At 57.4% G+C, this 57,035-nt stretch carries 54 protein-coding genes and 1 tRNA gene (2 of these 55 cut by a window edge); 33 read left to right on the top strand and 22 right to left on the bottom strand.

Annotated features, from left to right (window positions below):
• On the top strand, window positions 1-485 hold the 3' portion of the coding sequence (panC, locus tag EKL30_RS14500; RefSeq protein WP_126707937.1) for a pantoate--beta-alanine ligase. The gene continues 373 nt to the left of window position 1, outside the view; only the last 485 of its 858 coding nucleotides appear in the window; the start codon falls outside the window, past its left edge; it ends in the stop codon at window positions 483-485.
• A 68-nt stretch (window positions 486-553) separates the two neighbouring features.
• Complete coding sequence (locus tag EKL30_RS14495; RefSeq protein ID WP_126707936.1) at window positions 554-784, top strand: response regulator transcription factor; 231 nt, start codon at window positions 554-556, stop codon at window positions 782-784.
• Between the two features lie 52 nt (window positions 785-836).
• On the opposite strand, the gene EKL30_RS14490 is transcribed toward EKL30_RS14495, so the two are convergent.
• A complete protein-coding gene (locus EKL30_RS14490) occupies window positions 837-1,493 on the bottom strand; it encodes a hypothetical protein (RefSeq protein ID WP_126707935.1) in 657 nt (218 codons plus the stop codon).
• Between the two features lie 125 nt (window positions 1,494-1,618).
• Between EKL30_RS14490 and EKL30_RS19370 the strand changes: the two genes are divergently transcribed.
• The 7 genes from EKL30_RS19370 (at window position 1,619) to EKL30_RS14455 (ending at window position 13,115) form a co-directional block, all read left to right on the top strand.
• Window positions 1,619-2,404: an A24 family peptidase gene (locus EKL30_RS19370; RefSeq protein ID WP_126707934.1), complete on the top strand. Its 786-nt coding sequence runs from the start codon at window positions 1,619-1,621 to the stop codon at window positions 2,402-2,404.
• A gap of 18 nt (window positions 2,405-2,422) precedes the next feature.
• On the top strand, window positions 2,423-3,061 hold the full coding sequence (coaE, locus tag EKL30_RS14480) for a dephospho-CoA kinase (protein ID WP_126707933.1): 639 nt from the start codon (window positions 2,423-2,425) through the stop codon (window positions 3,059-3,061).
• A gap of 18 nt (window positions 3,062-3,079) precedes the next feature.
• On the top strand, window positions 3,080-3,832 hold the full coding sequence (zapD, locus tag EKL30_RS14475) for a cell division protein ZapD (RefSeq protein WP_126707932.1): 753 nt from the start codon (window positions 3,080-3,082) through the stop codon (window positions 3,830-3,832).
• 235 nt (window positions 3,833-4,067) lie between these two features.
• Window positions 4,068-5,324, top strand: a complete 1,257-nt coding sequence (locus tag EKL30_RS14470) for an MdtA/MuxA family multidrug efflux RND transporter periplasmic adaptor subunit (protein ID WP_126707931.1) — start codon at window positions 4,068-4,070, stop codon at window positions 5,322-5,324.
• Window positions 5,325-5,333: 9 nt separating this feature from the next.
• A complete protein-coding gene (locus EKL30_RS14465) occupies window positions 5,334-8,441 on the top strand; it encodes a multidrug efflux RND transporter permease subunit (protein WP_126707930.1) in 3,108 nt (1,035 codons plus the stop codon).
• Window positions 8,438-11,548 (top strand): efflux RND transporter permease subunit, encoded by a 3,111-nt coding sequence (locus tag EKL30_RS14460; RefSeq protein ID WP_126707929.1) that lies wholly within the window; start codon window positions 8,438-8,440, stop codon window positions 11,546-11,548. Before EKL30_RS14465 ends, EKL30_RS14460 begins: the two co-directional genes overlap by 4 nt.
• A 55-nt stretch (window positions 11,549-11,603) precedes the next feature.
• Window positions 11,604-13,115: an efflux transporter outer membrane subunit gene (locus EKL30_RS14455; protein ID WP_126707928.1), complete on the top strand. Its 1,512-nt coding sequence runs from the start codon at window positions 11,604-11,606 to the stop codon at window positions 13,113-13,115.
• Window positions 13,116-13,162: 47 nt separating this feature from the next.
• Here the strand turns inward: EKL30_RS14455 and EKL30_RS14450 are convergent, their stop codons facing one another.
• Together EKL30_RS14450 and EKL30_RS14445 are read right to left on the bottom strand one after the other, a co-directional pair.
• Window positions 13,163-14,134 (bottom strand): Nudix family hydrolase, encoded by a 972-nt coding sequence (locus EKL30_RS14450; protein ID WP_126707927.1) that lies wholly within the window; start codon window positions 14,132-14,134, stop codon window positions 13,163-13,165.
• Entirely contained in the window at window positions 14,127-14,993 is an 867-nt protein-coding gene (locus EKL30_RS14445; RefSeq protein WP_126707926.1) for an ATP-binding protein, read from the bottom strand. The genes EKL30_RS14450 and EKL30_RS14445 overlap by 8 nt, the downstream gene beginning before the upstream one ends.
• 148 nt (window positions 14,994-15,141) lie before the next feature.
• Between EKL30_RS14445 and EKL30_RS14440 the strand changes: the two genes are divergently transcribed.
• Window positions 15,142-16,107, top strand: coding sequence for a polyprenyl synthetase family protein (locus EKL30_RS14440; protein ID WP_126707925.1), 966 nt, complete (start codon window positions 15,142-15,144; stop codon window positions 16,105-16,107).
• Window positions 16,108-16,202: 95 nt separating this feature from the next.
• On the opposite strand, the gene EKL30_RS14435 is transcribed toward EKL30_RS14440, so the two are convergent.
• Window positions 16,203-17,174, bottom strand: a complete 972-nt coding sequence (locus tag EKL30_RS14435) for a hypothetical protein (protein WP_126707924.1) — start codon at window positions 17,172-17,174, stop codon at window positions 16,203-16,205.
• Window positions 17,175-17,618: 444 nt separating this feature from the next.
• On the opposite strand from EKL30_RS14435, the gene EKL30_RS14430 reads away from it, so the two are divergent.
• Window positions 17,619-17,695 (top strand) — tRNA-Pro (locus tag EKL30_RS14430).
• A gap of 218 nt (window positions 17,696-17,913) precedes the next feature.
• Here the strand turns inward: EKL30_RS14430 and EKL30_RS14425 are convergent.
• From EKL30_RS14425 to EKL30_RS14395, 7 genes are all read right to left on the bottom strand, one after another.
• Complete coding sequence (locus tag EKL30_RS14425) at window positions 17,914-19,161, bottom strand: branched-chain amino acid ABC transporter substrate-binding protein (RefSeq protein WP_126707923.1); 1,248 nt, start codon at window positions 19,159-19,161, stop codon at window positions 17,914-17,916.
• A 36-nt stretch (window positions 19,162-19,197) separates the two neighbouring features.
• Entirely contained in the window at window positions 19,198-19,896 is a 699-nt protein-coding gene (locus EKL30_RS14420; protein ID WP_126707922.1) for an ABC transporter ATP-binding protein, read from the bottom strand.
• Entirely contained in the window at window positions 19,883-20,665 is a 783-nt protein-coding gene (locus EKL30_RS14415; protein ID WP_126707921.1) for an ABC transporter ATP-binding protein, read from the bottom strand. The genes EKL30_RS14420 and EKL30_RS14415 overlap by 14 nt, the downstream gene beginning before the upstream one ends.
• Entirely contained in the window at window positions 20,662-21,945 is a 1,284-nt protein-coding gene (locus EKL30_RS14410) for a branched-chain amino acid ABC transporter permease (RefSeq protein WP_126707920.1), read from the bottom strand. The genes EKL30_RS14415 and EKL30_RS14410 overlap by 4 nt, the downstream gene beginning before the upstream one ends.
• A 3-nt stretch (window positions 21,946-21,948) precedes the next feature.
• Window positions 21,949-22,896 (bottom strand): branched-chain amino acid ABC transporter permease, encoded by a 948-nt coding sequence (locus tag EKL30_RS14405; protein WP_126707919.1) that lies wholly within the window; start codon window positions 22,894-22,896, stop codon window positions 21,949-21,951.
• Window positions 22,897-23,007: 111 nt separating this feature from the next.
• Window positions 23,008-23,952 carry a 3-keto-5-aminohexanoate cleavage protein gene (locus EKL30_RS14400; protein ID WP_126707918.1) on the bottom strand — a complete coding sequence of 315 codons (945 nt, stop codon included), beginning with the start codon at window positions 23,950-23,952 and terminating at the stop codon, window positions 23,008-23,010.
• Between the two features lie 3 nt (window positions 23,953-23,955).
• Window positions 23,956-25,011, bottom strand: coding sequence for a ketopantoate reductase family protein (locus EKL30_RS14395; protein ID WP_126707917.1), 1,056 nt, complete (start codon window positions 25,009-25,011; stop codon window positions 23,956-23,958).
• 246 nt (window positions 25,012-25,257) lie between these two features.
• On the opposite strand from EKL30_RS14395, the gene EKL30_RS14390 reads away from it, so the two are divergent.
• A complete protein-coding gene (locus EKL30_RS14390; RefSeq protein ID WP_126707916.1) occupies window positions 25,258-25,929 on the top strand; it encodes a GntR family transcriptional regulator in 672 nt (223 codons plus the stop codon).
• Window positions 25,930-26,024: 95 nt separating this feature from the next.
• On the opposite strand, the gene EKL30_RS14385 is transcribed toward EKL30_RS14390, so the two are convergent.
• On the bottom strand, window positions 26,025-26,918 hold the full coding sequence (locus EKL30_RS14385; RefSeq protein WP_158618426.1) for a LysR family transcriptional regulator: 894 nt from the start codon (window positions 26,916-26,918) through the stop codon (window positions 26,025-26,027).
• A 124-nt stretch (window positions 26,919-27,042) separates the two neighbouring features.
• Here EKL30_RS14385 and EKL30_RS14380 point away from each other — a divergent pair, with 124 nt between their 5' ends.
• The 11 genes from EKL30_RS14380 to EKL30_RS14330 all read left to right on the top strand — a co-directional run bounded on the left by EKL30_RS14380 (window position 27,043) and on the right by EKL30_RS14330 (window position 37,513).
• Window positions 27,043-28,014 (top strand): tripartite tricarboxylate transporter substrate binding protein, encoded by a 972-nt coding sequence (locus EKL30_RS14380; protein ID WP_126707914.1) that lies wholly within the window; start codon window positions 27,043-27,045, stop codon window positions 28,012-28,014.
• Window positions 28,011-29,207, top strand: coding sequence for an amidase (locus tag EKL30_RS14375; RefSeq protein ID WP_126707913.1), 1,197 nt, complete (start codon window positions 28,011-28,013; stop codon window positions 29,205-29,207). Before EKL30_RS14380 ends, EKL30_RS14375 begins: the two co-directional genes overlap by 4 nt.
• A 307-nt stretch (window positions 29,208-29,514) precedes the next feature.
• Window positions 29,515-30,546, top strand: coding sequence for an ABC transporter substrate-binding protein (locus EKL30_RS14370; RefSeq protein ID WP_126707912.1), 1,032 nt, complete (start codon window positions 29,515-29,517; stop codon window positions 30,544-30,546).
• 35 nt (window positions 30,547-30,581) lie between these two features.
• The gene (locus tag EKL30_RS14365; RefSeq protein WP_126707911.1) at window positions 30,582-31,649 is read left to right on the top strand and encodes an ABC transporter ATP-binding protein; all 1,068 of its coding nucleotides are present in this window, start codon (window positions 30,582-30,584) and stop codon (window positions 31,647-31,649) included.
• The gene (locus EKL30_RS14360) at window positions 31,642-32,547 is read left to right on the top strand and encodes an ABC transporter permease (protein WP_126707910.1); all 906 of its coding nucleotides are present in this window, start codon (window positions 31,642-31,644) and stop codon (window positions 32,545-32,547) included. Before EKL30_RS14365 ends, EKL30_RS14360 begins: the two co-directional genes overlap by 8 nt.
• Window positions 32,548-32,555: 8 nt before the next feature.
• Entirely contained in the window at window positions 32,556-33,350 is a 795-nt protein-coding gene (locus tag EKL30_RS14355; RefSeq protein WP_126707909.1) for an ABC transporter permease, read from the top strand.
• A 2-nt stretch (window positions 33,351-33,352) separates the two neighbouring features.
• The gene (locus EKL30_RS14350; RefSeq protein ID WP_126707908.1) at window positions 33,353-34,483 is read left to right on the top strand and encodes an FAD-binding oxidoreductase; all 1,131 of its coding nucleotides are present in this window, start codon (window positions 33,353-33,355) and stop codon (window positions 34,481-34,483) included.
• Window positions 34,473-34,805, top strand: a complete 333-nt coding sequence (locus EKL30_RS14345) for a (2Fe-2S)-binding protein (protein ID WP_126707907.1) — start codon at window positions 34,473-34,475, stop codon at window positions 34,803-34,805. Before EKL30_RS14350 ends, EKL30_RS14345 begins: the two co-directional genes overlap by 11 nt.
• Complete coding sequence (locus tag EKL30_RS14340; RefSeq protein ID WP_126707906.1) at window positions 34,792-36,183, top strand: NAD(P)/FAD-dependent oxidoreductase; 1,392 nt, start codon at window positions 34,792-34,794, stop codon at window positions 36,181-36,183. The genes EKL30_RS14345 and EKL30_RS14340 overlap by 14 nt, the downstream gene beginning before the upstream one ends.
• Before the next feature lie 27 nt (window positions 36,184-36,210).
• Window positions 36,211-36,567 carry a RidA family protein gene (locus tag EKL30_RS14335; RefSeq protein ID WP_126707905.1) on the top strand — a complete coding sequence of 119 codons (357 nt, stop codon included), beginning with the start codon at window positions 36,211-36,213 and terminating at the stop codon, window positions 36,565-36,567.
• Window positions 36,568-36,583: 16 nt separating this feature from the next.
• Window positions 36,584-37,513 carry a LysR substrate-binding domain-containing protein gene (locus EKL30_RS14330; protein WP_126707904.1) on the top strand — a complete coding sequence of 310 codons (930 nt, stop codon included), beginning with the start codon at window positions 36,584-36,586 and terminating at the stop codon, window positions 37,511-37,513.
• Here the strand turns inward: EKL30_RS14330 and EKL30_RS14325 are convergent.
• Entirely contained in the window at window positions 37,482-38,609 is a 1,128-nt protein-coding gene (locus EKL30_RS14325) for an FAD-binding oxidoreductase (protein WP_233583143.1), read from the bottom strand. The two genes, EKL30_RS14330 and EKL30_RS14325, sit on opposite strands and share 32 nt — an antisense overlap.
• 388 nt (window positions 38,610-38,997) lie before the next feature.
• On the opposite strand from EKL30_RS14325, the gene EKL30_RS14320 reads away from it, so the two are divergent.
• Complete coding sequence (locus tag EKL30_RS14320) at window positions 38,998-40,344, top strand: flagellin (protein WP_158618425.1); 1,347 nt, start codon at window positions 38,998-39,000, stop codon at window positions 40,342-40,344.
• Window positions 40,345-40,430: 86 nt separating this feature from the next.
• Here EKL30_RS14320 and EKL30_RS18855 read toward each other — a convergent pair whose 3' ends face one another.
• The gene (locus tag EKL30_RS18855; protein WP_158618424.1) at window positions 40,431-40,580 is read right to left on the bottom strand and encodes a hypothetical protein; all 150 of its coding nucleotides are present in this window, start codon (window positions 40,578-40,580) and stop codon (window positions 40,431-40,433) included.
• Window positions 40,581-40,700: 120 nt separating this feature from the next.
• On the opposite strand from EKL30_RS18855, the gene EKL30_RS14315 reads away from it, so the two are divergent.
• Window positions 40,701-41,141: a CBS domain-containing protein gene (locus EKL30_RS14315; RefSeq protein ID WP_126707901.1), complete on the top strand. Its 441-nt coding sequence runs from the start codon at window positions 40,701-40,703 to the stop codon at window positions 41,139-41,141.
• Window positions 41,142-41,321: 180 nt separating this feature from the next.
• Here EKL30_RS14315 and EKL30_RS14310 read toward each other — a convergent pair whose 3' ends face one another.
• The 3 genes from EKL30_RS14310 to EKL30_RS14300 form a co-directional block, all read right to left on the bottom strand.
• Entirely contained in the window at window positions 41,322-42,107 is a 786-nt protein-coding gene (locus EKL30_RS14310) for an SDR family oxidoreductase (protein ID WP_126707900.1), read from the bottom strand.
• A gap of 51 nt (window positions 42,108-42,158) precedes the next feature.
• The gene (locus EKL30_RS14305) at window positions 42,159-42,965 is read right to left on the bottom strand and encodes an aspartate dehydrogenase (protein ID WP_126707899.1); all 807 of its coding nucleotides are present in this window, start codon (window positions 42,963-42,965) and stop codon (window positions 42,159-42,161) included.
• Between the two features lie 142 nt (window positions 42,966-43,107).
• Window positions 43,108-44,094, bottom strand: a complete 987-nt coding sequence (locus EKL30_RS14300; RefSeq protein ID WP_126707898.1) for a LysR substrate-binding domain-containing protein — start codon at window positions 44,092-44,094, stop codon at window positions 43,108-43,110.
• 178 nt (window positions 44,095-44,272) lie between these two features.
• Here EKL30_RS14300 and EKL30_RS14295 point away from each other — a divergent pair, with 178 nt between their 5' ends.
• Together EKL30_RS14295 and EKL30_RS14290 are read left to right on the top strand one after the other, a co-directional pair.
• A complete protein-coding gene (locus EKL30_RS14295; protein WP_126707897.1) occupies window positions 44,273-44,947 on the top strand; it encodes an RraA family protein in 675 nt (224 codons plus the stop codon).
• A gap of 96 nt (window positions 44,948-45,043) precedes the next feature.
• Entirely contained in the window at window positions 45,044-46,030 is a 987-nt protein-coding gene (locus EKL30_RS14290) for a tripartite tricarboxylate transporter substrate binding protein (protein WP_158618423.1), read from the top strand.
• 179 nt (window positions 46,031-46,209) lie between these two features.
• On the opposite strand, the gene EKL30_RS14285 is transcribed toward EKL30_RS14290, so the two are convergent.
• The 3 genes from EKL30_RS14285 to EKL30_RS14275 all read right to left on the bottom strand — a co-directional run bounded on the left by EKL30_RS14285 (window position 46,210) and on the right by EKL30_RS14275 (window position 48,831).
• Complete coding sequence (locus tag EKL30_RS14285; protein WP_126707895.1) at window positions 46,210-47,223, bottom strand: tripartite tricarboxylate transporter substrate binding protein; 1,014 nt, start codon at window positions 47,221-47,223, stop codon at window positions 46,210-46,212.
• 109 nt (window positions 47,224-47,332) lie between these two features.
• Window positions 47,333-48,508 (bottom strand): UxaA family hydrolase, encoded by a 1,176-nt coding sequence (locus tag EKL30_RS14280; protein WP_126707894.1) that lies wholly within the window; start codon window positions 48,506-48,508, stop codon window positions 47,333-47,335.
• A 41-nt stretch (window positions 48,509-48,549) separates the two neighbouring features.
• A complete protein-coding gene (locus EKL30_RS14275) occupies window positions 48,550-48,831 on the bottom strand; it encodes a UxaA family hydrolase (protein ID WP_126707893.1) in 282 nt (93 codons plus the stop codon).
• Between the two features lie 218 nt (window positions 48,832-49,049).
• Here EKL30_RS14275 and EKL30_RS14270 point away from each other — a divergent pair, with 218 nt between their 5' ends.
• From EKL30_RS14270 to EKL30_RS14260, 3 genes are all read left to right on the top strand, one after another.
• The gene (locus EKL30_RS14270) at window positions 49,050-49,799 is read left to right on the top strand and encodes a GntR family transcriptional regulator (protein WP_126707892.1); all 750 of its coding nucleotides are present in this window, start codon (window positions 49,050-49,052) and stop codon (window positions 49,797-49,799) included.
• Between the two features lie 98 nt (window positions 49,800-49,897).
• Complete coding sequence (locus EKL30_RS14265; protein WP_126707891.1) at window positions 49,898-50,824, top strand: hydroxyacid dehydrogenase; 927 nt, start codon at window positions 49,898-49,900, stop codon at window positions 50,822-50,824.
• Between the two features lie 46 nt (window positions 50,825-50,870).
• Window positions 50,871-51,863 carry an Ldh family oxidoreductase gene (locus EKL30_RS14260; protein ID WP_126707890.1) on the top strand — a complete coding sequence of 331 codons (993 nt, stop codon included), beginning with the start codon at window positions 50,871-50,873 and terminating at the stop codon, window positions 51,861-51,863.
• A 19-nt stretch (window positions 51,864-51,882) separates the two neighbouring features.
• Here the strand turns inward: EKL30_RS14260 and EKL30_RS14255 are convergent, their stop codons facing one another.
• Both EKL30_RS14255 and EKL30_RS14250 read right to left on the bottom strand, forming a co-directional pair.
• Complete coding sequence (locus tag EKL30_RS14255; protein WP_126707889.1) at window positions 51,883-53,121, bottom strand: MFS transporter; 1,239 nt, start codon at window positions 53,119-53,121, stop codon at window positions 51,883-51,885.
• Between the two features lie 200 nt (window positions 53,122-53,321).
• The gene (locus EKL30_RS14250) at window positions 53,322-54,116 is read right to left on the bottom strand and encodes a crotonase/enoyl-CoA hydratase family protein (RefSeq protein ID WP_126707888.1); all 795 of its coding nucleotides are present in this window, start codon (window positions 54,114-54,116) and stop codon (window positions 53,322-53,324) included.
• Between the two features lie 351 nt (window positions 54,117-54,467).
• Between EKL30_RS14250 and EKL30_RS14245 the strand changes: the two genes are divergently transcribed.
• From EKL30_RS14245 to EKL30_RS14235, 3 genes are all read left to right on the top strand, one after another.
• Entirely contained in the window at window positions 54,468-55,619 is a 1,152-nt protein-coding gene (locus EKL30_RS14245; protein WP_126707969.1) for an acyl-CoA dehydrogenase family protein, read from the top strand.
• A gap of 8 nt (window positions 55,620-55,627) precedes the next feature.
• Window positions 55,628-56,650, top strand: a complete 1,023-nt coding sequence (locus EKL30_RS14240) for an acyl-CoA dehydrogenase (RefSeq protein ID WP_126707887.1) — start codon at window positions 55,628-55,630, stop codon at window positions 56,648-56,650.
• Between the two features lie 132 nt (window positions 56,651-56,782).
• On the top strand, window positions 56,783-57,035 hold the 5' portion of the coding sequence (locus EKL30_RS14235; RefSeq protein ID WP_126707886.1) for a LysR family transcriptional regulator. The gene runs 644 nt beyond the window's last position; 253 of the gene's 897 nt are visible here — the first part of the coding sequence; it begins with the start codon at window positions 56,783-56,785; its stop codon lies off the right edge, out of view.

The following is a 57,035-nucleotide window of genomic DNA, read 5'->3' as shown; positions in this document are numbered from 1 at the left end:
GCGTCAGCACCGTCGTATTGAAACTGTTCTCGTGTGTTCAGCCCAGCGTGGCGGTTTTTGGCAAGAAAGACTATCAACAATTGATGGTGGTGCGCAATATGTGTCGCCAGTTTCAGCTGCCCGTGAATATTCTGGCCCACGAAACGGTGCGCGATACGGACGGCTTGGCCCTTTCGTCGCGCAATATGTATCTGGAGTCAGAACAGCGGGCCGAAGCACCGCAATTGTTTGCGACCCTGAAGGCATTACAACAGCGGGTGGTAGAAGGCCAAACCGATGTAGACCTGCTAGAGCGCCAAGCGATCGAGCACCTGCGTGGCCGCGGCTGGAAGGTTGACTACGTATCGTTGCGCCGCCAACGCGACTTGCTAACGCCTACCGCTAATGAAATTGCCGCTCACGAGCCGATGGTCGTTCTGGCTGCCGCGAAGCTGGGCAATACGCGCCTGATCGATAACCTGGAAATCCAGGCAGACAATCTGTAAGAACTGACAGCAGACCTACCCAGCTCGCTATGCCAGAATGCCTCATCGATAATGATAAGGAGACTGGTATGCATGAGGTACAAAATGCAGAAAGTTCGCCGTTCTCGGTGCTAACGCCCCGCGAACGCGACGTTATGGACTACGTGGTACTCGGCAAGCCAAATAAAATCATCGCGGCAGAATTAGGCGTATCGCAACGCACCATCGAAGCCCATCGCGCGCGAATTTTTCAGAAGATGCAGGTCAGGAATGCGGTGGAACTGGCGCGCTGCATATTGTCGCAGCGCATAGCGTCGTAGTGGAGGGCCGGCTTGCCATGCCCCCTGCACTTGCTTGATGGCCTGGCTCGACTCAGTCGCACTGCGGCGCGGGTTCGCTGGCAAGTTCGTCGATAGGGTCAATGTCTTGCTGGCGGGTCAAATGGTAGTCGAGCGTCGGCTTGGTGTCGTTGATCATGTTGACACGCAAGACGTTATCGTTAATGAACGACAAGTTGGCTTTGGTCGCCTCGTTTTTCAGTTGCAGTACTACACGCAAGGGCTTGGTACCAATTACGGCCCAGCAGCCTTGCTGAATAATGTCGTTCTCGGCCCCAGGATTATCAAGCATGACGGTGCGCGCACGCCATTGCCCTGCGGGCGCCATCGTCAGTGTTATCCGCGTGGCCGAACAGGCCGGGGTGTTAACCAGGCATGGCAGCGTTCCTAAAAAGGTTTTTGCTTCGGCTAATGGCCTGGCTTTGACGGCATTGCCTTCGGTAGCGGGTTCTGCGGCCGACTTAGGTTTTTTACCCTCCTCGTCGCCAAAACCCAGTCTTATCTGCGACGGAGCCCGTGTTCCCGTGCGGCCCTGGGCATATGCCTGCGCGTCGGTCATTGTGTTGTCGTGCGGGGTGTCGTAATAGCCTGCCGTCTTCTGCTGGGCACAGCCGCTTAACACCATGGCGAACATCGCAATGCCAACGGGTTTGCAGTATGGAATACGAGTAAATAAAGGTAGGGCTGGCATAATGTTTTCCGTCGACGAAAGGGTCAGTAAGCATTCTACGCATTTATCGTGCACACGGTAAGCGGCCGTTTTAATGACGCACTCTTGAAACTCGGGTCGATTGCGCTCGCCGGAGGTCCCATATTTTGCTGAAATTACAGTGGATGCTTTGGCAGGCCGTTCAGCTATTCTTGATGGCAGGGCTGGGTGCCTTCGTGGGGGTGCGTGTAGCGTTTATCGCCAATGTGTATGTCAGGGCGCTCGCCGCTGGCGCCGCACCCGATGCTGCGTTAATGCGCAATGCTATTTTGCAGGGGCTTTATTGGCCGTGGATCAGCACGGTTCGCGGCGTCGGCATCCGCGCACCTGAAGCCGCATCGGCCCCGATGGCCAGGGATCCATTTGCCATTCCCTGTGCCATGTTGATGGCCTGCTTATATGTCCTTCTGTACAGCTTGCACCGCCATCATCTTCTGTACTTGATCGCCATGGTGCTTGCCAGTGTCATGTTGCTGGCTCTTGCCTTGATCGATATGCGCAGCCGCTTGTTGCCCGATTCGCTGACCTTGCCCTTGATGTGGCTGGGCCTGCTTTTGGCGTGGTCCGGTCACGGCGTCGTGCTTGCCGATGCGGTGGCAGGCGCCATGATGGGCTACGGCGTCTTGTGGTCGCTGTTTTGCATCTTCAAAGCGTTGACCGGGCACGAGGGTATGGGTTATGGCGACTTCAAATTGTTGGCGGCTCTTGGCGCATGGCTGGGCTGGCAGCCCTTGGCCGGGGTCGTGTTGGCCGCTTGTTCTACAGGTGTTCTATTTGTGGTGCTGCGGCAAAGAACCTGGCGTCCCAGCGGATCGTATCCGTTTGGGCCGTTTCTGGGGGCGGGCGGAATGGCTGCGCTTTTGCTTGGGTCTGAGGTACATTTGTATTTTTGACAGCAAAGGTGCGCGAGCATGTTCAAAATAGGCCTGACAGGCGGTATAGGCTCGGGTAAAAGTCGCGTTGCCGACTTCTTTGCCTCGTGGGGTGCCGCTGTCATCGATACCGACGTCATCGCTCATCAACTGACGGCTCCTGGTGGTGCAGCCATTGAACCGATACGCCAGCATTTCGGACCAGACGTCATCTCTCCCACTGGGGCGCTCGATCGGGAGGCGATGCGCGATCTGGTTTTCGCCAGCCCGGAAGCCAGACACCAGCTCGAGGCCATCATTCATCCGATGATAGGCTCGGTTACAAAGCGAAGGGCCGACACGGCGGAAGGGTGCTATCTTGTGTTCGTTGTTCCCCTATTGGTGGAATCGGGGCGCTGGCGCGATCGGGTCGATCGCATCTGTGTCGTCGATTGTGATTCTGCTACGCAGATTGCACGTGTCAGGGCGCGTAGCGGTCTGACGTCCGAAGCTATTGGGCGTATCATATCCGTTCAGGCATCGCGCGAAGCCCGTCTGGCCGTCGCTGACGATGTGGTACTTAACGACATGCATACCAGTATCGAAGAACTCGAACGCCGTGCGCGCGAATTGCACTTTAGTTGGTGCAGGCAAGCGCAGCTGCAAGGCGGCTCGCAAGCAGCCGTTTCTAATCATTAAAAAAAGGTTTTTGGTCGCGTGATTCTTTATGAATATCCTTGCAATGAGCGCGTTCGGTCTCTGCTAAGAGTCGAGCATTTGTTCGACAGGTTATTTTTTTTCGCCAAGGGCGATGACGCGCATTATCACCATATTACGATTGCGACATTGTTCGATCTGCTGGATATCTGCGACCGCACCGACTTGCGTGGCGCGGTCTTGCAGGATCTCGAGCGCCAGCGTACGGCATTAAGCGCATTGCGCCAGCATCCGGGGGTAGAGCCTCGAATGCTCGATACCATGCTTGCCGAAATCCAGACGGCTTCCAGCGAACTGGGTGCGCAAGGCCGCATTGGCCAAGAATTGCGCGATAACGAATGGCTGGCCAGCTTGCGCGGCAGGGTATCGGTGCCGGGCGGTTCATCCCAGGTGGATATGCCTTCGTATTTTTCATGGCAACTAAAACCGGCCGAAGCGCGCACCAAAGATTTACGCAGGTGGATCATGCCGTTTATGTCTCTGTATAAGGGGCTTGCGCTGATTTTGCGGCTGTTGCGGGACTCCGGCGATGTCATCGATGCCGTCGCCCGACAGGGCGCGTACCAGGAAATGCTGGGGGGTAAACTGTTCCAGCTTTTGCGAGTATGGGTCGATGCGGCGTTGAATGTATTCCCCGAAATGAGCGCCAACAAATACGTGATTTGGGTGCGGTTTGCGTCGCAAGACAGCGAATTGAAGCCGCAGCCAGTCACCACCGACATTCCTTTCAAGCTGGCGCGTTGTAACGTGTAGCGGGATTTCCCTCGGAAATCCATTGCGCGATGCAATCCTGCGTCGCTGGCCCGATCGCGCTGACCATGCATCCAGTGCCGGTAAAAACGCCAAGACGCGGCACTCTCCACCGCGCGACACGGCTAGTTAATCAGAAATTGTTGTTGCGTTCCATTTCAAATACGCAATTTTGATGTCGCCGGCGGCCGCGATCGGCGAAAATGGCGGCTGTTTCATTCAAACCGGAGAACTGTGCATGTCGGAATCAAGCTCCGCGCCTTTTGGTGGTCGACGCGGCCGCTGGCTGTGGGCCTTTGTATTACTGTTGGTCGTCGGGGCCGCCTACTGGTTTTTCACGAAAGATTCCGGCTCCCTGGTGACCAAGGGCAGGCCAGGCGCGGGTAACGGCATGCCCGCCATGATTGTGCCCGTCAAGGTGGCGACGGTCGAGCGCGGACCTATCGATTACACGCTCAAGGCCATAGGAACCGTCACGGCCTTCAATACCGTTACAGTGCGCAGCCGCGTGGATGGCGAACTGCACAAGATCAACTTTGTTGATGGTCAGAAGGTGCAAGAAGGTGATCTTCTGGCGCAAATTGATCCGCGCAGCTATCAGGTTCAACTGGACCAGGCCATGGGCCAGCAGAAGCAGAATGAAGCCCAGCTGCAGAATGCGCAGCGCGATCTGCAGCGTTATCGGCTGCTGTTCAAGCAGAATTCAATCGCGAAGCAGCAGGTCGACGCGCAGGCAGCGCTGGTGCAGCAGCTGTTGGGCTCGCGTAAAAGCGACCAGGCGGCCGTTGACAGCGCAACGCTGCAATTAAGCTTCACACGCATCACCGCCCCTATTTCGGGTCGCCTGGGTCTACGGAAAGTCGATCAGGGCAATATGGTCAATGCCTCCAACACCGACGGCCTGGTCGTCATTACCCAGACGCAGCCCATTTCGGTGCTGTTTACGCTCCCGCAGGCGCAACTTCCCGCCGTCCTGGAACAAATCCGTGCAGGCAAGACGCTCGCCGTCGATTTGTACGACCGTGACGATCTGCGAAAAATTGCCAGTGGTGAACTCATGTCGCTTGATAATCAGATCGACGTGGCCACAGGCACGGTCAAGCTTAAAGCGCGATTTGCGAACGAGGACGAATCGCTATTTCCCAATCAGTTTGTCAATGTGCGTTTGCGCGTCGCTACGGATCAATCGTTAGTGCTTCCTACCCGTGCGGTCCAGCAAGGGTCGATCGGCGCATTTGTGTATCGGGTCGATGACAACAGCAAAGTGTACGTGCAACCCATCGTCGTGGGCCGGGTGGACGAACGGCGCGTCGCCGTCACATCGGGGCTCACGGAAGGGCAACGGGTGGTCATCGAGGGCCTGGACCGCCTGCGGGATGGTGCGACCGTACAGGTTAGCTCCGGAGAGGTGGCGACGCCGGCTCCGAATCCGCCCGCCGCTGCAGGCGGGGTGGCAACGGGTGCGCCCGCGGGCGGCGCGGGCAATCCACACTAAGGACGGACTGTGAATCTTTCGCGTCTCTTCATCCTGCGGCCGGTCGCCACGACGTTGACGATGCTTGCATTGCTGATTGCCGGCTTCCTGGCGTACCGGCTGTTGCCGGTTTCGGCCCTGCCTCAAGTGGATTACCCGACCATACAGGTGACCACGCTCTACCCGGGCGCAAGTCCCGACGTGATGACGGCGCTGGTAACCTCGCCATTAGAGCGACAGTTTGGCCAAATGCCGGGTCTGACGCAAATGACCTCATCCAGTTCTGGCGGATCCTCTGTCATCACGTTGCAATTCGATCTGGATTTGGCTCTGGACGTCGCCGAGCAGGAAGTGCAGGCGTCGATCAATGCGGCGTCGAATCTGCTGCCTAACGACCTGCCCGCGCCGCCCATTTACAACAAGGTGAACCCGGCGGATACCCCAGTGATCAGTCTGGCGGTAACGTCTCCCACCTTGCCTTTGTACGAAGTGCGTGACCTGATCGATATTCGGGTAGCGCAGAAGCTGTCTCAAATATCAGGTGTGGGTCTGGTAAGCATTGCGGGGGGGCAACGCCCGGCTGTACGCATTCAAGCCAATCCCCAGGCGCTGGCTGCCCATAATCTGACGCTCGCCAGCTTGCGTACCGCCATTACGGGCGCCAACGTCAATCAGCCCAAGGGAAATCTGGACGGGCCGGAACGCTCCACGACGATTAACGCAAACGATCAATTGAGATCCGTGCGCGATTACGAAGAATTGATCGTGGCGTTCGAGAATGGTGCGCCGCTGCGCTTGCGCGACGTTGCGCAAGCGCAGCAGGACGCCGAAAATACGCGGCAGGCGGCATGGATAGGCAATACGCCGGCCATTTTGCTGAATATTCAACGCCAGCCGGGTGCGAATGTCATTGAGGTCGTCGACCGGGTCACGGCGTTGCTGCCCTCGCTGAGGGCCGCTTTGCCTGCCGGCGTCGACGTTGCGGTGGCGACCGACAGAACGCAGACCATACGCGATTCGATCGACCATGTGCAAATGGAAATGCTGCTGGCGGTCGCGCTGGTGGTGCTGGTGACTTTTGTATTCCTGCGCAGCTGGACGGCAACCTTCATTCCCAGTGTGGTGGTGCCACTCTCGCTCGTGGGGACGTTCGGCATCATGTATTTGGCGGGTTTCAGCATCAATAACCTGACCCTGATGGCACTGACGGTGGCAACGGGTTTTGTCGTCGATGACGCCATCGTGATGATAGAAAACATCGCGCGCCACATCGAGGAGGGCGAAAGCGCCATGATGGCCGCCTTGAAAGGCGCTTCGCAAATCGGCTTCACGCTGGTGTCATTGACCTTGTCTCTGATTGCCGTGTTGATCCCACTGCTTTTCATGAGCGATGTCATTGGACGGCTGTTTCGCGAGTTCGCGATCACGCTGGCTGTGGCTATTTTGCTGTCGCTGGCCATTTCGCTGACGCTTACGCCGATGATGTGCGCGCGGCTATTAAAGCCTGAATCGGAAATGAAGTACGGGCGATTCCAGCGCTGGGCCGGGGCGTCGATGGATAGACTGACGGGCGCCTATGATCGCGGGCTTATCTGGGTGCTTGCGCATCAGCGCCTGACACTCTGGGTGGCGTTGGGTACATTGGTCTTCACCGCCGTGCTGTACCTTGCGGTTCCTAAAGGGTTTTTTCCGCAGCAGGATACTGGCCTGATACAAGGTATAAGCCAGGGTCCGCAAACGGTGTCCTTCAGTTCCATGGCGCAGCGCCAGCAACAGGCGGTCGATCGCATCCTGAAAGACCCTGACGTCGCCGCTGTTTCTTCCTTCATAGGTATCGACGGCACCAACGCCACGTTAAATACGGGTCGCCTGCAAATCGCGCTCAAGCCGGTCACGGAACGTGACGCCAACGCCCAGACGATCATTGACCGATTAGGTCAGGAACTGGAGTCGTTGCCCGACATCAAGGTGTTCATGCAGCCGGTGCAGGACCTTACGGTCGATGATCGCGTCAGTCGTAGTCAGTACCAGATGACCTTGTCGGAGCCCGATCACGGAGTCCTTCTTAAATGGACCCCCAAGTTGGTCGATGCGCTTAGGCGCCTGCCTCAGTTAAGCGGTGTGGTGGACGACTTGCAGGGCAGCGGCTTGCAGACCATGCTTACCATTGACCGCGATGCAGCGGCCCGTTTAGGGATCAGTAACGCCACGATTGACGATGCCCTGTACGATGCGTTCGGACAGCGCCTGATATCGACGATTTTCACGCAATCCACGCAATATCGGGTCGTGCTGGAGGTGGCCTCGCAGTTCCGGCAGAACCCACAGTCGCTGGCCGGAATCTACGTTCCTACGTCCTCGGGCACGCCCGTGCCGATCAGCACCGTGGCCAGTATCAGTCAAAGCAACGCGCTCTTGTCGATAGAACGGCTGGGGCAATTTCCAGCCGCCACTATCTCGTTTAATCTCGCGCCCGGCGCCGGGCTGTCGGATGCGGTCGAAGCCATAAGGCAGGCGCAACTTGATCTTCAAATGCCGGCGTCGCTCGAACTGAAGTATCAGGGTGCCGCCAAGGCGTTTCAGGCTTCGCTATCAAGCACACTGTGGTTGTTATTGGCTGCAGTGGCTACGATGTATATCGTCTTGGGGATACTCTACGAAAGCTATATTCATCCCATTACTATTCTATCCACTTTGCCTTCCGCCGCGATAGGCGCCCTGTTGGCTTTGCTGCTTACCGGCGCTGAGCTTGACATGATGGGCATCATCGGCATTATTTTATTGATTGGCATCGTCAAAAAGAACGCCATCATGATGATCGATTTTGCGCTCGATGCCGAGCGGCATCGCGGCCTGAGTCCGTTGGCAGCCATTCACGAAGCTGCCCTGTTACGCTTCCGTCCCATTCTGATGACAACGCTGGCCGCCTTGTTCAGTGCAATCCCCTTGATGTTGGCTACCGGTTCCGGGTCGGAATTACGTCAGCCTTTGGGGCTGGTGATGGTGGGCGGCCTGTTGTGCAGCCAGGTTCTGACCTTGTTCACGACGCCCGTTATTTACCTGATGTTCGACCGGCTTGGCAGGCGCGTCAAGGCGTATCGCCAGCCCGGCGGAGCCACCCGCGGGATCGCCCCATGAGGTTCTTCACCCTCTTCATCATGCGCCCTGTGGCAACCACATTGCTGTGCGTTGCGCTGGTGTTGACAGGGGGACTCGCCTATTTTTTCCTGCCGGTCGCGCCTTTGCCGCAGATGGATTTTCCCATGATATCGGTCTCGGCCAAACTGGCCGGCGCCAGTCCGGAAACCATGGCGTCAAGCGTCGCGACACCGCTTGAGCAGTCGTTGGGTGCGATTGCGGGGCTGACCGAAATGAGTTCCCGTAGCACCGAGGGCTCAACCCGCATCTTCCTGATGTTCGATATGGCGCGCGATATCAATGGTGCCGCGCGCGACGTGCAGGCGGCTATCAATGCGGCCCGCGGCATTCTTCCGTCCAGCCTGCGAAGCAATCCTACGTATCGCAAGGTGAATCCGTCATCGTCACCCATCATGGCTCTCGCGCTGACGTCCAAGACCTCGACCCAAGGCCGCTTATACGATCTTGCCTCCACGGTGCTGGGACAAAAGATTGCGCAAGTGCCTGGAGTGGGGGAGGTGGAAGTCGGTGGCAGTTCGCTGCCGGCAATTCGGGTAACCCTGAATCCGCAAGCCCTGAACAGTGCCGGGGTATCGCTGGACGAAGTCCGCATGGCCTTGTCCAATGCCAATACCATGCGTCCCAACGGCGTCGTTGAAAACGATATGTACCACTGGCGGGTGACTTCCGGCGGACAACTGACCAAGGCGGCGCAGTATCGTCCTTTGATTGTCGCCTGGAGGGACGGTTCGCCGATACGCGTGCAGGATGTCGCCACGGTCGAGGATTCGGTGGAGGATTTGTTCAATACCGGCTTTCTGAACGACCAGCGCGCCGTATTGTTGGTCATCCGGCGGCAGGCCGACGCCAACATCATCGAAACGGTGGACGCCATACGGGCCCAGCTACCGGCCTTCGAGGCCATGCTACCGGCGGACGTCATGTTGACCGTCGCGCAAGACCGTACGCCGAGCATTCGAACTTCTTTACACGAAGCGGAGATTACCCTGATCATCGCGGTGATCCTGGTGGTGCTTGTGGTGCTGCTGTTCCTGCGCGATCTGCGGGCGGCGCTGATCCCTGCGGTAGCCGTCCCGGCATCGCTGATCACCACCTTCAGCCTGATGTTGTGGTTTGGCTATACCTTGAACACCATGTCGTTGATGGCGCTGATCGTGGCCACGGGTTTCGTGGTGGATGACGCGATTGTGGTGCTCGAGAACATCATGCGCCACATTGAAAAAGGGATGGCGCCCATGCGGGCGGCGATCCGAGGGGTGCGCGAGGTCGGTTTTACGGTGCTGGCCATGAGCTTGTCTTTGGTTGCCGTATTCATTCCCATGCTATTGATGGGCGGTTTGCCGGGGCGATTATTCCGTGAATTCGCCGTCACGCTTTCCGTGTCTATCCTGGTGTCGCTGGTGCTGTCGGTTACGCTGACGCCCATGATGTGCGCCCACATCTTGCGCTCCAAGGTTTACAAGCCGCGCTCATCCGGTGCCCTGACTCGCATCTTTCAGGCCATGGGCGAAACATTATGGAGCGGCTACAAACGTTCGCTGGGTTGGGCGCTGGCGCACGGGCGCCTGATGATTTTGCTGCTATTAGCCACGATCGGGCTCAACGCTTACCTATATACGGTTGTGCCCAAGGGCTTTTTCCCACAGCAGGATACCGGTCAGTTACTGGGCTTCTTCAGGGTTGATCAGGGTACCTCTTTTCAAGCGATGCTCCCCAGGCTCGATTACTTCAGGCAGATCTTGCTGCAGGATCCTGCGATTCAAAACGTGAGCGGCTATGCGGGCGGTCGCGGCGGCAGCAACTCCAGCTTCATGCAAATACAGTTGAAACCGTTGGAAGAGCGCAAAGTCAGTGCCACCGATGTCGTCAACCGTTTGCGCGGCAAGTTCACCGGCGTGCCGGGGGCGCGTCTGACCCTGGTTCCGCAGCAGGATATTTTTGTCGGCGGTCGCCAGAATAGTGCTGGATCTTACGACTACACGCTGATGGCCAGCGACCTGGCGCTGCTTCGGACCTGGATGCCGCAGGTGCAGAAAGCACTCGCAGGGCTGTCGGAGCTCGTTGACGTCGATACCAATATCGAAGATAAGGGCCGACGGGTAGAGCTTGTGATTGACCGGGATGCGGCGACACGACTGGGGGTCAGCATGTCGCTAATCGCGTCGGTATTGAATAATTCTTTCAGTCAGCGCCAGGTATCCGTCATTTACGGTGCCTTGAACCAGTACCATGTCGTCATGGGGGTCGATGAGCAATACGCGCAGGACGCGGAGTCGCTCAAGCGGGTCGAGGTGGTCACGGCCGCGGGCGACCGCGTTCCCTTATCTGCCTTTACTCGATTCGAGATCGGCAACGCGCCGCTTAGCGTCAACCACGAAGGACTCTTTGCGGCCGACTCGATTTCCTTCAGTTTGGCGCCCGATGTGTCGTTGGATCAGGCCACGCGCGCTATAGACGAAGCGGTCGCGCGCATCGGACTGCCTACCCAGCAGATACAGGCAGGCTTTCTAGGAACGGCACAGGCCATGCAGCAAGCGGTTGCCCAACAGCCGTGGCTAATCCTGGCGGCATTGGTGACCATGTACATCGTGCTGGGCATCCTGTACGAAAGCTATGTGCATCCCATCACCATTTTGTCGACACTGCCATCGGCAGGCATCGGTGCCTTGCTGGCACTGATCATGGCGGGAGAGGAATTCACGTTGATCGCCTTGATCGGCGTCTTTTTATTGATAGGCATCGTCAAGAAGAACGCCATCATGATGGTGGATTTTGCCTTGATGGCCGAGCGGCGCGATGGGCTTTCTTCGCGCGAAGCGATTTATCAGGCCTGCCTGGTGCGGTTTCGCCCCATTATGATGACGACGATTTCCGCGTTGTTCGGCGCGCTGCCGCTGGTGTTTGCCTCGGGTGCGGGTGTCGAAATGCGCCGGCCTTTAGGTTTGACCATAGCCGGTGGGCTCATTCTCAGTCAGATTCTTACGCTCTATACCACCCCGGTTGTCTATCTTTATCTGGACCGTTTTCGGCTATGGGCAGGGCGCAAACGCCGCCAAGGCCTGGTCCAGCATGGGCAGCGGGCATGAGCCACTGACGACTGACCGTAACGGGCATTGGCTGTTTAAAAGGCATTTGTAATTCATGACTATTTTCGCATCGTTGAACGCTTGGATACCGGTTTGCCTTAAATGGCCCGTGCGGTCGGGGATCTTGCTGCTGTTGAGCGCCTGCGCGGTTGGGCCCGATTATCAGCGCCCGTCGAGCGCTGTGGGCGATACCTATAAACAGGCCGCAAGGGTTGGCCAAGCAAGCGCCGCGTATTCGGAAACCATGCCGCTAAACCCAGGTTGGGTGCCCGCACAGCCGCGCGATTCCGCATTGCGTGGCGATTGGTGGCAGTTGTTCAACGACCCGATCCTAAGCAGGCTGATGGACACCTTGCAAACCTCAAATCTGAATATTGTGCAGGCCGAAGCACAGTACCGCCAAGCCCAGGCCCTGCTGCAATCGGCCAGATCCGGATTTTTTCCAGTCGTGGGTACATCGGCTGCCGCAACACGTTCGGGTATCGGCGGCAACGATAACATTGGATCGGGTTCGTTTGGGGCGGTCAGTTCCAATAACCAGTACACATTAAGCGGCAGCGTCAGCTGGGAACCCGATGTGTGGGGGCGCGTGCGACGTAGTGTGGAATCCAGCCGTGCCGGGCTGCAAGCCAGCGCGGCAGATGTCGCCACTATGCGGCTTAGCATGCAATCGACCTTGGCTCAGACTTATTTTCGACTGCGCGTCATGGATGCGGAACAGCGTTTGTTGCAGCAGACGGTCGATGCCTACGAGCGTTCACTGACCATCACGACGAATCGTTATCAGGCGGGCATCGCCGCCCAAGCCGATGTTGCGGTGTCACGCACTCAACTGGAAAACACCCGTACGCAATCGCTGGCACTGGATTGGCAACGGGCGCAGCTCGAGCATGCCATTGCCGTATTGCTGGGCCAGCCGCCGTCCGGCTTTGATTTGAACAGCGCCGATATCCTTGGAACGGTGCCCGTCGTTCCGGTGGGGTTACCGTCGCAATTGCTCGAGCGCCGTCCCGATGTCGCCGCGGCCGAGCGCAGGGCGGCCGAAGCCAATGCACAAATAGGCGTTGCCCAGGCGGCCTGGTTTCCCGACCTTACCTTAAGCGCTCAGGCAGGCTATCGCAGTGGCCAGTGGGCGCAATGGCTTAGCGCACCGTCCAGTTTCTGGACACTGGGCCCTGCCTTGGCCTTAACCATCTTCGATGGCGGAGCACGACAGGCACAGGTCGATCAGGCGCGTGCTGCGTTTGATGTCCAGGCCGCTGGCTACCGTCAGACCGTCTTGACGGCGTTGCGAGAGGTCGAAGATTTCCTGGTGCAGCTATATGTGCTTGGCCAAGAGCAGGTAACGCAAGGGCGGGCACTGGATTCGGCGCGTGAATCCTTGCAGTTGACGCAGAACCAGTACGAAGCCGGTCTAATCGATTACCTGAGCGTCGTGCAAGTGCAGACCACGGCGCTGAGTACCGAGCGTACGGCGCTCCAGCTTACGGCTGACCGACTCGTCGCCAGCGTACAACTGATTGCGGCGTTGGGCGGCGGCTGGGAAATGCCGCCGGCTCAGCCATAATCTCGCTGAAATCGCTGCGATTGCGGTGGTGTCAGGCAGCCGCAGTCTTATTCAAGCAGCTGCCTGATTCCGGCAATGCCATGTGCGCTGTGTTGCCGTGCCGTTTCCAGGGTGGCGCTCGATTGCCCGCCTATGGCAAAGACCGGTAGGCTCGCCTGGCTTGCCAGTGCGGCGAACCGGTCCCAGCCCATGCCTGATACATCAGGGTGGGAAGGAGTATCCAACACGTGGCCCAGCACGACAAAATCGGCATTCAGTCCGCGCGCCGCCGCCAGATCATCAGCAGTGTGGGCCGAAACTCCGATCAGGCCAATGTGTGGGCGATTTGCCTGCGCCGCGTGTTGGCGCGAGACCGCATCGGCTGCCCGGAAATGTACGCCGTCGGCCTTGGGCCACCAGTCAACGGGGTGTACGCTGTTTATCAGGCAGCGCGCGCCGAATTCGTGGCAACGTTTTACAACTTGCTGAAATGCCGCATAAACCTCGGCAGATGCTGCCTTTGCAGCCCATTCCGGTTCACGAAACTGCACAAGCTTGATGCCGTTTTTTAAGGCGATCGTGAGCCTGTCCAGAAAAGCGCCAACTCCGCTGCTGCTTCCTATGGACGTCAGCAAATAACGGTCGGGCAACTGCAACCAGCGCAAGGGCGGTTTGGTGGCCGGCAGCACCGGACCCACGGTGGGGGCTTGTTGCGGGTCTATCCAGGCTAGCCGTTGCCCTTCGATTCCGACAGGCACTCCGAGCCAGCCCGTGACGCGGCAGAAGGCCAGGCGAACGATGTTGACTTCGTATTCATGGGTATAGGTCACCCACGGCGTGGCATCGGTAACCTCGATGCCGAGCTCTTCTTTCAGTTCCCGCGCCAACGCCTCGAGCACACTTTCCCCTGCTTCAATCTTGCCGCCTGGCAGCTCCCACCAGCCCGCCCACGCTTTGTCGGCGGGGCGCTCAGCCAGCAGCAACGAGCCATCTGCCCGTAGAATCATGCCGGCGGCAACATTGACAAAAGGTTTAGACATGACGCGCAGCCCAGTCGCGGGCAAACTGACGTGCGACACGGCCGGAACGTGAGCCGCGCTCAAGCGCCCACTGCAAGGCTTCGGTGCGCGAGCTTTCGATATCGGCGGTAGAGCAACCGTGCTCTTTGAGCCAGTAGTAGACGATATCCAGGTAGTCGTCTTGTTTGAACGGGTAAAACGACAGCCAAAGGCCGAAGCGCTCGGAAAGCGATATTTTTTCTTCTACCGTTTCCCCGGGATGGATCTCGCCATCGCTCTGGTGCTTGGCGCCCAGGTTTTCGCTCATGTATTCGGGCATGAGGTGGCGGCGGTTCGACGTGGCGTAAATAAGCACGTTATCGCCCGATGCACTGATGGAACCGTCAAGAACCGATTTGAGTGCCTTGTAGCCCGCTTCGCCTTCTTCAAAAGATAGGTCATCGCAAAATATAATGAAGCGCTCGGGGCGTACACTGACCAAGTCAACGATGTCGCCCAGGTCGCCCATATCGGCTTTGTCGACCTCGATAAGCCGCAGGCCTTGGCCGCCGTAGGTTGCCAGCATGGCCTTGACCAGTGAACTCTTGCCTGTGCCCCGCGCGCCCGTCATCAATACGTTATTGGCGGGCTTCTTGTGCAGGAAATGTTGCGTATTCCGGTCGATAATCGCTTTTTGGCGCTCGATATGCTGCAGATCATCGAGGTTGATCGTCGAGACGTGGGCCACGGCGTCGAGCCAGCCGCGCGCGCCGCGTTTTCGCCATCGAAAGGCGTACGCCGACCAGTCTATTTCGGGTGGGGCCGGAGGAAGCCACGCTTCCAGTTGCGCCAAAACTCGTTCGGCGCGACCGATCAGCGTGGTGAGGTCGATGGCTGTCACAGATGGGTCTCCTAGGACGAAATCGCTAACAAAGCGGCATTATCGCTAATTTGCGTCGGGTGTTCACGGCATTTAGATATTTAGCGTCACGTATAATCGTATCCTTGTTCCGCCCACCTACTCATCCATTTTTAAGCCGGACCTCGCTTTGAACCTTCCACAGTTAATTGCCCCAATCGCAAACGACATGAAAGCCGTCGATGCGGTCATACGCGCCCGCCTCGATTCCGATGTCGTTTTGATCCGTACGATAGGCGACTATATTGTCGGGGCCGGCGGCAAGCGCATGCGTCCCGCAATGGTGCTTATGGTGGCTAAGGCGCTGGGCTACGAAGGCACGACCCACCATTTATTGGCCGCCGTGGTGGAATTTATTCACACGGCTACGCTGTTGCACGACGATGTCGTCGACGAATCCGACATGCGTCGTGGCCGCAGCACTGCCAACGCCGTATTTGGCAACGCTGCAAGCGTTCTAGTGGGCGATTACCTGTATTCGCGATCATTCGAGATGATGGTCGAATCCAATTCCATGCCGGCGATGTCGGTGCTGTCGGCGGCCACCACGGTCATCGCCGAAGGCGAGGTCTTGCAGCTTTTGAACGTGCATGATCCCGATGTCTCCTTGCCACGCTACTTGCAGGTCGTGCGCTACAAAACGGCCAAGTTATTCGAGGCAGCGGCTCAGGTCGGCGCAATAATCGGCGGGGCCACACCCGAGCAGGAAACGGCTGCCGCCTCTTACGGACGCCACATCGGCACCGCTTTTCAGCTGATCGACGACGTGTTGGACTACAACGGTGACGTTGAAGCGTTGGGGAAAAACGTAGGCGATGACCTGCGCGAAGGCAAACCGACCATGCCGCTCATACGTGTCATGGAAGTGGGCAGCAGCGCGCAGAAGCAGCTGATACAAGACGCCATTCGTACCGGTGAGGCCGATTTCGAGGCAGTGGCGCGCGCGATTCACGACACCGATGCGCTGGACTTTACCCGTCGAGCGGCCATCGCCGAAGCAGAACTCGCCCGCACGGCATTGGCCGCTTATCCGGCTTCCATCCACCAGGAATCGTTGCTGGAATTTTGTTCATTCGCGGTGGATCGCGATCATTAAACATCCTGTTGCCGCTCGGTAAAACATTAAAGATCGCCCGGGTAGCAAGCTTGAGGATCGGCGCGCTAGCAGCAACAGGCGGAATAGGGAAATCGTCAAGCAGGCGACAGGCTGGAACGCCACCGCGCCGGCGGCCAGAACTCTTCGGGCAAGATCGGTTGTGGCTGCGAATCAAGTGGGCCAGGCTCCTGTTCTGGAACACAATCCCTCAGTGCTGAACGGACCCGAGCCAGTGCGGCCTCGCCACGGCCGTCGCCGACCACGCGCTGCCACCACAGTCGGTGCACCGCACGCACGCGGACGGGGATGGTGGGCAGCCCCACCCGTTGAGCCATTGCCAGCCTGTGAAGGCCGCGATTGATCTTTAGTATTCGGCCATCGCGGGAGACCGCAACGCCGATCTCATCACGACAGCGTTCAGGTACGTAGCCAACAGAGGCCATGCTGTCCAGGAACGCCAGATACACTTGCAGGTACCGGTAGATTTTGTCGGGTGTGTCTAGAAGGATACCTGCCTGATGCGAGCGCCATGGGTGCCCGCTCTTGAGAGCAGCCAAGTGTTCTTGGTAGCGTTCTGTGCGGGTCAGGTCGTCGCGGTTCTCGTCGATGTCGGCGATAAGCCGGTAGCGCCTGCCGACCCGCAAGTCTTGGCGGCGTAGATCCCAATTGCCGTCCCATAGAAAGAACAACGAGGAGGGCGGTTTTTCGGTTCCACCCCCATTACGTACATCGGTACGAATCAGTTCGCGTGGGTTTATATCCAGTGTCAAGGCTTCCTTGCCCAAGGCCGTTTCAAGTGCGCGCCGAGGCAGGCCTCGGGCCACGATGTAATCGGCGCCAGGTTTGTTCCGCATCCACACGTCGAAAAGCATCCGATCAAGGGGCAGTCCGACATAACGCTGGGACCAATCGCGAAAGGCGTGTTGCATATATGCCAGCAGCACTCGCGGCTGGACGATCTTTGGCGTTAGTGGCGCGAACGCAGGGTGGCCTGCGGGGCCCAGCAACGCAAACTGAAAAAGGTGGCGCCTGGAATGGTGGCGGTCGGGGCTGGATGATGTTCTCATGAAGACCTCCCTACCTTTTGTCACTCGAACCAATCGCAAATTTGTTTGGGGGCTTTTTTGTTATTAGTATTATCAGTATCTGGCAAAACGTGATCGTTGTATTACGAAATTCGACATTGCACGTGCGGATGCTTGAAGAATCGCATTGTGCGATAAGTTAAGAAACGAAATTCAGCATTTCGTTGAGTTTGCGGCTCGAAAAGCGACAGATTCCATAACGCGCCGGGGAAGAACGGAAGTAGCTTACTCGCCGGACTATATCCTTGGGGCGGCCATCGCCGAACAGAGGTCGCCCGTACGGCGTTGGCCGCTTAACCAGATTCCAATCACTAGAAATCTTTGCTAGAATTTTGTTCTTTCGCGGTGGATCGCGATCATCAAAAATCCCGTTGTCGCTCGGTAAAAAGCATCAAGAATCGCCCGGGTGGCAAGCTTCACGAAAATCGGGGCGTAGCTCAGCCTGGTAGAGTACTGCGTTCGGGACGCAGGAGTCGCATGTTCGAATCATGTCGCCCCGACCATAATTTCCCACGTAAAGTCCCGACTATTCTCGGCGTTTTGTTTTCTACTGCGGGGTATTGGAGCATAAGGATCGCCTTATGCTCCAATCGAGCTCCAATGCGCAAGATTTATCAAATGCAGCATACGTACGCTGATGCAGGGGTGCGACGCGCGCGATCCTCGTGTGCCGCGTGCCCGGGCGGTACCCCCGCCCAGGGCGTGCTGATGCGCTACTCCATCAACGCGAGGGCCGCTTCATGGCGCAGGTGGTGGGCAATTCCGCTTCAGAAGCAGGAATGACCTCGTCCGTACGCCAGCCGAACCCCGTTCCTTCCTGATCAATTTGCAGCGTGGTGCCGTTCGTTTTTGACCATGTTGCAACGTACAGGGGCTGCTGCAGCTGATGATCGTTGGCGCGCATCTTCGCTTTTCCCCCGGACAAGCTGTCGGCTTCCATGCCTTCCATGGCACGTGCCACATCGACGGGTTCGGTGGAGCCCGATTCCTTGATGGCCTTCGAAAGCAGTTCCACTGCGGGATACGCCTGCATCCAGGTCAAGTCGTCGTTGTACTTCTTCTTGAACCCCTCGACAAGGTCGCGTCCCTTGTAGCCTTCATTATTGACGTTGCCGACGCCTACGTACTTCACGCGGTCAAGTCCGCTTTCCCCCATCGCGGTGGGCGCACCCTTCAGCACGGCATAGTAGGTATAGAAGTTGGCCCCCAACCCTGAAGCGCGTGCGGCACGAATCAATAGAGCCAAATCAGAGCCCCAATTCCCGGTGATGATGGTGTCGGCACCCGACGCGATGATCTTCGCCACGTAAGGAGAGAAATCCTTGACCTCGCCAATGGGGTGCAGGTCGTCGCCTACAATCTGGACGTCGGGGCGCTTCTTGGCCAGCATCTCCTTGGCTGCCTTACTGACGGAACGTCCGAACGCATAGTTCTGCCCGACGATGTAGACCTTCTTGACTTTCTGGTTCTTGGCCAGATGGTTGACGAGCGCCTGCATTTTCATATCGACGTTGGAGTCGACGCTGAATTGCCAGAAGCTGCACTTGCCGTTCGTCAGTTCAGGATCGATGGCCCCGTGGTTGATGTACAGAACTTCCTTCCCGGGATTGCGTTCATTATGTTTATTGATGGCATCGACTAGGGCGAATGCCACGCCCGAACCGTTGCCCTGGGCTACGTAACGGTAGCCTTGGTCAATGGCGCGCTTGAGCTGGCTCAGACTGTCTTGCACGCCAGCCTTGTTGTCGAAGCCGACGATTTCAAGGGTATGCTTGCCCGCCCACTTTTCTTTGTTAGCCAGGTCGCTAAAGTATTGCCAGGTGCGAAGCTGGTTCTCGCCCAGAGCGGCGAATGATCCCGACAAGGGGTCAATCAGCGCAATCTTGACGGTATCGGCGTGCGCCATGCCTGTGGCTAGACCAATCGTTAAAGCCAATGCGCTCTGTTTGAGCTTTGTTGCGTATTTCATTGCGTCTCCTGTATTTGTATTGATTAAAAATCCACCTTAAACTTCCAGCCAGTCCTTACGCACCTGATGCGCGTCGCGCAGATCGGCTGGTGCTCCTTCAAAAACAATGGTTCCGTGGCCCATGACATAAAGCCGCTGAGATATATCGAGCGCGATGGCCAGCTTCTGCTCGACCAGCAGAACAGCGACGCCGCGCTCGCGAAGGATGTCGAGGTACCTGGCCACCTGCTCGACGATTTGCGGTGCCAACCCTTCGGTAGGTTCATCGATCATGATGAGCCTGGGATCGCCGATCAGTGAACGACATAAAGTCAGCATTTGCTGCTCTCCACCCGACATTACCCCGGCAGCGGTATGCCGGCGTTCCTTCAAGCGTGGAAACATTTCATACATGTCATCCATGGACCACCGGGAACGCTTTCCGCGCTGCTGCCCCAGCAACAGGTTCTGTTCCACCGTCAGCGACGGAAATACGTCTCGGCTTTCGGGCACATAGCCCAGGCCTTGATGCACGATTTCATGGGTTCTCATGCCGTTCAGTTCTTTGCTATCGAACATGACTGATCCCGTCGAACGAACCAGGCCCATGACCGCTTTCACCGTCGTTGATCTGCCCACGCCGTTACGCCCCAGCAGGCTGACGATTTCACCGGGGTCGATACGCAGATCGACGCCTTGCAGTACATGACTTTTTCCGTAGTAGGCATGAAGCCCGGAGATTTCAAGCAATGCCATCCATCGCCCCTTTCTTCTGATTTTTTTTGACACCCAAATAAGCCTCTTGAACCTCGGCATTGGCGCGAATGTTCTCGGGTGTGTCGCACGCGATGACCTGGCCATAAACCACGACGGCCACGCGATCGGCCAAGCCGAACACCACCCCCATGTCATGCTCGACGATCAAAAGCGTCTTGTTTGCACTGACGGTTTTGATCAACTCAATCGCGGCATCGCTTTCACCGCGGCTCATGCCAGCGGTGGGTTCGTCGAGCAGAATGGTATGACCCCCGCCCGCCACGGCTATCCCGATTTCAAGTGCGCGTTGCTCGGCGTAGGTAAGCAGGTTCACGGAAACATTGCGACGCGAGGCCAGTCCGATCAGTTCGAGCACTTCCTGTGCTCGATCGTGCAGAGGCTTGAGTTGGCTGATGCGCTTCCAGAAGGTATATCGATAACCTTTAGCCCACATCGTTGCCGACAGGATGTTTTCATAGACGGTCTGGCGACTGAACAGATTTGTGATCTGGAAACTGCGACTCAACCCGCGCTGGTAAATTTGCTGCGCGTTGCACTCATTGATTCGATCACCATCGAACCTTATTTCGCCGGAGCTGACGGACAGCCGTCCGGAGATAAGATGGAACAAGGTCGACTTTCCCGCACCATTCGGTCCGATGACTGCCAGCCTTTCGCCTTTTCTTACCTGGAGATTCAGCCCTCTGATGATTTCAGTTTTGCCGAACTGCTTCTTTACATCCTTCAGCTCAAGAATATGCTGCGTCATGGCGCTTCTCCTTCAAGCTGCGCGGTATCTTCCGCGAGCTGCCCGAGCAGCGCGCGCCCTGAGGGCTTGATGGTCAACAGGCCGGCAAGGAGGATGGCCATCGCAATTGCCCATACGATGAACCCTTGGTGATCCAGACTGAGGCCCCAAAGCGACAGGGGATTCGAGGCTCCGGTGGCCCGGTGATACAGCAGTTCGATGAGAAGGATGGAACTCACTACCAACGCCGTGACGCTCAGTAGAAGCCGGAAGAACTGTGCATATCGCCTGTGAAGGAATGTTTTCCTGACCATATCCACACCGGGCCTCAACAAACTGCCGATGCCTCCGGGCGCATAGACCACCACGAGTATAAAAACGATGCCCAGGTACATCTGCCAGCCGGCTGTGTAATCGGGCAGGAGTTTGGTTAGGAGCACCCCGATCACTGCGCCAAGCATCGGGCCGAAGAAGCTTGTCGTGCCCCCGATGAAGGTGAACAGCAACACGGCTCCGGATTCGTGCAGGCTCAACACCTCATCCGTTGCAATTTCGAAATTGATGGCCATCAGTGATCCGCCAATGCCCGCGAAGAAGCCCGCGGCCATGAGTGCCATGTATCGAAGCATGTGAGGATTGAATCCGATGAATGGGATGCGTTCCTCGTTGTCGCGCACACCGTTCAACAGACGGCCAAGGGGTGTCCTGGTCAGATAGAAGATTGCCATCGCGCAGATGAGCAGCCAGAACGCTACAAGGTAGTAGACCTGTATCTGAGGGCCGAAAGTCCAGCCGAGAAGAGGCTCGCCGTACACCCTATTGGAAGAAACGCCGCCCTCTCCGCCGAAGAATCCGGGAAACATTAGGGAACTCGCATAAGCCATTTGCCCGATTCCCAAGGTAATCATCGCAAAGGCGACACCCGAGATTCGTGTAATGACATAGCCTATCAATGCCGCGAAGGCCAGGCCGGTCAGTGCGCCGACAATAGGAATCAATGGCAGGGGCAGCCAGAATACGCCTCCTCCCGCCAGATTCATTGCATGAACCGACATGAAGGCGCCCAAGCCGGAAAATGCGGCATGGCCGAAGGAAAGCATGCCGCTTTGACCAAGCAGTATGTTGTACGACAAAGCCAGAACGATACCCGTACCCATCTGTGTAAGATGAGAATGAGCCAGCGAGGACGTAAACACATGAGGTGCAAACAGCAGCACAGCCGCAAAGCCTAGCCACATCAGTAGCATGCGATTCGTAGTCAACCCGTCAGACCTGCTGGTAATCAATGAGTGTGTGGTCATGAATCAGTTCTCTCGTTTACCCAGCAGCCCACGCGGACGGAATATCAAAATCAGCACTAGGAGCGCATACGGCAGCATGGGCGCCACATCCGATAAGCTGACCGCCAACACCGAATGCCCGAATGCATCAGGGCCGACGTTCAGGCCGGCGGCTGACAGCACGTCGAGTGGCGATATGTCGATGGCAATGGAAAAAGTTTGGATTACGCCGATGAGCAGTGATGCCAGAAGTGCGCCCATCAGCGAGCCCATGCCGCCGGCCACCACCACGACAAAGATGATGGTGCCCAAGGTTTCAGCCATACCCGGTTCGGTGACAAGGGAATTGCCGCCGATCACGCCCGCCAGCCCGGCCAGTGCGCAACCACCGCCGAAGACGAGCATGAACACCCGCGGCACGTTATGCCCCAGTGATTCGACCATCTCTGGATGGGTAAGCGAGGCTTGTATGATCAAGCCGATTCGGGTGCGGGTAAGAACGAGATACAAAGCCAGCAGCGTCAGTACTGCAATCAGCATCATGAACGCCTGGTACTTGGGGAATGTAGTGGTGTAGATGGTAAACAGGGGGCCTTGCAGGATCTCAGGAATTCCGTAGGGAACTGCGGAGCGCCCCCATATCAGCTGTACCCCTTCGAGTATGAGATACGACAGGCCGAAGGTGTATAGCAGCTCGGCCACATGGCCGTGCTTATGCACAGCACGCAAGCCATAACGCTCTACGACGATACCCGCGATCCCTACCAGCAAGGGTGCGAGAATGAAGGCAGCCCAGTATCCGGCCATGCCGCTGATGGTGTAGGCAAAGTAGGCGCCCATCATATAAAAGCTGGCATGGGCGAAGTTCAGCACGCCCATCATGCTGAAAATTAGCGTCAGCCCCGAAGAGAGCATGAACAGAAGCAGTCCATAGCTCAAGCTATTCAAAAGAGAGATTAGGAAGAACTCCATTCATGTCTCCAACACATCATTATTCATATTGTCTTTACTGTCGTTGATTCGTGATCTTCAGTTGAATGCGATCGCCAAAGCGGGGGCGCGTGCGCCCCCGCTTTGGACGACTTAGAGTGTGATGTGGGCGCTTCCTTTCAGGTCGAGCAGCATGCGCGCTTCATCGGGTGTCGCCGTCGTCAGTGAGAGTTCATCGAGGATGCGCTTAATCTTTTGAACTTGCTCGGCACATGAGGTGGCAAGCTTGCCTGACTCTAGGTAGAGGCTGTCTTCAAGGCCGACACGCACGTGGCCGCCCATGATCGCGCCCATTGTGACCAGGGGCATCTGGTGGCGCCCTGCGCCAAGAACCGAGAATTGATAGTTCGCGCGCCCGAAGAGACGGTCGGCGGTGGTGCGCATCAATGTCAGATTTTCGGGATCGGCGCCCATTCCGCCAAGAATGCCGAAGATCATCTGAATGAACAGGGGCCCCTTGATCAGCCCGGCGTCGACAAAGTGCGCCAGGTTGTAGAGATGCCCGAGGTCGTAACATTCGAACTCGAAGCGGGTTCCACAATCTTCGCCAAGGACTTTCAGGATGTGTTTTATGTCCTTGAAGGTATTGCGGAATATGAGGTCTTCCATTCCTTCGATATAAGGCTTCTCCCAGGAGTGCTTCCATTCTTTGATTTTTTGGGCCGCCGGATGGATCGAGAAATTCATCGAGCCCATGTTGAGCGAGCACATCTCGGGCTTGAGCTTAAGCGGATAGGCGAGCCTTTCTTCCAGAGTCATGCGCGTGCTGCCGCCGCTCGTGATGTTGAGCACCGCATCCGTCTGTTCGCGGATACGCGGCACGATTATGTCGAATATGGCAGGGTCGGCCGTGGGGCGCCCATCGTTTGGATCCCGCGCATGCAAGTGCACGATGGCCGCGCCGGCATTGGCTGCGTCCACGGCGTTCTGGACGATTTGATCCGGAGTCAACGGGAGATGATCGGACATCGAAGGCGTGTGGACGGCGCCGGTAACGGCGCAGGTGATGATGACTTTGGATGATGAGTTTGCAGCCATTGCTTATTCCTGGGTGTGTTGCGCTTGACCGGAGTGGGAGGCGAGTAGATCGTCGAAACGGGTGATGTTTGAGAATGTGGGAACTTGACGCCGGCTCTGCGCCTCGACCACCAGCTCGATGACGCGGTCGTTGAAGGGGGTAGGTATGCCGAACTGCCGGCCCGTATTGCTCACGACGCCGTTGATGAAGTTGATCTCGGTATCCCGGCCTTTCTCCAGATCCTGGAGCATGCTGGCGCGCAATTTTCGATGCTGGTTCCAGATCCGTTCGATCAGTGGAGTCTTGGCGTCCACCTCGGCCGCCGATGCCAGGAGGAACTGCTCGAAGTTTTCTCCTTGCATCGGCGCCATGCGGTGTCCTGCAGCCTGCGCGGCACGCACTGTCTCGTCGGCCAGGAACGCGATGCAGCGAAGGGCGCGCGAGTCGTCCATCACGTCTCCGAATGTGCAGCCGAGGGCGGCGGACATGCCGCTGAACGTGGCGTTCATCAGCACTTTCGACCAGCGTATTCCCATCAGGTCGGGCAGAATCTCTGTGGTGCCCACGCAAGAAAGGTAGGCTTGCACCAGGGCCAGACGCGGCCGTATCACGCCATCGATCTCACCGATCTCGAAGGCAAACTTCCTGACGGCTTCTTCACGGGTGGTTAGTTGTGAGACCCCAGGCCCCAACCAGGTCGCGCCGAAGCCGACCGCGCCACCGATGGTCCGGTTCGCAGAAACGTACGAGGCGACCCGTGGCTCGGGAATGCCATTCTGCAGGGTGCAGACGATGCTGTCGTCATGCAGGAAGGGCAGCAGCTGCGGCAGCACAGTGTCGTTGGCAGTCTGCTTGTTCAGCAGAAAGACCAGGTCGTATTGCCCGCACATTTCGCTGGGCGTCAGCGCGTGCACAGGGACGAGGAGATCCATCTCCCCGGTGATCCGCGCACCCACTCGGTTCATCGCCGTGACGTGTTCTTCGTTGGTGTCGACGAGGTCGACCTGGCGGCCGCCGTGGGTCATCAGTGCGCCGATGATGGTGCCCAGTGACCCGGCGCCGATGATTGCTGCTCTCATTTAGTTCTCCCCTCTTCCCTTGTAGGGCGTTCGGCCGTACGCCGAAGTCTTTGGCGCGATGTTGTTTTGGATTACTGGTGCGCCAAAGTGGTAAAATCGATTATTGTGCTAATAATCGATTTTATATGGTGGTTTGTCAAGGACTGTAACCGAGGGCGACCTTGGTAGCTTTGCCAACCAGTCTGAAGTAGGAATAGAACGTGGGGTCGGGAATTGTCGAAAGTCGGTAAAAGTCTTACGGAGAGTATGTATTTGTCGTTACGCGACGACATACTTACTTACCGTCTTAAGCCCGGGACCAAGCTGAACATCGCTTCCATGGCCAAGGATAGGGGTGTCAGCTTGAGTGCGGTGCGTGAAGCGTTGGCCCGCCTTAGCTCAGACGGGTTCGTTGTCACTGAACCGCGACGCGGCTTCCGCGTGGCGTCGGTGTCGCTTGCCGACCTGCTCGACCTCACCGAGCGTCGAGTCGCGATCGAGGGGCAGTGCCTGCTGCGCTCGATCCAGAACGGCGACTTGGCCTGGGAAGGGCGTGTCCTGGCCAGCCTCCACGAACTCAGCCGCACTCCCGTACGCCTTGAAAACGAGTTCAATCCAGCATGGATCAGTACGCATATGCATTTCCATGCGACGCTGGTCGAAGCCTGCGACAGCCCTTGGTTGATGCGTATCCGTGAGCTGCTGTTCATCCATTCAGAACGCTACCGTGTGCTATCCATCCATCTTGACCGCCCCCATCTGGATTCCGAACACCACGACATCGCCGAGGCCGCTATAACGCGAGACACAGAGCGTGCCGTTGAGCTGCTGGCGGATCATGTGAAATTGACGGCTCGGATCATTCTGGAAAACGAAGCGGATGGGCGCGAGTCGCCCTTTCTTGCCGCCGCGCCTCCGCTAATTCAATCGCTCCCATGAGCTGAAGAACGTATGCTATTGAGCAGCATCGACAGGTTAGGCTCTAGGTCGTGCTCCAGTTGTGCTCCAATCGTGTGCCAACAGCCCGCAGCGACTTACCTTTGGGCCGCGCCGCCCAACGTCTTAATAAGTTCGACCACCAAGGCGTTGCGCCGAAGCGTTTCGGGTCGTACGCACACGCGATGATGCCGCGCTGCCCACGGTTCATCCAGCGCAATCACGCATAATTCGTCACGATTTTGTGTGCCCAGGGCTGAAGCCGGCACAATGCCAATGCCCACACCAGACGCAATCAGCCGAAGTACGGCTGGATATCCCGAGACCTGTATTCGCACGTCCAACTGCCGGCCCAGTGCCATGGCATGATTCACAAGATAAGTATGCATGGCCGTGCCATTGAGCAGGCATACAAATGGCGAGTCAAGGCATGCAGCAAAACGTATCGAGTCGTGCCTAGCCAGAGGGCCGTCGCGTGCCGTCACCACCATTAGCTTGTCCTCCCGATAAGGCAAGAAATGGAGCTCTGGATGGTCCGCCTCAATGGCAATCACACCAAGATCAGCGCGTCCCTGGGCCACAGCTGCGACGATGTCCGTGCCAAGCCGCTCTTCGAGAGCGACTCGAGCAGACGGAAACGTCCGAAAAAATGGCAACAAGTCGTCTGCGAGCCAGGAGTTAATCGCATTGTTATTCGCAAACAATGTGACGTGGTTCAAGACACCGCTGGAGAATGGCGTCATGTCAGCGTGCATCTGCCCCAATTGCGCGATGCACCGGCGCGCATGCTCCAGCATCACAATGCCGGCCGGGTTAGGAGTAACACCGCGAGCTTGTCGCGTAAACAAGGAGGTGCCGAATGTTGCTTCCAGCGCTTTCAGCCGTAGGCTGGCTGAAGACGGTGCCAAATGACAACGCTTCGCTCCACGCGACACACTTCGCTCTTCAGCGATCGCCACAAACAACTTCAGATCGGTAAGTTCATAACGCACGGCACATCTTAGCATTGCGACCTTTTGTCATTTACAAAAGCTCGGGTTGCAAATGCTCGCTTGTCTATGAGGGGTGAGGCTCCTGATAATTGGGCACTTAGAACACGAGAGAATGGAGTTGTAAATGAGACTTACGAAGATACTTTGTGCCGGTTTGTTGGCATTACCTTGGTTGGCGGCGGCGCAGGCATCCGTCTATCCCGACCGGCCCGTGACCTTCATCGTACCGTTTGCTGCAGGCGGCCCCACCGATTTAGCTGCACGTTTACTGAGCGAAAAGCTCGCCGACTCATTTGGCCAGCCTTTCGTGGTCCAGAATCGGGCCGGAGCCACAGGGCTGATAGGTCAAACGCAGGCTATGCGAGCAAAGCCTGACGGGTACACCTTGCTGATCGCCAGTAATAGCAGCCATATCCTGGCCCCGCTTTCGCAACCCAAGATGCCCTACGATCCTGTTGAAGACTTCGCACCAATTAGCTTGCTGGGTCAGTACCCCCTTGTGCTGAACGTATTTCCTGACCTGCCGGCTAATAGCGTGGACGAGCTTATCTCGCTAGCGAAAAAGCGACCCGGACAGCTGAACTTTGGCAGCGTGGGTGCGGGCAGCGTGATTCATATGACCGGCGAGCAGTTTAAGAAAAAGGCCGGCTTGGACATCTTGCATATACCGTACAACGGCACGCCTCCTATGACGACCGCACTGATGGCTGGCGAGATCGAGATGCATTTCAACAGCGTCAGTAATACGAAACCATTGGCGGATGGCGGCCGCGTACGAGCGCTTGCGGTCACCGGCGATAAACGCGCGCCTTTGCTTCCTAATGTGCCGACCTTGGCGGAAATCGGAATGGAAGGCGTCGATGCGCACGTGTGGCTGGGAGCTCTCGCACCCAAGGGCACTCCGCAGCCGATTCTGGAACAGCTGCAAACCGAGATCCGCAGAATTCTGGAGAACGACCCGGCACTTCGCAAGGTTTTCCATGAGAATGGCTTTGAGATCGTTGCGAGCGATGCCGCAACGTTTGCGGCCCGTATCGGCAAGGAACAGGCGCAGTGGAAAGAGCTGATGTCTTCTATCGAGGTGCACGCTAAATGAAACGTCCTGACCTGATGCAACCTGGCTTACAAGGTGCCTTCGTAAAAGACGGTTTTGCACGTGGACCTTCGGTGCCCCGAACCTCCACGCAGCTTGAAGGGATGCGATTGGCGGTAAAAGATGTCTTCGATGTTGAGGGACTACGCACTGGCGCGGGCAACCCTGTTTGGTGGCAGGCGCAGCACGAAGCAGGTACCTCGGCATTCGCCGTGTCTGCACTGCTCGCGGCGGGCGCAGAATGGCTTGGTAAAACGGTGACTGACGAACTCGCTTTTAGCCTGACCGGCGCCAATGTCCACTATGGCACCCCTGTGAACCCGGCCGACGCCTGTCGTATTCCAGGCGGTTCCTCGTCCGGATCCGCCGTCGCGATAGCGGCAGGACATGCCGACATCGGGCTCGCCACCGATTGTGGCGGCTCGGCGCGGCTACCCGCGAGCTACTGCGGCGTATGGGGGATACGACCCACACATGGCTATGCTGGAAAGTCGGGTTTTCCGCTGGCGCCCAGCTTCGATACTGTTGGTTGGTTCACCCGGTCTGGTGAAGCACTGATGGATGTCTTGCGTGTTCTCATACCAGACTCAGCGGTGTGCGAGCCTCGGGCGTGGCTAGTGCCTGACGACGCACTCGCCATTTGCGATCCGGCGGTAAAGGCAGCCATGGCGAATTTGCTCGAGAGCCTCAAGCTCTCGCTCAAGCCCGTCCCTTCTGGAAGCCTGCCACTCGGCGAGTGGGCCGATGCGTATCGGGTTCTGGCGGGGGCGGAAATCTGGGGCGAACATGGGAGCTGGGTCACTGAGAGTGGTGACCATTTGGCCGCGGACGTGCGGGCCCGTTTCATCGCAGCATCGGAGCTCTCTGTCGCGGAAGTAGATCGGGGGCAAATTATCCGAAGAGCCGCGACGCAAACGTTGGACACCTTGCTATCAGACAATGCCGTGATCCTCATGCCAACGGCACCGGGCCCAGCGCCTTTGTGTACCGCCGCGCCTGAAACGCTCTTGGCTGAGCGGCAGCGTGTGCAGAAGCTACTTTCTGGCGCCGGCTTGGCGGGGCTTCCACAGGTTTCGTTTCCCTGGATTACCGTTAATGGCGCTCCAGTCGGGTTGTCCGTGATAGGCGCGCGAGGCAGTGACGCCGCCGTGGTCCACGCTGCGATGCTGCTGGATCAGGCTCTCTCGCGCCAGTAGTACGTCGAAGCAGACGGCCCCTTTAACTGCATTAGAGGCTGTCAGCTCAGTACTGAGAAAACCAAAAGCCGCTCGCACAACGAGCGGCTTTTTGCCGCCGCCACGCGCGCCACCAGGACGAGATCAGTGAGAACACGGTAGTTCAACGGATGTCGCCTTGTGCGCAATCGGGTGGATACTTCCATATCAAAAATGTATGTATACACCCTTTCTTTTCATTTGACTGCATGCGGTCGCCGATCTCACAATCCTCTTGCAAACAGTGTTTCTCCATGCTTCATCCTCCATCACACTCAAGGAGATGTAAATGCATTTACGTATGAAACTCACGGCGGCCGTTATTGCGACTTTGTGCGCTTCCACTTCCTGGGCCGCGTCTACGCTTTATGTGGCCGCAAATGGCGGGTCGACCGAGAAGCTGATGAAGGAAAAGATATTTCCGGCCTTCGAGAAAGAGCATCCCGGTACTAAAGTGATTCAGGTGACCGGCACCTCGACTGAAACCTTGGCCAAGCTGCAGGCCCAGCGCAGCAAGCCGGAAATCGGCGTTGCCTTGATCGATGATGGTCCGATGTGGCAGGCACTGCAATTGGGATACTGTACGTCGGTCAAGCCTGAAACCTACAAGGATTTGTATTCGATGGCCAATATCGACGGCAAGGCCGTGGGTATAGGCTTGGTGGCTACCGGACTGGCGTATAACACCGAGGCCTTCAAAAAGATGGGGGTGCCGCCTCCCGATTCCTGGGAAGCGCTGCTCGATCCAAAATTCAAACAGAAAGTGGTGATTCCTTCGATCACCAATACCTATGGTTTGCACACGCTCGTCGTCTTTGCGCGCTTGCGCGGCGGTGGTGAAAAAAACATTGATCCGGGCTTTAAAGCGATGATCGACGAGGCTCAGCCCAACGTCCTGTCCTGGGAACCGACGCCCGGCAAGTTGGCCGAAATGTTCCAGAACGGAAGCGTGATTCTCGCCGCGCACGGAAGTGGCCGGGTGCAGGCGCTGAAAAATACCGGCTTTCCGGTAGAAATGGTCTACCCCAAGGAGGGCGCCGTGTCCCTGCAGATTGCCGGTTGCGCCATAGACAAGAGCCCAGAGCCGGAACTGGCTCAGGCCTTCCTGCAGTTCCTGGTGCGTCCTGAAAATCAAGTCCTGCTGGCGACCAGCGAAGGCTGGGGACCGACCAACAAGACGGTGGAACTGCCGCCCGAGGTCGCCAAGAGGGTGCCCTACGGTGCAAAAGCCGTTGAAAACATGCTCGTCATGGACTGGACCGCGATCAACCCCAAACGTGCCGAGTGGACAACGCGTTGGAATCGTACTGTAGAGCGCTAATTTTTCAGTCGTTGTAAAAGGCAGAGGGATCCGCCATGACTTACTTGACTCTTGATGGACTTGCAAAGCGATACGGCGATCTTACCGTGGTCGAAGATATTAGTCTCAATATTGAACGTGGCGAGTTTCTCTCCCTGTTGGGGCCCTCAGGCTGCGGCAAGACCACCACCCTGCAAATGGTGGCCGGTTTTACCGAGCCGACCCGGGGCCGAATCCTGCTAGAAGGGCGCGATATTACAGACACTCGCCCAGAGAAGCGCGGCATGGGTATTGTGTTTCAGAGCTACGCGCTATTCCCGCATATGTCCGTGGCAGGCAATATTGGTTTTGGCCTTGAAATGCAGGGCATGGGGCGTAGCGAGCGATCAAAGCGCATCACCGAAACGCTCGAGCTCGTTCGTCTCGAGGGGCTGGGCCACCGATACCCGCGCGACCTTTCGGGCGGGCAGCGTCAGCGCGTGGCCGTTGCGCGGGCGTTGGCCATACGACCCAATGTGCTCTTGCTGGATGAGCCCATGTCCAATCTGGACGCAAAGTTGCGCGAGGAAATGCACGTCGAGCTGCGTGCTATCCAGAAGCAGCTGGGTATCACGACCATACTCGTGACCCACGACCAGATCGAGGCCATGACCATGAGCGACCGCATTGCTGTCATGCATGGCGGGCGTATCGTCCAGGTGTCCACGCCTTTTGACGCTTACGAGCGTCCCGAGTCGGCGTTTGCGTCCAGCTTCCTGGGCAAGACCAACTGTATTCCCGCACGTATCGTCGACCGGCAGCCTGGCTGTTGCCGGGTGGAAATGGGCGGGCTCAATATGCGTATTCCGCATGAAAGCTGTCAATTTCCCGAGAACATTCAGGTTTACATTCGGCCTGAAAAAATCCGCATGGTGTCGTCGGCGGACAGCCGCATAAGCAGCGTCGTGCGGGCGCGGATGTTCCTGGGCAATCATTGGGCGATGGAGGTCGACGGCCCCCTGGGACGCTTGCGCGTCAATATACCGAATGTGGGCGGGCCGCCCGCGTTTGAAGGCGACACCGTGCACCTGGCTTGGCAGGACGACGACATGCGCATGCTCGAGGCGGAGGCTGCTCATGTCTAGCTCAGTGTCTATCAACGCGCGATCGGCGTGGCGCCGTTCATGGTTTGGCAGTCCGACACCCTGGCTGCTTTGCAGTCCAGCGTTGTTGCTGTTTGTGGGTCTGCTTCTGGTTCCTTTGCTCTTGACGGTGGTGTTGTCATTTTCCGTCTATGACAGCGCCACGGGAACCGGTGAAGGCTATACCTTCGCCAACTACATCGAAGTCCTGAGCGATAGCTACTATCACGAAATATTCCTGCGCACGGGCGGTATGTCGCTGGCGGTGACACTGCTGTGTGTCGTCCTGGGCGTACCGGAAGCCTTGATTTTGTCGCGCATGCGAAGCCCGTGGCGGGCAATTTTCCTGGTCGTGATTCTGGGCCCTTTACTGATCTCCGTGATTGTGCGTACGCTGGGCTGGGCAATCCTGATGGGCAATGAGGGCTTGATCAACTCTGCGCTGCAATCGTGGGGTCTTATCGACAGCCCGATCAAGATGCTCTACACCATGGGAGGCGTCACCATCGCGCTCACACACGTGCTGATTCCGTTCATGATCATCTCGGTCTGGGCGTCCCTCCAAAGGCTGGACACTTCCGTGGAAAACGCTGGGCTCTCGTTGGGCGCATCGCCCATGACTGTGCTGCGTCGCGTGATATTCCCTCAGATCATGCCCGGGGTGCTTTCGGGCAGCATCATCGTGTTCGCTCTGGCGGCGTCTGCCTTTGCCACCCCGGCCATATTAGGGGGGCGCCGTCTCAAGGTGGTCGCTACGGCTGCCTACGACGAGTTCACGGGGACCTTGAATTGGCCCCTGGGCGCGGCCATCGCCATATTATTGCTTATCGCCATGGTCGCCATCATTCTCGGCAGCAACTATCTGGTCGAGCGCCGTTATCACGCGGTCTTCGCGCGCTAGGGGGTAGCATGCAAAAGAACCGCTGGCTGGCGCTTACGTATCACTCCTTCTTCATCCTGTTCATCACGGCACCCTTACTCGTTGTGGTGGCGGTATCGTTCACCTCGCTCGGCTACATTTCCTTGCCCACCCAGGGGCTGTCGCTGCGATGGTTTTATGCCATCCTGGAGGAGCGCCAGTTCATTGATGCCTTCCTGATGTCGACGTGGCTGGCATTGGTGAGCGCTTCGGTGGCGGTTACGCTTGCCATTCCCGCCGCACTGGCCTTGGCGCACTATCGGTTTCCCGGCCGCAATGCCTTGACCGCCTTTTTCTTGTCTCCCTTGATGATCCCTCATGTGGTCATGGGCATCGCTTTCTTGCGCTTCTTCAATCAGGCGGGATTCAGCGGGTCTTTCGGGTGGTTATCCATGACGCACGTAATCGTGGTGTTTCCCTATGCGCTCAGGCTGACGCTCGCCTCTGCGATCGGTCTGAGTCGAGACGCCGAATTGGCTGCGCGTTCGCTGGGCGCTAAGCCTCATACGGTTTTCCGCCGCATCGTGTTGCCCCTTATTCTGCCGGGCGTGGCGGGCGGCTGGATGTTGGCATTCATACAGAGCTTTGATGAAGTCACGATGACGATCTTTGTGGCGACGCCTGGTACGACGACCTTGCCCGTAGCGATGTACAGCTATATCTCGCAAAGCATTGATCCGTTGGTTGCTTCGCTTTCGGCCGTCTTGATTGTGGCCACCACGATTACGTTGTTTGTTCTCGACCGCCTGGTCGGCCTCGACCGTGTTTTGGTCGGCAAAGGATAGCGATGTCACGCGATAGCGATGTGATCGTGGTGGGCGCTGGGCTGGTTGGAAGCGCCATTGCCTACGGCTTGCTGCGGCAAGGTTTGAACGTCGCCTTGCTCGATGAAGGCGATGTGGCCTTCCGTGCCTCGCGCGGCAATTTCGGTCTGGTGTGGGTGCAGGGTAAAGGATATGGGTGCGCCGCTTATGCACGCTGGACCCTGGCGTCTTCCAAGTTGTGGTCGGGTTTTGCGGCCGATTTGCTTGACGAAACCGGCGTGAATGTCGAGCTCATTCAGAATGGCGGATTCCACTTCTGCTTGAGCGACGCTGAGTTCTCGGAACGCCGCAAGCGCCTGGAATGGCTGCAGGCTGAGGTCGGGCCGCACTACGAATTCGAAATGCTTGAGCAAGTCGCCTTGCGCGATCGCCTGCCCGGTGTCGGGCCAGACGTGACCGGAGCCAGCTATACGCCTATGGATGGTCATGTGAACCCCTTGAAGCTGTTTCATGCCTTGCATAAAGCTTGTGTGGGGCGGGGCGCTGCGTTGCATGTCAATCGCCGGGTCGACGGCATCCGCTATGACAACCGCGCATTTACCGTTACGACTGCGGGAGACACGGTTCGTGCACCGCGCCTGATCCTGGCGGCCGGGCTGGGCAATAAAGTGCTGGCGGACAAGGTCGGCCTGTACGCGCCGGTCGAACCCAATCAGGGCCAGGTGCTGATCGGGGAAAGGATAGCGCCGTTTCTGAAGAATCCCACGATTTACGTGCGCCAAACGGACGAGGGCACGATTCAGATCGGCGACTCCATGGAAGACTGCGGATACAACGATACCACCCGCACTGATGTTCTGGCCGCGATTGCCGCGCGGGCCATCGTCTGTTTTCCCCGTTTGGCGAACTTGAACATTGTGCGCAGCTGGGCCGCCCTGCGCGTTATGTCGCCCGACGGCTATCCGATCTATCAAGAATCGACGACCTGTCCCGGCGCCTTTGTGGCTACCTGCCACAGCGGTGTCACGCTTGCAGCGGCTCACGCGCTGCGGGTCGCGCCATGGATGGCGGGCCAGTCACCGCCTGAAGAAATGGATGTCTTTTCCGGCGCACGATTCCTCGACCCTCATCGCGAGTTTCACAATGACCACTAATGCATTCTCAATACTGCCCGACGCCGCGCCCACGTTCATCAACATCAGTTTCAATGGCCAGACTCGTAGGGTGCCGGCTGGCGTCAGCGTCGCCGCCGCCTTGTTGGGCTCGGGCGAAATGCGTCTTCGCGCCTCACCAGTCAGCGGGGCGCCTCGCGCTCCCTACTGCATGATGGGCGTCTGCTTCGAGTGCCTGGTTGAAATCGACGGGGTGCCGAACCGGCAGGGTTGCCTCATTCCGGTTCAGGAAGGCATGCAAGTGCGCTCGCAGGAAGGCCGGGCACAGTTGGCCGAGCCACTGGAGTCACATGATCATGAATAGCGATGCAGATATCGTCGTCATCGGTGCGGGCCCAGCGGGCATGGCCGCCGCCACGCTCGCGGCCCGCAGCGGCGCGCGGGTGACCCTGCTGGACGAGCAGGATGGCCCCGGGGGGCAGATCTGGCGCAGCATCACTGCCGCATCGCAAGCCAGGCTTCAGACGCTGGGCCCCGACTACGCCGCAGGCCTCACGCCCGCACAGGACTTTGCCCAGTCGGGCGCAGAACATATCCGGCGTGCGACCGTGTGGCAAGTGACGCGCGAGGGTGTCGTCAATTATCTGAATGCGGGCGCGTCAAGTTCCATCCGCGCCAAGCGGGTTATTTTATGCAGTGGGGCGATGGAGCGCCCGTTTCCCATACCCGGCTGGACCTTGCCCGGCGTGATGACGGCCGGTGCGGCTCAAATTCTGCTTAAAAGCGCCGATACTGTACCGACGCATCCCGCGGTGCTCGCGGGGTGTGGGCCGCTGCTATATTTGCTGGCCTGGCAATATGTCCGTGCAGGCGTGCCCATTGCCGCCATCATAGACACCACCGATTCCAGCGACTATCGACGCGCGATGCTGCATCTTCCCACCGCCCTGAGAGCCTGGCCTTACCTGAAGAAAGGGCTTTCCCTGCTGCGCGTGTTGCGTCAGAAGAAGGTCCCGTTCTTCAACGGCGCGACCGATCTGAAGATCGAGGGCGACGACGCTGTCAGAGCCATCCACTTTGCCAGCGGCGGAAAAAACCACCGTCTTGAAACCGAGCTAATTCTGTTGCACCAGGGTGTGGTGCCCAACACGCAATTCACGTGGGCACTGCGTGCCCCGCACTCGTGGGATGCGGCCCAGTTGTGCTGGCGCCCCGACACCGATGAGCTGGGACGCCTTGCCGAGGTCGAACAGGTGCTTGTGGCGGGAGACGGTCGAGGCATCGGCGGGGCGGGGGCGGCGAGCATACAGGGCCGCCTGGCCGCGCTGGCCGCGCTGCAGGATGTTGGCCTGATCAGTTCCGAGAAGGTCCGGTCGCAGATGGATGCGGCGCGCATAGAGCTGCAAGCCCATATGCGCATCCGTCCGTTCCTCGATGCCCTGTATCGTCCCAAGGATGCCAACCGCATTCCCGCTGACGGCGTGCTGGTGTGTCGCTGTGAAGAAGTCACGGCCGGAGCAATACGCGGTTTTGTGAAACTGGGGTGCACCGGTCCCAATCAAACCAAATCGTTCGGCCGATGCGGGATGGGACCTTGCCAGGGTCGCCTGTGCGGTTTGACCGTCACCGAAGTCATCGCCGAAGCGCGCAAAACCTCGCCGGAGGACGTCGGGTATTACCGCATCCGCCCACCGATCAAACCTATCACGCTGGCCGAATTGGCGGCTACCCGCGATAATTAGCTCAACCAACCACCACGGAGATCATCCATGTCAGACATCACTCGCATCGAAACCAACGAACGCATGAGCCGCGTCGTCATTCATAACGGCACCGTGCTCATTGGCGGACTGACCGCGGGTGACGCGACGCAAGATATCAAGGGGCAAACCAAGCAGGTGCTTGACAAGATCGACAGCTATCTGGCCAAGGCCGGCACCGACAACACGCGCATGCTGTCGGCCCAGATCTGGCTCAAGGACATCGAGCGCGATTTCGCAGGCATGAACGAGGTATGGGATGCCTGGCTGCCCAAGGGGGTTGCGCCCGTACGAGCAACCGGCGAATCAAAGCTGGCCCGCGGTGATCTGCTGGTGGAAATCATCGTCACGGCATCGCAGGCATAAGTAGCCGAAGGAATCAATGAACCCCAAGAGTATCGAGGCTTTCCGGGCCGTGATGCTTTCCGGCTCGATGACGATTGCGGCGCGTGACATCCACACGACGCAACCGAATGTCAGCCGGTTGATTTCACATCTGGAATACGATCTGGATATGAAGTTGTTCGAGCGGACGGGGAACAAGCTCGCTCCTACCGATGAGGCCATCGCGTTTCTAGTAGAAGTCGAACGATATTACCTGGGGCTTAAAACCCTGGCGGACTCCGCGAACAATATTAAGCGTTTCGGATCTGGCAGGCTGCGTATCGCTACGGCGCCCGCGCTGGGATTGGGGTTCATTGCTCGCGCCGTCAAACGCTTTTCTGAAATCTGTCCCGGCGTCACCGTGTCGGTGCGCACTAATAACTCCGCTACGCTGGAACAGCTGATTGCTTCGCAATTGTGCGATGTCGCGCTGGCCGTCTATGCCAGTGGCGGCAACTCCAACGCGGTCAAGGTCGAAAAGTTGGCGGATATCCGCGGCATGTGCGCCCTGCCCGCCGGTCATCGTTTGGCCGATCGCTCTGTTATTCAGGCAAGCGATCTGGGGGGTGAATCGTTTATTTCGTTATCGCACCACGATGGCATGCGCGAGCGCGTGGATTCCCTATTCCAGGATTTGCACATTAGCCGAAGTATGTTGGTCGAAACCGAGTTCTTCGCCACCATTTGTTGCATGGTCATTCACGGCGTGGGCGTCAGCGTGGTCAATCCATTGGTCGCGAAGGACTTTATCGCGCAAGGGCTGGTGCTGAAACCCCTCGAGCCCCGCGTCGAGTTTCCCGTTTATCTGCTGAGCCCCAGCCATCGGCCAGCCAGCATACTGGCGCAGCAGTTTCTGGATGTCGTGCGCCAGCTTCTCGCCGAGTACATGCGCGAGCTTACAACGCAGTCGCCTTTGAAAACCGACTGAGCGACAAGCCATCGATCTGCACCTGGCTGGCACCATCCAGGATAAGCTCGGATACGGCTCGCCCCGATGCCGGGCCCAATTGAAAGCCGCTGGATGAAAAGCCGCAGGCGTAAATGAGCTTGGAAGCCGCTGTGCTCGGCCCGAGTATGGGGGTGTGATCGGGCGTGAAGCCTTCTATCCCGGACCACGCGCGATTGATGGACACGTGCTCCAGAAAGGGAAACAGATCGGTCACGATTTTTGCGCTGTTCGCCAGGCGCGAGAAGTCCAGTTCCGCATGGGCAGCCTCGATGTCGACGCCGCAATGCAACTCGCCGCCAATCACCACCGTTCCATTGTCATACTGCTTGAACGATAAACCGCGGCTGGTGGCGCCGACCACGGGTTCAATAAAGTGAGGTAAGCGTTGCGTGACCATCAGCATCAGGCCGCCCGGGGTGACGGGCACGGTTTCGCCCAGGGTTTGCGCGACATAACCCGACCAGGCGCCGGCCGCCACCACCAGGTACTCGGCCTCGAATATGCCCTTGTTGGTTGTCGCTCGCCATTTGGATGCACCCTGCGTAATGTTCTCGACGCGGCAGTTTTCGTGAATGACTGCGCCATGCGCTTCGGCGGCCCGCCGAAAGGCGGTCACCGCACGATAGGGCAGGGCGAAGCCGTCGCGCTCGACCCAGATTGCGCCCGTCACGTGGTCTGAAATCGCCGGTACCAGTTCACGAACCGTCTCTTTGTCGACCAATACCTCGTGAGTAAAGCCATGAGACTGCAGCATGCTGACGCGATCGCGCAAAATCTGTACTTCGTCATCCGTCTCGGAGACCTTGATCTGCCCCTGTGCAACAAACCCCGCATCGTCGCCAATGAGGTCTTTCAAGTCGTGCCACAAATCGCAAGAGGCCAGCGTAAGGTGTGTTTCGGCCAAAGGGCGCCCCAGGGTGCGTACGCCCCCCGCGTTCACGCCTGACGCATGGCGGCCACAATAATCTGCTTCGAGGACGGCAACGCGTAGCCCTCGACGCGCAAGAAAAAATGCGCTGGCGCAGCCATGAATGCCACCACCAATAATCACCACGTCGAACGTTTTTTGTTCCACTTTCCCAAGCCTATTCGTGTTCATGCATGCCGGTATGCCAGTGGGCAAAGAGCCCATGACGTTCACTTTACTGGCGTTGTTCCGCGAAGGCGAATCATTAGATTTTTGCCTTCATACATAATTGGTATGAAGGGCTTTGTGAATAGCGACGCAATTCGTCGGGACATAGGAGTCACATGTCGGATCATGTCGCCCGGTCCAAGCGAATTGAGTAAGGTCCTGATTAGTCAGGGGACATTTACAATTTAAAGGCCGAGTAGCGGTAAAGAAAGTGGGGTCGATGGTCGTAAACAGGGAGGCAGCCGCGTCAATAGACGCCATCCCGCTTGCCACTATCCGAAGTTTAGCTCCCCGAAAAGGCGGCCTTGGGCCGCGGCTTGTTTACGCCATGAAGATCCAGACCAACCTAACCGCTTTACTCTCGCAGCAGGCCCTGCGCGGGTCGGGTAAGTCGTTGTCTGAAGCGATTGAACGATTATCCTCTGGCTTGCGCATTAACTCGGCGAAAGACGATGCGGCGGGGCTGGCCATTGCCAATCGCATAACCAGCCAAGTACGCGGCCGCGATCAAGCTCAGCGCAATGCAATGGACGCCATAGGCATGGCGCAAACAGCAGAGGCGGGGGTAAACGAGATGAATGCAGCCCTGCAGCGGGTCCGGGAGCTTGTCGTACAAGCCGGAAATGGCACCCTTAGCGCATCGGACCGGCACACCATCCAACACGAGGTAGACCAGCGGCTAGCCCAAATTCAAGATATATCTCAGAACACGAGCTTTAATGGCATTGAACTGCTACGCAACACGGGGTCGCTTTGCATGCAGGTCGGCCCAAACAATACTGAAGCCGATGTCTTTCCTTTCAACCTGCGTGCCTTGGACTTGACGGCGTTGGGCCTGGAGAATGGCCTTTTTCCTTTCCGCATCGTCGAGGGCGGCAACCCTTTGCCTTTAAGCCCACCAATACAGACAACCCACGCGGGTACCGGCGTGAACGCAGGCAGCTATAAACTGCAGGTGAACGGTGTCACGCACTGGGATACGGTACTCAACCTGGAACAAGCTGCTGCTTATTACGGGACGACTCCGGCGGAAGTCACGATTCATCGGGTGATCGACCCGCTTAGCGGTGCTGAAGTACAGGGGTACTTCATCGCCAAACTCGGCGACCACTACATGATAGAGGAGGACAAATCACTTCAGCTGGATTTCGCCAAGGGAACGGCAACGCTGGTTATTACCTCCCATAAAGGGCGAACCTTCATCGATCCGGACAATGGGGTGTCTGTGCCGCAGCGCGCTACCGAGGCGACCATTATCGCTAAAAGCGGTATGACACCCGACGGTAAGGTGGTGCTTTACTATGATTTCCAAGGCAAGGCTTTTGCGCGCAACGGTGGGCCGTTCGTCTTAAGCGGCCCACGCGCTAACGATATCGCTATCGTTAGACAGACTCCATCAACCGCGGAACCGTTGATGAAGATCGATGCCGCCATCGCCGAGCTTAGCGCCTACCGTAGCTATTTAGGTTCAGCGCAGAACCGGCTGGAGTCCATCGTTATCGGTCACCAAAATGCCAATATCAGTCTTACGCAGGCCCGGTCCCGCATTGAAGACGCTGATTACGCCCAGGAAGTTTCCCGCATGACGCGCAGCAAAATTCTTCAGCAAGCTGGTGCGGCCGTGTTGGCGCAAGCAAACCAGCATCCCCGGCAAGTGCTGTCTTTGCTGACCTGACGGTAGGGTCAGGTCATGCAGGCAGGTATTCAGGAGGTTGTGCCTGAATGCCGGATTCAACTAATAGACATCTGAAGCTTCCTGGACTACGACTCGTATTGTCCGAAGCGAACGATGGTATCGGCTGCAAAGCGAGGCAATGTTGGCATGATCAGCACGGCGTTATCAAATAAAGTGCGTATCGGCTCGCCTTTGTCCTGCCCGATGATGGACCCTTTGCTGGGTATAACCTCCATGCCCACATCCTGTTCGACAAAATAAAAGTCTGACGCCTTGTGCCAAAAAGCCCTTGTCAGGGTCCTATAATTCGCCGAATATGTAATTCCAACCTTGATTCTCGTAAAAGGTGATCCGTCATGCACACAGTCGCACAAATTCTAAAAGCCAAACAGACTCGGGCGGTCCACAGCATTTCCCCCGGGGCGCTCGTAATGGACGCGATCAGGCTTTTGGCTGAAAAAGGCATCGGGGCGTTATTGGTAACCCAGGACGAGCAAATCGTCGGAATTTTTACCGAGCGCGATTATGTCAGAAAGGTGGAAGTGTTGGGGCGCTCCCCAGAAACCACCTGGGTAAAAGACATCATGAGCGCCCCTGTTATGTACGTCAGCCTGGACCAAAGCAACGAGGAGTGCATGGCCTTGATGACCGAAAATCGCTTGCGCCACTTGCCCGTCCTCGACAAAGGCGAGCTGGTCGGCATTATTTCTATCGGCGATCTGGTGAAGGACATTATTTCCGAGCAGCAATTCATTATCGACCAGCTCGAACGGTATATTCAAGGGGCAAAGGGTTAAGCGGATGGTCGTACATGCCTCAAACCTCACGGCGATTTAGCGTTTGCGTACAGAGCTTGTAGTGTGCCGTTGCGAGGAAGTCACCACACCCCCAGAAAACCGATCGCCTCGACGAGTCTAGGTGAACCTCAGGCTTTGACTGTTTGAACCCTTTTTCTGAGGTTCACCAGCTATGCGGTGCTAGATACTCGCGATCAGCCCGCCATCTACGCGAATGATCGACCCCGTAATGTACGACGCCTGTTCGCTCGCCAAGAAAGTCGCTGCAGCGCCATACTCTTCCGGTTTTCCATAGCGTTTTACCGGGATGGAGCCCGTGCTTTCGCTGACTACGCTGTCATAGCTGCGGCTTTCGCGTGCGGCTTTGGCTTCATCCAGGGAAACGATACGCGCGGTGGCGATGCGGCCCGGGATGATGACGTTGCTGGTGATTCCGTCGGCGCCGACTTCGCGCGCCAGCGTCTTGGACCAACCGACCAAAGCGCTACGCAAGGAATTCGACAGGCCCAGGTTTGCAATGGGTGCGACCACCCCCGACGAGGCGCTGGTGATAATTCGCCCCCAGCCCTGCGTCTTCATGTGGGGCAGGACGAGGTCGGTCATTGTTACTACCGAAAGCACCATCTCGGAAAAGTGCTGCTCCCAGATGCCTCGTTCGACATTCTGTACCAGGCTTGGAGGTGGGCCGCCGGTGTTGTTAAACAGAATATCGATGGCGCCGACGGTGTCGACGATTTCCCTATGCCACTGTTTAAAAAGCCCCAATTGCGCCAGGTCCCAGACTTTGCCAATGGCTTTGCCGCCGGCCTTTTCTATGGCTTCGCACGTTCGCTGCAACATGTCTGCATTAATGTCGCTGACAACGACGGTCGCCCCTTCAGAGGCAAGGGCTTGCGCTACCGCGCTCCCCAAGCCACCTCCTGCGCCATGTACCAGAGCGACTTTTTTGTTTAAACCAAGATCCATGATCGGATTCCCTTCGAATGAATTAATTATGGGATGCGTGATCGCGAGGCATCAAGTGCCGACGCTTAGCGGTGCACGCAATTTACGCAGCATGGCGATGACGCTTTGCGCGGTGATGCGGCCGGTTTTCGGATTTTCCGACGGGATGTTCTGGATTTCCATTGACAGCAATGCCGAGTCGGAAATGACTTCGATACGGTGCGTGTTGTGCTCGAGTGTGGGATCGGCCCAGACTTCCAGGAGTGTCTTGTCGGGACCCACACCTGCCAGCGATACACTGACCGCCACGTTCAGGTTGGCCGGGAAACCTGCGGCCGCTTCGCGCGCCGTGCCAGAAAAAATCAAAGTCGGCTCTTTCAAGTTCAAAACATCAATGTTTTGTTGTTCCAGGAAGGGCGCTCCGATGAAACCCTTGGTGGGTTTGCGGGACGTCATCTTGACCGACTCAATCTTCCCTTCGGCTGCTCCCAGAATGGCGTCAAGACCTAGGATGGCACCCGATGGCACCAGGATTTGACCGCCGTGCTCTCGTGCCAGATCAACGAGTTCCGGGCTGGCAAGCAGCGCACCGCTGCTGAGCGAGATGAGCTTTTTGCCCGCCCGCAGAACTGGCGTCGCAATGGCTGACAGGTATTGGGCCGGAGCGCATTCGATGACGATGTCACAGTGGGGCTCCAGGTCTTCTAGTCGCGTGAACGTTGGGCTGCCTTGGCCACCCCAGTCAAAGTCGGGCGGGGCGGCAGGGTCTCTAACGCCTACGGCTGCTAGCGTGACACCATCTATACCCTGGTTAATCTGGCGTGCGATCGAGCGGCCGATCGCACCGAAGCCGGCCAGGCCTACGCGTATATTTTCCATCTGTTCATCCCTGTTCTACAAAGTTATTCGGCCTTGAAGGCGACCGACTTCATTCTAAGAAAGAGATATTGCACGAACAAACGATTTGTTATCAGTCCAGCGATTAGCCTGGCTAATAGCTTGTGAAAAATGCGCGCTCGCGCTACAGGCTAATGCTGGACTGGATTGCGCTATTTTCAACGGTTAGGCGCGCCTGTTCCAATATCCAATTGCGAAATTTCTGAATGGCGGAATGTTTTCGCGAAGACGTGCGAGTAAGCAAATAGTAGTCGCCAGCGCTTCGAACTCGGTGTATCTCGGGCATCAGCACGTCGAACTCGTTGCGCCCGGGATAGCCCTGCAGCAAAACATCGGGAATCAATGCAATGCCTTTGTGATCCTGTGCTGCGCCCAGCGCAATATAAAAATGGCCGTATTCCGGCTCATTACCGGTCGGCGAATAGTCGACACCATAGGCTTTTAGCCAGTCACGCCACGCATGGGGGCGGCTTGCCGTATGGACCAGCGATGCCGTTTTAAAGTCAGTGATTTCTTCGATGGGAGGCTGGGTCGCATACCACTGCTTCGATGCAATGGGAACCATGACATCATGGAAAAGCAAATCTGCCTCGATATCGGTCCACGATTGCAACATCACCAGATTCACGGTGGGGAAGTGCGACGGATAGCGTTGGCCCGGCAGCTTTCCCACTCGCAACGCCACGTCGATATTGTGGGACTGCATATCGACCGGCCGGATGTCTGATACGACGCGTACTTCGATGTCCGGGTTCTCGGATGCAAACGACGCAAGGCGCGGCATCAGCCATAGTGTGCCTATCGTCGGAATCGTGCTGACGGTAAGCGTCTCGTGATGAGTCGGGTTCGTCAGATTGCGAGTGGCAAGTTCAAGACCCTCGAGCAGAATGCGGCATGCCTCGTAGTATTGCTTGCCCTGGTTCGTGAGTTCGACAGTGCGGGCGTGGCGAATGAACAGAGGCGTTCCCAGGAATTCCTCCAGCTTGCGGACCTGTAGGCTGATGGCCCCTTGCGTAACGAAGAGTTCTTCCGCGGCCAAGGTGAAAGATAGATGCCGGGCGGCGGCTTCGAAGTGTCGCGTGGCCAGTAAAGGCGGAAGACGTCTAGTCATGTGTATCCATCAAAAGCGGGGAAAAGTAAGGTAAATAGCCGCTATTAGCTGCGCTAATAGCTTCGTACACTTTAAATCGTTTGTCCTGCAATGGGTGCACCTCTAACATAAAAATATGCCGCGGTCGCCACCGCTGGCCGATGCCGCGCTCGGCGTTTTATATAGGAAGGAGCAGGTGATGGTAAATCAGGAATATAAAAAATCCGTTCGTGAACGCTTTTTGAAGGTGGATACATCGAACGTCGCAGACGTATTAGACGAAATGGGTTATCCGGACCAAGGTCTCGCGGCTGGGTTTCAGCACCAAACCGGGGGTGAGCGCCTGGCTGGATGGGCCTACACCATACGCGGTCAGATGACACCGTATGGCTTCGGTGGCGATGCCGACAAGATGAAGGCGTGTGCCGGCTTGTCAGACGGCGACGTATCGGTCTGGTCGGGCGACGGCGATGGCATCTGCTATTTCGGTGAGCTTATCGCCATTGGCATGAAAGAAAAGGGTAGCGTCGGCGCCATTGTAGACGGCGGGCTGCGCGATACGCGCTGGATCAACGCTCTGGGCTTCACTGTGTTTGGTCGCTTCCGCACTCCCGTGCAGTCGATCAGCCGCTGGAAGGTCACCGCGTGCAACGTGCCGGTCTTCATGGAAGGCGCCACGGGTCGCCGGGTCGCGGTCGCTCCCGGTGACTTCATTCTCGGTGACGATGATGGCGCTCTGGTGATCCCACAGGCCGTTGTGGACGAAGTGCTGCAAAAGTCCGAGCAGCTGACGCAGCAAGAAATTGATATCCGTGCAAGCTTGAGCCAGGGCATGTCTTTGGCAGAAGCGCTGGATAAGTATGGCCACGTTTAAGCGTCAGTAAACCGCATACCTCGCCGTCGCGATTGGCAAATATATGCCAACGCGGCGGTGTGAATGAAGTGAACTCGTATGGAGGAGGCAATGAACATGAAAAACAGTTCCGGCGCACTATTGCGCAAGGTTATAAAAACGACAATGTTTGCACTGGCTTGTGGTGTGATGAGCACGGCGCACGCTTGGCCGGACAGGGCGATAAAAATGATCGTCCCGTTTCCGGCTGGCGGCATCAATGACACCGTGGCGCGCCTTACCGCCACCTATCTGGGTGAAGAGCTCAAGACGAGTGTCATCGTTGAAAACCGTGCTGGCGCGGGTGGAACCATAGGAACCATGAGCGCGGTGAACAGTCAAGCCGACGGCTACACCCTATTATTGGGTGCTACCAGCACAATCGCTGTAGCACCGCATCTGTATAAGAATGTCGGCTATTCGCCGAGCAAGGATTTGGTGGCCCTGGGGGGTATTGCGTCTGCTCCGAGTATTGCGGTCACCGCGGCAGATTCCCCCTGGAGTGACCTGGGCGCATTGGTAGCCGCCGACAAAAAAGATCCCGCTGCGATCAATTACGGGTCCGCCGGGGCTGGCACCAGCCATCATATCCAAACCGAACTATTGAAGCTGCGCACTGGCTCGCAATGGATGCATGTACCGTACCGCGGTGGCGCGCCCGCGATGACCGACCTGATGGGTAAGCAAATAGACTTGCTATTGGAGCCCTTGCCGACAGCACTTCCGTTTGTGCAGTCTGGGCGCGTGAAAGCCTTAGGTGTAACGACGCTGCAGCGATCGGCGGTGTTGCCGGACGTGAAAACCTTCCACGAACAGGGAATTACCGACTACGAAGCAACGCTATGGTTTGGCCTATTCGCACCCGTTGGTGTACCGGCTGAAGTCAGCAGTAAAGTGAGCGACGCCTTGCGCCGAGTCTTTGCGCGGCCCGATGTCAAGCAGGATTTGCGCCAACGGGGTATAGACGCGTATCCAGATGGACCCAAGCAATTCGCCGATTTTGTCGAGGCTGAAATCAAACTCTGGGGCGACGTCATTACAAAAGCGAAGATCAGCGTTAATTGAAGTTTGACGTTCGGACGCTTTCGAACGCATTCCATATCAAGCCCTTGTAGATCAAGGGCTTTTTCAAGACGTTGCCAAGTAGGTTCGACTCCTGCTGCTTTCCACCAAGTTGATCTAAGGATGTTGCCGCAAAGGTGCTTGGGATCAGGCGTCAGGGTCGAACGTTGGTTCACGATGCCTCAGGTAACGGTGATGCCCGCACTCTTGATGATGTCATGCCAGCGTTTAACCTCGCTTTCCAGATGCTGCTTGAATTCAGCCGGGCCGCGGGGTTGCGGGATGAAGCCCATATTGATCATGGACTGGCGCATGGCGGGCGTACCTACCTGCGCTACGATCGCCTTGCCGATCTTTTGCACAATGGCATCGGGCGTGCCGGCTGTAGCCAGTACGCCAGTCATGTTCTCGACGATCAGCTCTGGTAATCCTGCTTCCGCCACCGTGGGAACGTCTGGCAAATCGGGACTGCGTTTCGTGGTGGTGACCGCCAGTGCTCGCAGAGCACCACTTTTCACATGGGGCAAGGACTCGGGATAGTTGGAAAAAATAACATCAAGATGGCCGCCCATGAGGTCGGTCATCGAAGGTGTGCCGCCTTTATACGGGATATGTATCAACGTATTGCCGGTCAGTTTTTGGTACAGGGCCAAGGTGAGATGCGGCGGCGTGCCGTTGCCGCTGGAACCAGCGTTCAAGCTTCGCTCTTTTGCAATTTTGTTCAGATCGGCAATGCTGCGAATAGGACTCTTGGCATTAACGACGACCATCATTGAGGATGCGGCCAGGCCTGCTACGGGAACCAGGTCTTTGAGTAGGTCGTAGCCCGCCCGGCCCGCGAATAATGTTGCGTTGGATGCATGGGTGAGCGTAATGGCCAACCAGGTGTGGCCATCGGGCACGGCTCTGGCGACGTAAGCGGCCCCAATGTTGGCGCTGCCGCCTGACTTGTTTTCGATGACGATATTCCAGCCGTGAGCGTCGCTCAAGGTTTTCGCCACGGTTCGGGCCGCAACATCGGTCAAGCCGCCCGGTGCAAAAGGTACAACATAGTTGATCGGGCGGCCAGGCCAGGTGTCAGGCGTCGCAGCCAGCGCTGCGGCTGGCACCAAGCTGGTAAGGCCTGCTGCACCGGCGACCTGTAGCAGCCGGCGGCGAACGGGATCGGCACAGGGCCGGGAAGTAATGTCTTTCATGTCTCAACCTCCTTTGTTGTATTACATTTTTTATTGGAATGATGAACTGAGTCCGTCCTTACTTTGCACAATCGTGGGCGTAAGAACGGGCGTGCATTATGATCCGGGGTCAGGCACTTTCAAACAAGCGGGTTAATACGAATTCGCGATGGCCCAGCGCTTCGGCTGCCGTCCAGCGGCCATTGGCCGTTGCCAACATGCATTCCAGCAACTTGTCGCCGGCCTGGTCCAGGTCGATCTCGCGCTGCAATAGGCCGCAGGTGTCCACGTCAATGTGTTCCGACATAGTGCGTACCGTGCGGGGGTTGGCGCAGATTTTGATCACAGGCAGAATCGGATTTCCGATGACGTTGCCTTGCCCTGTGGGGAAAAAGTGCACGGCATAGCCCGATGCGGCGCACAGCGTGACCATTTCCGCAGCGGCCGAGGAAGAGTCCATGAACCACAGGCCCTTGTCGGTAGGTATTTCGGCCTTGTCCAGCACGCCGTCCACGATGCATTTCTTGCCGATTTTCTGAATATTGCCCATCGCTTTTTCTTCGATGGTGGTCAGGCCGCCGGCAATGTTTCCCTTGGTGGGTTGCGATTCCGACAGGTCGCTGGTCTTCCACCGATTGATCATGTCTTGGTAGCGGTTAAACATGAACATGAAGCGCTCGCGTACTTCGTCGTTTGAACAGCGGTCGGCAACGATATGCTCGCCGCCAGTAATTTCAGATGTTTCGCCGAATACCAATGTGCTGCCCAAGGCATATAGCTTGTCGAATGCATTGCCTACGGTCGGGTTAGCGCCACAGCCCGATGTGGTGTCCGATTCGCCGCATTTGGTGGACACCCACAGGTCGCTAATGGGACATTCCTGCCGGCTTAGGCCCGTCGCGTAGTGCACGAATTCCTTGGCCTTACGCGATGCGCGCATGATGGTTTCATGGTCGCCGTTCAGTTCGATGCTGAAGCCAGCGGTGGGTTTTCCGGTAGCAGCAATGCCGTCCACGATGCGTTTGGTCCAGCCTTCTTCAATGCCGATCACGATCACGGCCGCAACGTTGGGATTGCTGCCTGTACCGATCAGTGTACGAAAGTGCAGGTCGAGGTCTTCGCCGAACTGCAGGCGGCCATAGGGGTGGGGCAGCGCCAGTGTGCCCTTGATATTGTTGGCGACGGCTTCGGCGGCGGCGTTGGAGATATCGTCGACCGGCAGGACGATGACGTGGTTGCGCACGCCGACGCGTCCGTTATCGCGGCGATACCCCATGAATGTGGTGTTGGCGGAAATGACAGCCATATTGAGCTCCTTTGTTACCGTTGGATGAATGGGGTAGAGGCTTACCAGCGCTTCGTCTTTATGTTTTGTACGTGGGCATGATCGCCGGCCTTGATGGGGGCCACCACCTTGCCGATATCGACGCCGTACTTATATACGGTGTCGCCAACATTCATGTCTTTTAGTGCGACCTTATGGCCGATAGGGATGTCTTGTTGCGCCTTGACGTGTGTGAGCTTGTCTTCGTCCATGATCCAGGCGGTCAGTTCTGTACCGGCCTGTATCCCTTCCACAACCGCAACGGCGACCGTGTCTTTGGAATCGTGCAATACGGCATGAATCATTTTTATTCCTCTCGTTTAAAAAAAGAACCGCCGGCATGACGCATTGGATGGCCGTGCGGCATCGCGTGCGAAGAATCTTATTCGTGGACAACATCTATGTCAAGCATATCATCTAGATGATTAATATAAGGTATGATTCCGGCTTATGCGGCGAGCCGTACATGCAGTGTCAATGCGTGTGTTCACGGATGCCGCGCCTCACCAATTTGGAATAAGCCATGGGTCCTACGCTATCTCAGTTAAGTCCTTCAGGCGTCCCGCTCTACCAGCAGGTCAAGCGCGCCGTGCTCGCGGCGCTGTCGTCAGGCGAGTGGAAGCAGGGCGATGCCATTCCCCCGGAAAAACTGCTTTCCGAGCGCTTCGGAGTGTCTATCGGCACGTTGCGCAAAGCCATTGACGAACTGGTTATGGAAAATATCCTCGTCCGTCATCAGGGGCGAGGCACTTTTGTGGCCATTCATTCTCAGAATCAGCATTTCTTCAAGTTTTTCAGGGTGGTTCGACAGGACGGCGAAAAGTCTTATCCCACCACGACGCTTCAACGTTTCCGCCACGTAAAGGCCAGCGCCGAAGTGTGCGAGAAGCTGCAACTGCGCGCCGGAGCGCATGTGTTCGAATTCATTAACGTGCTGACGCTGCATGGTCAGAAGGTAATCGTCGATACGATCTCGGTGTGGGACGTCATGTTCAGCGGGCTGACAAAGCAGCAGCTGCGCGACCGCCCCAGTACGCTCTACAGTTTTTACCAGCAGATGTTCGGTATTAATGTCATCGCCACCGATGAACGTGTGCGAGTGTCGCTGGCGGACGCCGACCACGCCGATCTACTGTCGGTAGAGCAGGGAACCGCCTTACTGGAGCTTCGGCGCGTGGCCTATTCCTTTCATCAGACGCCAGTGGAATGGCGTGTGTCCAAGGTCAATACACAGCATTATGAATATATCGGCCAGGAACATATTGTGACCTGATCGTTGAATGTCTCTTCCGTATTTCACATCATATATATCATTTAGTTGACATGGTGTGGAGGGGCCGGATACGATCTGCTCCATAACAGGGAGACAACATGAAAATTATTATTTCCGAGTTCATGGGTGCGGCGGCAGTGGCGCAATTGCAGCGCAATTTTGATGTGGTTTACGATCCTGCATTGGTCGATCAGCCCGATGCGTTGCGCAGGGCTTTGACAGACGCGCATGGCTTGATTGTGCGCAATCGCACTCAGGTTCATTCCAGCTTGCTGGCCGAGGCACCCCGTATCAAGGTGGTGGGGCGCCTGGGGGTAGGCTTGGACAATATCGATGTGCAGGCCTGCGCCAGCCGAAACATCAAGGTAATACCCGCCACTGGGGCGAATGCACGAGCCGTGGCCGAATATGTCATTGTGTCGGCAATGATGCTGCTGCGCCGGAGTTTCCTTTCAAGCTCACAAATGGCACAGGGGTCATGGCCACGCAACCAGTTCTCCGAAGGGCATGAGTCTGGCGGTAAGGTATTGGGTTTGGTGGGTTTCGGCGGTATCGGGCGACTCACGGCCAGTCTGGCGCAGGGCTTGGGCTTTACGGTCATTGCCCACGATCCCGGCGTTTCCGCAGCTTCGCCTGTGTGGGACGAAGCCGGCGTGCAACCCGTCGACTTGAGCCAATTGCTGGATCAGGCGCACGTCGTGAGCCTTCACGTTCCGCTCGTCGACAGTACGCGCAATCTGTTCGATGCTGAAACCATTGCCAGGATGAGACCCGATGCCGTACTCATCAATACCGCGCGGGGCGGCATCGTAGACGAGGCCGCGCTGGCCATGGCGCTGAAAGAAGGCAGGCTGGCGGGGGCCGCGCTGGACGTCTTTAGCGACGAACCTCTCACGGCCGAGAATCATTTTGCTGACGTACCCAATTTGATCCTGACGCCGCATATTGCCGGTGTTACGGCCGAATCCAACCAGCGCGTCAGCCAGATGATCGCCGACGAAGTCGCTAAATCCTTAAACAACTAAATCTTCGGGGTCAGGCCCGTTTCAAATAGATAAAGAGGAAGGCAGAATGGCGTTGCACACAATCGATTCACTCGTTTCGCAGGTAGCCAAGGCGTTGGAACGAGCCGGCGCTTCACCGAAAATGGCCCTTAGCACTGCTCGGGCGCTGGTCGCGGCAGAGGCCCAGGGAATGAGTTCGCACGGCTTGGCGCGGGCCGGTCAGTATGCGGCGCACCTGCGCAGCGGACGAGTCAAAGGTGATGCCGTTCCTATTATCCGTGCCCAGCGCGGAGCGGGTGTCTTGATTGACGGCGATGATGGCCTGGCCTTCCCGGCTTGCGAGCTGGCCATGCACGAGGCCATCAGCCGCGCGCGTCAATACGCTGTCGGTTTTGCCGGGGTGACACGCAGTCATCACTTTGGCGTGGCCGCGATGCATCTGCAGGCTGCGGCGCAAGCCGGCATGGTGGGATTCGCATTCAGCAACTCGCCTGCGGCCATGCCCGCGCCAGGCGGCACGCGTGCCCTGTTCGGCACCAATCCTGTTGCCGCTGCGTTTCCTCGCCGCGATGGCGATGCGGTCAGCATAGACCTTTCTTTATCCGAGGTCGCGCGCGGCAAGCTAATGGTGGCTGCGCGCGAAGGCCGTTCGATTCCGCTGGGGTGGGCGTTGGACAAAGATGGCAATCCGACCACGGACCCTAAAGCTGGGATGGACGGCATGATGTGCCCGGTCGGCGGGGTGAAGGGGGCAATGCTCGCGCTGATGGTGGAGCTGCTGTGTGTGTCCCTGACTGGCGCGGCGTTTTCTTATGAAGCCGATTCCTTTTTCAGTCCTGAAGGAAACCGGCCTAACTTGGGCCACGTATTCCTGGTTATCGACCCGTCGGCCCTGGCCGGCACCGACGTCTATTTTGAACGGGTGGAAGCGCTTATCGAGGCGATGCTTGCGGATGAACAGGTGCGGATCCCGGGTGCTCGCCGCTTGCAGCTTGCCGCTTGCTCGGCTGCGGGTGGCATAGAAGTCTCCGATGCCGTCATTCAAGAACTTTATGCCTGACTCTGCCAGATCAGCGCGCCTAGCGCTCCTTTACTTCCATGGCGGGCAGGGCCATCCCGGGTATCACCCTTGACGTTGCTCGATGCGCGCGATCGAGCCAGACTGATAGCAGGAGCAATACAAAACCGCCCAGGGCCAAAAGGGCGCCCACCCAGCCAGGTGATGTCCATCCGTAGCCGCGGGCGATGGCCATACCGCCCAGTAGCGGCCCGAGCGCGTTGGCGAAATTGAATGCCGAGTGATTCAACGCCGCAGCCAGGCCTTGTGCGTTTTTTGCGACGTCCATCAGCCGGGTTTGCAGCACGGTACCCAGTGCGCCACCTATTCCGATCAAAAAGACGGTGATCGAGATTCCCCATATATTCCCGGCCGTCACGGTAAAGAGGGCCGAGGCGGCAGCGCTCCAGAGCAATAAGCCCGCAGCCGTAGGCATGAGGGCACGATCGGCAAACCAGGGCACGACAATGTTGCCGAGGGTCATACCCACACCAAAAATGCCGAGCACCAGTGGGACCAAGCCAGGAGACACGCGCGTGACCAGCAATAAGGTGTCGGCCAGGTACGTATAGACAGCAAACAGACCACCAAAGCCAATCGCGCCAACCGCGAGCGTCAGCCACACTTGCCCATGCTTGAGCGCTCCCAGTTCACGCAGCGGACTGGCACCGGGAGAGGCCGGGGTGTTGGGGGCCAGTCTGGCGATCAGCGCCACGGTCAGCAAACCTGTCGCGGCCACCAGTCCAAATCCCCAGCGCCAGCCGATTGCATGCCCCAGCCAGTTAGCGAACGGGACACCAATAATGGTGGCGACGGTCAAGCCCAGAAACATTCGCCCGACCGCCTGATTGCGTTTATTGAGAGGTACCAGCGACACGGCGAGCAGCGATGCAATGCCAAAGTAGGCGCCGTGCGGCAGCCCGCTTAAAAAGCGCAGGACCAGCAGCCATTCGTAAGTCGGCGCAAAGGCAGACAAACCGTTGAACAGGGCGAACATCGCCATTAGCCAGAGCAATAGCGTACGGCGTGGGATGCGTGCTGTCAGTACGGTCAAGATCGGGGCCCCCACGACCACGCCTAATGCGTAGGCGCTGATCACGTGACCTGCCGTCGGCGCATCAATTTGCAGATCCTTGGCGAAGTACGGCAGCAAGCTCATCGTGGCGAATTCGGTGGTTCCGATGGCGAATGCGCCTATCGCCAGTGCGAATATGACCAAGCCGACGGAAGGTGGCTTGGCTTTGGGTGTGAGCTGAGACATGGTTTGGGCAACGGTTGCAGTTAAGGCCTTTGATGCGAGTTCTGCAAGGGCAGGGAATCGATCTGGCTACGGGTAAACCCGCATTTTACTGCCTGAGCCGTAAGCTCGCATTGCCGCTGCCGGAGCGTGATGGTGTGGCCCAGACGCTTCATAGCCACTGGATCCACAGCGGCTGGTGAAGCGGTATGGGCGTGACTGCATCAAGCCTTTGGTTTAGACCGCTTTTCCATGAACGCTTGCACCGCAAGCTCGTGGTCCCTGGATTTATGAGCCATGGCCTGGAACGCAGCAGATAGCTCTAGTAAGGAATCAAGGCGGCTGTGCTGTCCTTCGCGCAGCAGTCGTTTGCTCATGCGCACCGCCTCGGGGGGATTTGCCGCGATGCGTCGCGCCAACTTGCGGCTTTCGTTCAGCAATTCATCGGCGGGTACGACTTTAGAGACCAAGCCCCACGCAAGGGCCTGTTGGGCGTCGATGGCGTCGCCGGTCAAGGTCATTTCAGCCGCGCGCGACATGCCAATCAGACGAGGCAGGAACCAGGCCCCGCCATCGCCCGGAACGATGCCGAGCTTTACAAAGCTCTCGGCAAAGCTGGCGTGTTCAGATGCTATGCGGATATCGCACATACAGCTTAGATCGAATCCTGCGCCGATCGCCGGGCCGTTGACGGCGGCGATGGTCGGCACTTCAAGGTTGTACAAAGCGAGAGGTAGTCGCTGTATGCCCTCGCGGTACTCATGGCGCAATGCCATGCTTTCAAATTCCGGCCGAAGCTGGCGTTCCATTTCGTCGATACTGCCGCCCGAAGAAAACACACTGCCTGCAGCGGTAATGATTACGGCGCGAGCGGTGTGCTCGGTCTGAATACGTTGAAATGCTGCCAGATAGGCGTCTACCATCGTGTTGCCGGTCAGGGCGTTTCGGGTAGGTGGGTAGTCCATGGTCAGCGTGACGATGCCATGGTCGTCCTGTTCGAAATGCAGTATTGAATTCATAGGTAGCTCTTCGTCAGTTTCTGAATTTTTAGTGTGCATGGCCGGCCCTTCGGTAAGTGCCTGTCTTCATCGAAGGGAATGCCGCCGGCGATATCGCCTTATTCAATGTGGCCGAGTGTAAGGGTTCGGTGCATATTGCTCCAATATTATTTTTTTCATGGGCGATACCTAAACGATATCGCTGGTGCGCGGGGTGTTGATACTGAATGCGTATCGACTTCTCAACAAATAATATTAGACAGGTAGACGATAAAGCGTTGATAGTAGGGGCCAAAGCCTGAAGTCCCACCGATCCGGGTGGCGCAATTCTCGCGCGCGCCGGGTCCGCTGATACGAGAATACCTTGCCATGATGATCGATACGCTTGAGCTCAGTGACATTCCTGCGGAGGATGAAGCGCTGCGCGCTGAAATTCGCATTTTTCTCAACGACACGATAGGCCATTTAGACCCCGATGTCCGCGCACGGTCCTGGATGGGGTTCGATGCAGACTTCAGCCGCCGCCTGGCAGAACGCGGATGGCTGGGTCTGACTTTGCCCACTCAGTATGGTGGTGCGGGTAACGGTCCCTTCGCGCGTTTCGTCCTGTCGGAAGAGCTTCTTGCAGCAGGCGCACCGGTTTCGGCGCACTGGATTGCCGATCGGCAAAGTGGACCGTTAATTCTTAAATATGGTACCGAAGCGCAGAAGCAGTTTTATCTGCCCCGCATCAGTAACGCAGAAGCCTTTTTCTGTATAGGCATGAGTGAACCTGACTCCGGCTCGGATCTTGCCAGCATCAGAACCCGGGCGACGCGAACCGAACACGGTTGGACGCTGAATGGCAGCAAGATCTGGACGACCAATGCACAGCATTCGCATTACATGATCGCTCTGGTCCGCACGTCAGGCGATACCGCCGATCGATACAAGGGTCTTTCGCAAATCATTATCGATTTGAAGCTGCCGGGTGTGACCGTTCGTCCCATCAAGGACATGGCAGGCGATGCACATTTTTCGGAGGTGTTCTTTGATAATGTTCAATGCCCTGCCGATGCCCTGATTGGCACCGAAGGCGATGGCTGGGCGCAGGTCAATGCCGAACTGGCCTTCGAGCGTAGCGGCCCAGAAAGGCTGTACTCCAGCATGGTGTTGCTTGAAAGCTGGCTTTTGCATTGCCGGCATGTAGGCATTTCTGACGCGCATACCGTTGCGGCGCTTGGCGCGATTGTTTCATGGCTTGCTGTACTTCGGTCGATGTCGATTTCGTTGACGGCGAAACTCGTTCGTGGCGAAAATCCGGCCCTTGAAGCCACCTTGGTCAAAGATTTGGGTACAGAAATCGAACAGGCGATTCCGAGGATTATCGGCGATGTGCTGGGCGCTTCGCCCGAGACCCCGATTCCAGCATCGTTGCGCAGAACACTGGTTTATCTAGAGCAGCTGGCCCCCTCGTTTTCGTTGCGTGGCGGTACTCGTGAAATTTTACGCGGCATCATTGCGCGCGGTCTGGGATTGCGTTAGGAGTTGTCATGGATACTTTATTCACAGATTCGGTCGAACGCCTGTTTGCCCAGGTTGCTACCCCGCAGGTCATACGCGACATAGAAGAAGGGGGGAGTGCCGATTCGCTCTGGCAAGCCCTTGAGGACTCCGGCTTTCTTGATGCCTTGCTGCCCGAGGAGTCCGATGGGGCAGGCCTGTCGCTTGACCAGGCTTTCCCGCTGTTCCTGTCGGCGGGCCAGCATGCGGTTCCAGTTCCTTTTGTGCAGACCATGCTCGCACGTGCCTGGTTGAACGCGGGTGGCATCAGGGCGCCATCGGGGCCCATCGCAATAGCCGGCTTTGGCGTGCAAAAGGTGGGCGACGCTATCGAAGCCGATGCGGTATCGTTCGGACGTGTGGCGGCTTGGGTGCTTACGCAGACTGACGGAAAGACAGTCTTATTGCCAGCCAGCGCTGCTGAGGTTCGCTTGGAATCCGGCTATGGCAGTTCGAATGCAAGCTTGCGTTGGCCCGGTTGGCCGACGGGGGGGATTACGCTTGTCCCTGACTATTCGCCCGCCATCAGTCTGGCTGGGTTGGCTGCCGCGAGCTATGCCCCTTTACTGGCAGGCGCGGCCAATCGTGTGCTGCAGCTCACCTTGGACTACGCTAATCAACGAATGCAGTTTGGCAAGAATATCGGGCGTTTTCAGGCGATTCAGAACCAGATCAGTATCATGGCCGAACGTACTTGGGCGGCACGCATGGCGGCCCAATTGGCATGTAGCGGGCGTGGATGGGCACCGACGCTCATGCGAGCCGCGATTGGTAAAAGCCGCTGTAGTGAAGCGGCGGTGCCTATCGCCGATATCGGTCACGCCGTGCATGGCGCGATCGGCATTACCGAAGAGTACGACCTGCAGCTATATACACGGCGGCTTCGGGAATGGCGGCTTGCGGCCGGTACCGAGACCTATTGGTATAACCAGATAGGCACGCAGTTGTTGCAGAAAACGCAACACACCGCGCTGTCGTTCATTTGCGAAGAGCTCTCGTCAGTTCGGCAATAAATGCGGCTAAAGCGCTGGAAGGGCTGAAAGCGGCACTCCATTGTCATCGTATGGGCTGGTACGGACTCAATATTGTTATTGATCATTTTGATATCATTTCAATATTACTATTGCGTCTAGGTGCCAAGCCTTATGGATTTTCGACATCTACAGCAATTCGTCGTTCTTGCTGAAACCCTGAACTTTCGTCGGGCGGCGGAAAAGCTGCACATGTCTCAGCCACCGCTGTCGGTCTCAATACGTAAGCTCGAGTCAGAATTGGGAGTAGCGCTGTTCTCACGCGGAAAGGACGGCGTGAAGTTGACAGAAAGCGGCGAGGCGGCCCTGGCTGATGCCCGGCGGGCGCTATTCCATGCGGGGCAATTCAAACAGGCAGCAGTTGCCG

Origin of the sequence: Candidimonas sp. SYP-B2681 (assembly GCF_003971065.1) — a bacterium.
GTDB lineage: Bacteria > Pseudomonadota > Gammaproteobacteria > Burkholderiales > Burkholderiaceae_B > Pollutimonas.
This window is presented reverse-complemented; position numbering and strand designations above follow the sequence as displayed.

Excerpts from the sequence above, each read along its gene's own strand:
- EKL30_RS14410 (WP_126707920.1), bottom strand. The coding sequence starts at position 21,945 with ATGACCACACACTCATTGATTACCAGCAGGTCTGACGGGTTGACTACG.
- EKL30_RS14275 (WP_126707893.1), bottom strand. The coding sequence starts at position 48,831 with ATGATTCATGCCGTATTGCACGATTCCAAAGACACGGTCGCCGTTGCG.
- EKL30_RS18855 (WP_158618424.1), bottom strand. The coding sequence starts at position 40,580 with ATGGAGGTTATACCCAGCAAAGGGTCCATCATCGGGCAGGACAAAGGC.
- EKL30_RS14260 (WP_126707890.1), top strand. The coding sequence starts at position 50,871 with ATGGCGTTGCACACAATCGATTCACTCGTTTCGCAGGTAGCCAAGGCG.
- EKL30_RS14265 (WP_126707891.1), top strand. The coding sequence starts at position 49,898 with ATGAAAATTATTATTTCCGAGTTCATGGGTGCGGCGGCAGTGGCGCAA.
- EKL30_RS14455 (WP_126707928.1), top strand. The coding sequence starts at position 11,604 with ATGACTATTTTCGCATCGTTGAACGCTTGGATACCGGTTTGCCTTAAA.
- EKL30_RS14255 (WP_126707889.1), bottom strand. The coding sequence starts at position 53,121 with ATGTCTCAGCTCACACCCAAAGCCAAGCCACCTTCCGTCGGCTTGGTC.
- EKL30_RS14330 (WP_126707904.1), top strand. The coding sequence starts at position 36,584 with ATGAACCCCAAGAGTATCGAGGCTTTCCGGGCCGTGATGCTTTCCGGC.
- EKL30_RS14390 (WP_126707916.1), top strand. The coding sequence starts at position 25,258 with ATGTATTTGTCGTTACGCGACGACATACTTACTTACCGTCTTAAGCCC.
- EKL30_RS14380 (WP_126707914.1), top strand. The coding sequence starts at position 27,043 with ATGAGACTTACGAAGATACTTTGTGCCGGTTTGTTGGCATTACCTTGG.
- EKL30_RS14310 (WP_126707900.1), bottom strand. The coding sequence starts at position 42,107 with ATGGATCTTGGTTTAAACAAAAAAGTCGCTCTGGTACATGGCGCAGGA.
- EKL30_RS14395 (WP_126707917.1), bottom strand. The coding sequence starts at position 25,011 with ATGAGAGCAGCAATCATCGGCGCCGGGTCACTGGGCACCATCATCGGC.
- EKL30_RS14285 (WP_126707895.1), bottom strand. The coding sequence starts at position 47,223 with ATGAAAGACATTACTTCCCGGCCCTGTGCCGATCCCGTTCGCCGCCGG.
- EKL30_RS14470 (WP_126707931.1), top strand. The coding sequence starts at position 4,068 with ATGTCGGAATCAAGCTCCGCGCCTTTTGGTGGTCGACGCGGCCGCTGG.
- EKL30_RS14405 (WP_126707919.1), bottom strand. The coding sequence starts at position 22,896 with ATGGAGTTCTTCCTAATCTCTCTTTTGAATAGCTTGAGCTATGGACTG.
- EKL30_RS14350 (WP_126707908.1), top strand. The coding sequence starts at position 33,353 with ATGTCACGCGATAGCGATGTGATCGTGGTGGGCGCTGGGCTGGTTGGA.
- EKL30_RS14250 (WP_126707888.1), bottom strand. The coding sequence starts at position 54,116 with ATGAATTCAATACTGCATTTCGAACAGGACGACCATGGCATCGTCACG.
- EKL30_RS14355 (WP_126707909.1), top strand. The coding sequence starts at position 32,556 with ATGCAAAAGAACCGCTGGCTGGCGCTTACGTATCACTCCTTCTTCATC.
- EKL30_RS14420 (WP_126707922.1), bottom strand. The coding sequence starts at position 19,896 with ATGGCATTGCTTGAAATCTCCGGGCTTCATGCCTACTACGGAAAAAGT.
- EKL30_RS14290 (WP_158618423.1), top strand. The coding sequence starts at position 45,044 with ATGAAAAACAGTTCCGGCGCACTATTGCGCAAGGTTATAAAAACGACA.
- EKL30_RS14240 (WP_126707887.1), top strand. The coding sequence starts at position 55,628 with ATGGATACTTTATTCACAGATTCGGTCGAACGCCTGTTTGCCCAGGTT.
- EKL30_RS14370 (WP_126707912.1), top strand. The coding sequence starts at position 29,515 with ATGCATTTACGTATGAAACTCACGGCGGCCGTTATTGCGACTTTGTGC.
- EKL30_RS14270 (WP_126707892.1), top strand. The coding sequence starts at position 49,050 with ATGGGTCCTACGCTATCTCAGTTAAGTCCTTCAGGCGTCCCGCTCTAC.
- EKL30_RS14335 (WP_126707905.1), top strand. The coding sequence starts at position 36,211 with ATGTCAGACATCACTCGCATCGAAACCAACGAACGCATGAGCCGCGTC.
- EKL30_RS14345 (WP_126707907.1), top strand. The coding sequence starts at position 34,473 with ATGACCACTAATGCATTCTCAATACTGCCCGACGCCGCGCCCACGTTC.
- EKL30_RS14375 (WP_126707913.1), top strand. The coding sequence starts at position 28,011 with ATGAAACGTCCTGACCTGATGCAACCTGGCTTACAAGGTGCCTTCGTA.
- EKL30_RS14415 (WP_126707921.1), bottom strand. The coding sequence starts at position 20,665 with ATGACGCAGCATATTCTTGAGCTGAAGGATGTAAAGAAGCAGTTCGGC.
- EKL30_RS14365 (WP_126707911.1), top strand. The coding sequence starts at position 30,582 with ATGACTTACTTGACTCTTGATGGACTTGCAAAGCGATACGGCGATCTT.
- EKL30_RS14425 (WP_126707923.1), bottom strand. The coding sequence starts at position 19,161 with ATGAAATACGCAACAAAGCTCAAACAGAGCGCATTGGCTTTAACGATT.
- EKL30_RS14460 (WP_126707929.1), top strand. The coding sequence starts at position 8,438 with ATGAGGTTCTTCACCCTCTTCATCATGCGCCCTGTGGCAACCACATTG.
- EKL30_RS14360 (WP_126707910.1), top strand. The coding sequence starts at position 31,642 with ATGTCTAGCTCAGTGTCTATCAACGCGCGATCGGCGTGGCGCCGTTCA.
- EKL30_RS14245 (WP_126707969.1), top strand. The coding sequence starts at position 54,468 with ATGATCGATACGCTTGAGCTCAGTGACATTCCTGCGGAGGATGAAGCG.
- EKL30_RS14315 (WP_126707901.1), top strand. The coding sequence starts at position 40,701 with ATGCACACAGTCGCACAAATTCTAAAAGCCAAACAGACTCGGGCGGTC.
- EKL30_RS14490 (WP_126707935.1), bottom strand. The coding sequence starts at position 1,493 with ATGCCAGCCCTACCTTTATTTACTCGTATTCCATACTGCAAACCCGTT.
- EKL30_RS14305 (WP_126707899.1), bottom strand. The coding sequence starts at position 42,965 with ATGGAAAATATACGCGTAGGCCTGGCCGGCTTCGGTGCGATCGGCCGC.
- EKL30_RS14280 (WP_126707894.1), bottom strand. The coding sequence starts at position 48,508 with ATGGCTGTCATTTCCGCCAACACCACATTCATGGGGTATCGCCGCGAT.
- EKL30_RS14400 (WP_126707918.1), bottom strand. The coding sequence starts at position 23,952 with ATGGCTGCAAACTCATCATCCAAAGTCATCATCACCTGCGCCGTTACC.
- EKL30_RS14450 (WP_126707927.1), bottom strand. The coding sequence starts at position 14,134 with ATGTCTAAACCTTTTGTCAATGTTGCCGCCGGCATGATTCTACGGGCA.
- EKL30_RS14295 (WP_126707897.1), top strand. The coding sequence starts at position 44,273 with ATGGTAAATCAGGAATATAAAAAATCCGTTCGTGAACGCTTTTTGAAG.
- EKL30_RS14340 (WP_126707906.1), top strand. The coding sequence starts at position 34,792 with ATGATCATGAATAGCGATGCAGATATCGTCGTCATCGGTGCGGGCCCA.
- EKL30_RS14300 (WP_126707898.1), bottom strand. The coding sequence starts at position 44,094 with ATGACTAGACGTCTTCCGCCTTTACTGGCCACGCGACACTTCGAAGCC.
- coaE (WP_126707933.1), top strand. The coding sequence starts at position 2,423 with ATGTTCAAAATAGGCCTGACAGGCGGTATAGGCTCGGGTAAAAGTCGC.
- EKL30_RS14435 (WP_126707924.1), bottom strand. The coding sequence starts at position 17,174 with ATGAGAACATCATCCAGCCCCGACCGCCACCATTCCAGGCGCCACCTT.
- EKL30_RS14320 (WP_158618425.1), top strand. The coding sequence starts at position 38,998 with ATGAAGATCCAGACCAACCTAACCGCTTTACTCTCGCAGCAGGCCCTG.
- EKL30_RS14495 (WP_126707936.1), top strand. The coding sequence starts at position 554 with ATGCATGAGGTACAAAATGCAGAAAGTTCGCCGTTCTCGGTGCTAACG.